Annotated in this window: 49 protein-coding genes, 1 other RNA gene, 1 pseudogene and 1 riboswitch (2 of these 52 running past the window's edge); of the genes and pseudogenes, 17 read left to right on the top strand and 34 right to left on the bottom strand. The window is 36.6% G+C overall.

The window, feature by feature from the left end; translation table 11 throughout:
• From ORI89_RS04880 to ORI89_RS04865, 4 genes are all read left to right on the top strand, one after another.
• Nucleotides 1–971: the 3' portion of a Gfo/Idh/MocA family oxidoreductase gene (locus ORI89_RS04880; RefSeq protein ID WP_268229320.1), read on the top strand. It extends 106 nt beyond the left edge of the window; the window shows 971 of its 1,077 coding nt (coding positions 107–1,077); its start codon lies off the left edge, out of view; its stop codon occupies nucleotides 969–971.
• Nucleotides 971–2,164 carry an NAD(P)/FAD-dependent oxidoreductase gene (locus tag ORI89_RS04875; RefSeq protein ID WP_268229826.1) on the top strand — a complete coding sequence of 398 codons (1,194 nt, stop codon included), beginning with the start codon at nucleotides 971–973 and terminating at the stop codon, nucleotides 2,162–2,164. The genes ORI89_RS04880 and ORI89_RS04875 overlap by 1 nt, the downstream gene beginning before the upstream one ends.
• 103 nt (nucleotides 2,165–2,267) lie before the next feature.
• Nucleotides 2,268–2,647: RNase P RNA component class A (gene rnpB / locus ORI89_RS04870), an RNA gene on the top strand.
• 59 nt (nucleotides 2,648–2,706) lie between these two features.
• Entirely contained in the window at nucleotides 2,707–4,098 is a 1,392-nt protein-coding gene (locus ORI89_RS04865; RefSeq protein WP_268229319.1) for a sigma-54-dependent transcriptional regulator, read from the top strand.
• A 428-nt stretch (nucleotides 4,099–4,526) separates the two neighbouring features.
• Here the strand turns inward: ORI89_RS04865 and ORI89_RS04860 are convergent, their stop codons facing one another.
• From ORI89_RS04860 to ORI89_RS04840, 5 genes are all read right to left on the bottom strand, one after another.
• Entirely contained in the window at nucleotides 4,527–5,894 is a 1,368-nt protein-coding gene (locus ORI89_RS04860) for a glucoamylase family protein (protein ID WP_268229318.1), read from the bottom strand.
• Between the two features lie 57 nt (nucleotides 5,895–5,951).
• On the bottom strand, nucleotides 5,952–7,460 hold the full coding sequence (locus ORI89_RS04855) for a DUF4886 domain-containing protein (RefSeq protein ID WP_268229317.1): 1,509 nt from the start codon (nucleotides 7,458–7,460) through the stop codon (nucleotides 5,952–5,954).
• Between the two features lie 18 nt (nucleotides 7,461–7,478).
• The gene (locus ORI89_RS04850; protein ID WP_268229316.1) at nucleotides 7,479–9,023 is read right to left on the bottom strand and encodes a RagB/SusD family nutrient uptake outer membrane protein; all 1,545 of its coding nucleotides are present in this window, start codon (nucleotides 9,021–9,023) and stop codon (nucleotides 7,479–7,481) included.
• Nucleotides 9,024–9,030: 7 nt separating this feature from the next.
• Nucleotides 9,031–12,033, bottom strand: coding sequence for a SusC/RagA family TonB-linked outer membrane protein (locus ORI89_RS04845; RefSeq protein WP_268229315.1), 3,003 nt, complete (start codon nucleotides 12,031–12,033; stop codon nucleotides 9,031–9,033).
• Nucleotides 12,034–12,308: 275 nt separating this feature from the next.
• Nucleotides 12,309–15,161 (bottom strand): triple tyrosine motif-containing protein, encoded by a 2,853-nt coding sequence (locus ORI89_RS04840; RefSeq protein ID WP_268229314.1) that lies wholly within the window; start codon nucleotides 15,159–15,161, stop codon nucleotides 12,309–12,311.
• A 103-nt stretch (nucleotides 15,162–15,264) separates the two neighbouring features.
• On the opposite strand from ORI89_RS04840, the gene ispE reads away from it, so the two are divergent.
• Nucleotides 15,265–16,077 carry a 4-(cytidine 5'-diphospho)-2-C-methyl-D-erythritol kinase gene (gene ispE / locus ORI89_RS04835; RefSeq protein WP_268229313.1) on the top strand — a complete coding sequence of 271 codons (813 nt, stop codon included), beginning with the start codon at nucleotides 15,265–15,267 and terminating at the stop codon, nucleotides 16,075–16,077.
• A 59-nt stretch (nucleotides 16,078–16,136) separates the two neighbouring features.
• Here ispE and ORI89_RS04830 read toward each other — a convergent pair whose 3' ends face one another.
• The 3 genes from ORI89_RS04830 to ORI89_RS04820 form a co-directional block, all read right to left on the bottom strand.
• Nucleotides 16,137–17,318, bottom strand: coding sequence for a homoserine dehydrogenase (locus ORI89_RS04830; RefSeq protein WP_268229312.1), 1,182 nt, complete (start codon nucleotides 17,316–17,318; stop codon nucleotides 16,137–16,139).
• Nucleotides 17,319–17,488: 170 nt separating this feature from the next.
• Nucleotides 17,489–18,799, bottom strand: a complete 1,311-nt coding sequence (locus ORI89_RS04825) for an O-acetylhomoserine aminocarboxypropyltransferase/cysteine synthase family protein (protein ID WP_268229311.1) — start codon at nucleotides 18,797–18,799, stop codon at nucleotides 17,489–17,491.
• Nucleotides 18,800–19,049: 250 nt separating this feature from the next.
• A riboswitch (SAM riboswitch) is annotated at nucleotides 19,050–19,162 on the bottom strand.
• A gap of 116 nt (nucleotides 19,163–19,278) precedes the next feature.
• Entirely contained in the window at nucleotides 19,279–20,046 is a 768-nt protein-coding gene (locus ORI89_RS04820) for an AraC family transcriptional regulator (protein WP_268229310.1), read from the bottom strand.
• 80 nt (nucleotides 20,047–20,126) lie between these two features.
• On the opposite strand from ORI89_RS04820, the gene ORI89_RS04815 reads away from it, so the two are divergent.
• Complete coding sequence (locus ORI89_RS04815; protein ID WP_268229309.1) at nucleotides 20,127–21,335, top strand: CynX/NimT family MFS transporter; 1,209 nt, start codon at nucleotides 20,127–20,129, stop codon at nucleotides 21,333–21,335.
• Nucleotides 21,336–21,420: 85 nt separating this feature from the next.
• Here ORI89_RS04815 and trxA read toward each other — a convergent pair whose 3' ends face one another.
• From trxA to ORI89_RS04765, 10 genes are all read right to left on the bottom strand, one after another.
• Nucleotides 21,421–21,714, bottom strand: a complete 294-nt coding sequence (gene trxA / locus ORI89_RS04810) for a thioredoxin (protein ID WP_268229308.1) — start codon at nucleotides 21,712–21,714, stop codon at nucleotides 21,421–21,423.
• A 131-nt stretch (nucleotides 21,715–21,845) separates the two neighbouring features.
• The gene (locus ORI89_RS04805; protein ID WP_268229307.1) at nucleotides 21,846–22,082 is read right to left on the bottom strand and encodes a hypothetical protein; all 237 of its coding nucleotides are present in this window, start codon (nucleotides 22,080–22,082) and stop codon (nucleotides 21,846–21,848) included.
• A 146-nt stretch (nucleotides 22,083–22,228) separates the two neighbouring features.
• Nucleotides 22,229–22,840: a class I SAM-dependent methyltransferase gene (locus tag ORI89_RS04800; protein ID WP_268229306.1), complete on the bottom strand. Its 612-nt coding sequence runs from the start codon at nucleotides 22,838–22,840 to the stop codon at nucleotides 22,229–22,231.
• Complete coding sequence (locus tag ORI89_RS04795; protein ID WP_268229305.1) at nucleotides 22,841–23,164, bottom strand: rhodanese-like domain-containing protein; 324 nt, start codon at nucleotides 23,162–23,164, stop codon at nucleotides 22,841–22,843.
• 35 nt (nucleotides 23,165–23,199) lie between these two features.
• A complete protein-coding gene (locus ORI89_RS04790; RefSeq protein ID WP_268229304.1) occupies nucleotides 23,200–24,588 on the bottom strand; it encodes an MBL fold metallo-hydrolase in 1,389 nt (462 codons plus the stop codon).
• 125 nt (nucleotides 24,589–24,713) lie between these two features.
• Nucleotides 24,714–25,508, bottom strand: a complete 795-nt coding sequence (locus tag ORI89_RS04785) for a sulfite exporter TauE/SafE family protein (RefSeq protein ID WP_268229303.1) — start codon at nucleotides 25,506–25,508, stop codon at nucleotides 24,714–24,716.
• A 113-nt stretch (nucleotides 25,509–25,621) separates the two neighbouring features.
• Nucleotides 25,622–26,800, bottom strand: a complete 1,179-nt coding sequence (locus tag ORI89_RS04780) for a class I SAM-dependent methyltransferase (protein ID WP_268229302.1) — start codon at nucleotides 26,798–26,800, stop codon at nucleotides 25,622–25,624.
• A gap of 54 nt (nucleotides 26,801–26,854) precedes the next feature.
• Nucleotides 26,855–28,126 (bottom strand): aspartate kinase, encoded by a 1,272-nt coding sequence (locus tag ORI89_RS04775; RefSeq protein WP_268229301.1) that lies wholly within the window; start codon nucleotides 28,124–28,126, stop codon nucleotides 26,855–26,857.
• Between the two features lie 21 nt (nucleotides 28,127–28,147).
• Nucleotides 28,148–28,972: a DUF3298 and DUF4163 domain-containing protein gene (locus ORI89_RS04770; protein WP_268229300.1), complete on the bottom strand. Its 825-nt coding sequence runs from the start codon at nucleotides 28,970–28,972 to the stop codon at nucleotides 28,148–28,150.
• Nucleotides 28,973–29,061: 89 nt separating this feature from the next.
• Complete coding sequence (locus ORI89_RS04765; protein WP_268229299.1) at nucleotides 29,062–29,772, bottom strand: YggS family pyridoxal phosphate-dependent enzyme; 711 nt, start codon at nucleotides 29,770–29,772, stop codon at nucleotides 29,062–29,064.
• Between the two features lie 45 nt (nucleotides 29,773–29,817).
• On the opposite strand from ORI89_RS04765, the gene ORI89_RS04760 reads away from it, so the two are divergent.
• From ORI89_RS04760 to ORI89_RS04750, 3 genes and pseudogenes are all read left to right on the top strand, one after another.
• The gene (locus tag ORI89_RS04760) at nucleotides 29,818–30,525 is read left to right on the top strand and encodes a DUF4296 domain-containing protein (protein ID WP_326494301.1); all 708 of its coding nucleotides are present in this window, start codon (nucleotides 29,818–29,820) and stop codon (nucleotides 30,523–30,525) included.
• A 40-nt stretch (nucleotides 30,526–30,565) separates the two neighbouring features.
• Nucleotides 30,566–32,941 carry an endonuclease MutS2 gene (locus ORI89_RS04755; RefSeq protein ID WP_268229825.1) on the top strand — a complete coding sequence of 792 codons (2,376 nt, stop codon included), beginning with the start codon at nucleotides 30,566–30,568 and terminating at the stop codon, nucleotides 32,939–32,941.
• A gap of 338 nt (nucleotides 32,942–33,279) precedes the next feature.
• A pseudogene (locus ORI89_RS04750) lies at nucleotides 33,280–36,411 on the top strand (TonB-dependent receptor).
• A gap of 79 nt (nucleotides 36,412–36,490) precedes the next feature.
• On the opposite strand, the gene ORI89_RS04740 reads toward ORI89_RS04750, so the two are convergent.
• On the bottom strand, nucleotides 36,491–37,195 hold the full coding sequence (locus tag ORI89_RS04740; protein ID WP_268229295.1) for a TIGR00730 family Rossman fold protein: 705 nt from the start codon (nucleotides 37,193–37,195) through the stop codon (nucleotides 36,491–36,493).
• A 175-nt stretch (nucleotides 37,196–37,370) separates the two neighbouring features.
• On the opposite strand from ORI89_RS04740, the gene recR reads away from it, so the two are divergent.
• The gene (recR, locus tag ORI89_RS04735; protein ID WP_268229294.1) at nucleotides 37,371–37,985 is read left to right on the top strand and encodes a recombination mediator RecR; all 615 of its coding nucleotides are present in this window, start codon (nucleotides 37,371–37,373) and stop codon (nucleotides 37,983–37,985) included.
• A 10-nt stretch (nucleotides 37,986–37,995) separates the two neighbouring features.
• Here the strand turns inward: recR and ORI89_RS04730 are convergent, their stop codons facing one another.
• The 5 genes from ORI89_RS04730 to ORI89_RS04710 form a co-directional block, all read right to left on the bottom strand.
• The gene (locus ORI89_RS04730) at nucleotides 37,996–38,484 is read right to left on the bottom strand and encodes a hypothetical protein (RefSeq protein WP_268229293.1); all 489 of its coding nucleotides are present in this window, start codon (nucleotides 38,482–38,484) and stop codon (nucleotides 37,996–37,998) included.
• 215 nt (nucleotides 38,485–38,699) lie between these two features.
• Nucleotides 38,700–39,908: an MDR family MFS transporter gene (locus tag ORI89_RS04725; RefSeq protein ID WP_268229292.1), complete on the bottom strand. Its 1,209-nt coding sequence runs from the start codon at nucleotides 39,906–39,908 to the stop codon at nucleotides 38,700–38,702.
• A 19-nt stretch (nucleotides 39,909–39,927) separates the two neighbouring features.
• Entirely contained in the window at nucleotides 39,928–40,869 is a 942-nt protein-coding gene (locus tag ORI89_RS04720; protein WP_268229291.1) for a bifunctional metallophosphatase/5'-nucleotidase, read from the bottom strand.
• Nucleotides 40,862–41,665, bottom strand: coding sequence for a 5'-nucleotidase C-terminal domain-containing protein (locus ORI89_RS04715; protein ID WP_268229290.1), 804 nt, complete (start codon nucleotides 41,663–41,665; stop codon nucleotides 40,862–40,864). Before ORI89_RS04715 ends, ORI89_RS04720 begins: the two co-directional genes overlap by 8 nt.
• A gap of 91 nt (nucleotides 41,666–41,756) precedes the next feature.
• Complete coding sequence (locus ORI89_RS04710) at nucleotides 41,757–42,596, bottom strand: ATP cone domain-containing protein (RefSeq protein ID WP_268229289.1); 840 nt, start codon at nucleotides 42,594–42,596, stop codon at nucleotides 41,757–41,759.
• Between the two features lie 126 nt (nucleotides 42,597–42,722).
• On the opposite strand from ORI89_RS04710, the gene ORI89_RS04705 reads away from it, so the two are divergent.
• Nucleotides 42,723–43,016, top strand: a complete 294-nt coding sequence (locus ORI89_RS04705; RefSeq protein WP_268229288.1) for a YgaP family membrane protein — start codon at nucleotides 42,723–42,725, stop codon at nucleotides 43,014–43,016.
• Between the two features lie 138 nt (nucleotides 43,017–43,154).
• The gene (locus ORI89_RS04700; RefSeq protein ID WP_268229287.1) at nucleotides 43,155–43,838 is read left to right on the top strand and encodes an SIR2 family NAD-dependent protein deacylase; all 684 of its coding nucleotides are present in this window, start codon (nucleotides 43,155–43,157) and stop codon (nucleotides 43,836–43,838) included.
• 187 nt (nucleotides 43,839–44,025) lie between these two features.
• Here the strand turns inward: ORI89_RS04700 and ORI89_RS04695 are convergent, their stop codons facing one another.
• From ORI89_RS04695 to ORI89_RS04650, 10 genes are all read right to left on the bottom strand, one after another.
• Nucleotides 44,026–44,271 (bottom strand): hypothetical protein, encoded by a 246-nt coding sequence (locus ORI89_RS04695; protein ID WP_268229286.1) that lies wholly within the window; start codon nucleotides 44,269–44,271, stop codon nucleotides 44,026–44,028.
• 72 nt (nucleotides 44,272–44,343) lie between these two features.
• On the bottom strand, nucleotides 44,344–45,678 hold the full coding sequence (gdhA, locus tag ORI89_RS04690) for an NADP-specific glutamate dehydrogenase (RefSeq protein WP_268229285.1): 1,335 nt from the start codon (nucleotides 45,676–45,678) through the stop codon (nucleotides 44,344–44,346).
• A 273-nt stretch (nucleotides 45,679–45,951) separates the two neighbouring features.
• The gene (locus tag ORI89_RS04685; protein WP_268229284.1) at nucleotides 45,952–46,179 is read right to left on the bottom strand and encodes a helix-turn-helix domain-containing protein; all 228 of its coding nucleotides are present in this window, start codon (nucleotides 46,177–46,179) and stop codon (nucleotides 45,952–45,954) included.
• A gap of 138 nt (nucleotides 46,180–46,317) precedes the next feature.
• Nucleotides 46,318–46,995, bottom strand: a complete 678-nt coding sequence (locus tag ORI89_RS04680) for a DUF2975 domain-containing protein (protein WP_268229283.1) — start codon at nucleotides 46,993–46,995, stop codon at nucleotides 46,318–46,320.
• A gap of 184 nt (nucleotides 46,996–47,179) precedes the next feature.
• Nucleotides 47,180–48,424 carry a sulfate adenylyltransferase subunit 1 gene (locus tag ORI89_RS04675; protein WP_268229282.1) on the bottom strand — a complete coding sequence of 415 codons (1,245 nt, stop codon included), beginning with the start codon at nucleotides 48,422–48,424 and terminating at the stop codon, nucleotides 47,180–47,182.
• Nucleotides 48,425–48,458: 34 nt separating this feature from the next.
• On the bottom strand, nucleotides 48,459–49,349 hold the full coding sequence (gene cysD / locus ORI89_RS04670) for a sulfate adenylyltransferase subunit CysD (protein WP_268229824.1): 891 nt from the start codon (nucleotides 49,347–49,349) through the stop codon (nucleotides 48,459–48,461).
• A 5-nt stretch (nucleotides 49,350–49,354) separates the two neighbouring features.
• A complete protein-coding gene (locus tag ORI89_RS04665; RefSeq protein WP_268229281.1) occupies nucleotides 49,355–50,062 on the bottom strand; it encodes a phosphoadenylyl-sulfate reductase in 708 nt (235 codons plus the stop codon).
• A gap of 43 nt (nucleotides 50,063–50,105) precedes the next feature.
• Entirely contained in the window at nucleotides 50,106–50,690 is a 585-nt protein-coding gene (locus ORI89_RS04660) for a precorrin-2 dehydrogenase/sirohydrochlorin ferrochelatase family protein (protein WP_268229280.1), read from the bottom strand.
• Complete coding sequence (gene cobA, locus ORI89_RS04655; RefSeq protein ID WP_268229279.1) at nucleotides 50,687–51,460, bottom strand: uroporphyrinogen-III C-methyltransferase; 774 nt, start codon at nucleotides 51,458–51,460, stop codon at nucleotides 50,687–50,689. Before cobA ends, ORI89_RS04660 begins: the two co-directional genes overlap by 4 nt.
• Before the next feature lie 3 nt (nucleotides 51,461–51,463).
• On the bottom strand, nucleotides 51,464–53,581 hold the full coding sequence (locus ORI89_RS04650; RefSeq protein ID WP_268229278.1) for a HEPN domain-containing protein: 2,118 nt from the start codon (nucleotides 53,579–53,581) through the stop codon (nucleotides 51,464–51,466).
• A 169-nt stretch (nucleotides 53,582–53,750) separates the two neighbouring features.
• Here ORI89_RS04650 and ORI89_RS04645 point away from each other — a divergent pair, with 169 nt between their 5' ends.
• The 5 genes from ORI89_RS04645 to ORI89_RS04625 form a co-directional block, all read left to right on the top strand.
• A complete protein-coding gene (locus ORI89_RS04645; RefSeq protein WP_268229277.1) occupies nucleotides 53,751–54,722 on the top strand; it encodes a PstS family phosphate ABC transporter substrate-binding protein in 972 nt (323 codons plus the stop codon).
• Nucleotides 54,712–55,599 (top strand): phosphate ABC transporter permease subunit PstC, encoded by an 888-nt coding sequence (pstC, locus tag ORI89_RS04640; protein ID WP_268229823.1) that lies wholly within the window; start codon nucleotides 54,712–54,714, stop codon nucleotides 55,597–55,599. Before ORI89_RS04645 ends, pstC begins: the two co-directional genes overlap by 11 nt.
• A gap of 47 nt (nucleotides 55,600–55,646) precedes the next feature.
• A complete protein-coding gene (locus ORI89_RS04635) occupies nucleotides 55,647–56,450 on the top strand; it encodes a PstA family ABC transporter permease (protein ID WP_268229276.1) in 804 nt (267 codons plus the stop codon).
• Nucleotides 56,405–57,214, top strand: a complete 810-nt coding sequence (locus ORI89_RS04630) for a phosphate ABC transporter ATP-binding protein (RefSeq protein WP_268229275.1) — start codon at nucleotides 56,405–56,407, stop codon at nucleotides 57,212–57,214. The genes ORI89_RS04635 and ORI89_RS04630 overlap by 46 nt, the downstream gene beginning before the upstream one ends.
• Nucleotides 57,215–57,328: 114 nt before the next feature.
• Nucleotides 57,329–57,671: the beginning of a DUF4139 domain-containing protein gene (locus ORI89_RS04625; protein WP_268229274.1), read on the top strand. The gene runs 1,253 nt beyond the window's last position; the window shows 343 of its 1,596 coding nt (coding positions 1–343); its start codon is at nucleotides 57,329–57,331; its stop codon lies off the right edge, out of view.

The following is a 57,671-nucleotide window of genomic DNA, read 5'->3' as shown; positions in this document are numbered from 1 at the left end:
CGCGAAAGCCTGAGCAGCAAACTATTTTGAGGAGCCGCTACCCGAATGCAATTGCGGTACAGTCTGCAGATGATATATTTGATGATGAGCAGATAGATATTGTTGTTATTGCAACATCAAATGATGTGCACTATTCATTTACGAAAAGAGCTTTAGAGCTTGGAAAACATGTTGTTGTTGAAAAACCTTTTACAAATACAACAGAGGAAGCAGATGAATTGATTGCGTTGGCTGAGGAGAAAGGTTTGTTGCTTACGGTGCATCAAAATGCGCGCTTTCATTCGGATTTTAAGACGGTGAAAAAACTAATAGCTAGGGGCGATTTAGGACCAGTTGTTAATTATGAAGCGCGATTTGACCGATTTAGAAACTTTCTGAGAGAAGGTGCCTGGAGGGAGCTGGACCTGCCAGGATCAGGCGTTCATTTTGATTTGGGTCCGCACCTTATAGATCAAGCTATGCAACTTTTTGGTGCACCGGATTCTATTTTTGCAGATTTACGTATACAGCGTGAAGGAGCAAAAACTATTGATGATTTTGAATTTATACTAAGCTACCCACAAGTTAAAGTATCTTTGAAGGCGCAGATGTTAGCTAAAGAACCTACACCGCGTTTTGCGCTGTATGGTTGGAATGGTTCTTTTGTGAAGAGAGGCGTTGATCCGCAGGAAGCTTTATTACGTGATGGAGTTTTACCGCACAATTACCCCAATTGGGGAGAGGAAGATGAGGAGATTTATGGTACACTGAACGTTGTGTCGGATGGGGTAGATAGAGTAGAACGGATTAAAAGTGAGCCCGGATCGGGCCAGGATTTCTTCAATAACGTAGTGGAGGTTTTGAATGGAAAAGCCGAACTTTTGGTTAAACCAGCAGAGGCTCGGGATGCGATACGGGTGTTAGAAGCTGCTGTTCAATCGTGGGAGGAGCAGCGGGTAGTATCATTAAAGGGTCTACTGATAGCTTATTAATGGAATACGACGCAATTATTATCGGGGCAGGAGCTTGTGGTATGATGTGTGCGGCACAGGCGGGGTTGTTGGGTAAACGCACTTTGGTATTAGAAAGAAACAGTAAACCAGGGGCGAAGATTCTTATTTCGGGAGGAGGACGATGCAATTATACGAACTTATATACAGGCATTGAAAATTTTGTGAGTGAGAACGCTCATTTTTTGAATAGTGCTTTTGCGCAGTGGACGGTAGATGATACTATTTCTTTCTTTGAAATGTATGGGCAGATTAAAGGAAAAGAGAAAACACTTGGGCAATTGTTCCCAGAGTCCAATAAAGCGAAGGATGTGGTGGCCATGTTTACACGCCTAATGTACGAGACAGGGCAGGATCTATGGCTGAACAGCTTGGTTACAGATGTGTCTCGCCTTGAAGATGGCTATGAGTTAACTGTAGAGCGCAATAATAAACAAGAGCGTTTGAGAGCTCCTAAAGTTGTTTTTGCTTCGGGAGGCTTGCCTGTCGCCAAACTTGGGGCCTCTGATTTTGCGCTAAAACAGGCACATAAATTTGGTTTAGCTGTTGTGGCTACAGCACCGGCCTTAGTCCCGCTCAGTATTACGGGGAAAAATGCCGATTGGTACGCCTCGTTATCGGGCAATTCGGTCTTTGCGCGAGTGTGGAACGAGCGAATCAGTTTTGAAGAGAATATACTTTTTACGCATTGGGGGATGAGTGGTCCTGCTATTTTGCAGATTTCATCTTACTGGCGTGCCGGCGAAACGATGAGCGTAGATCTATTGCCTCAATTTGATTTGGAAGTACTGATTAAGAAAGAGCGAGAAGATGGAGGGAAACGGACTGTTGGACAATTATTAAATGATTACTTTACCCGTAAAATGGTGGATGCTTTAGGTGAATTTCTACCTATTGATATTAAAATAGCTTCCTTAAGTAAGGCTGATGCAAAACTACTTTGCGATACTATACATCGTTTTCAAGTAAAACCTGCCGGAGATAAAGGTTATGATAAAGCAGAGGTTATGCGCGGTGGTGTGTCAACTGCTGAGCTTAACCCGAGAACTTTGGAGTCGTTAAAATATCCAGGATTGTATTTTGGGGGAGAAGCTGTGGATATTACGGGGTGGTTAGGCGGTTATAATTTTCAATGGGCTTGGGCAGGAGGCTATATGATTGCGCAGGATATATAAAATGTAGAAGAAACAGAAAATAAAGCTCTTTTTTGTGAGAGGAGCTGCAAATGTTTCTTTCTTTTACAGAAATTATATTTTATAAAAGCGTACATTTGCAGCGAAGCAGACCTGTTCTATCGCTGTCTTTGTAGTAATACAGGAGAGAGGAAAGTCCGGGCAACATAGAGCGACACGCTTCCTAACGGGAAGGATTCTAGCAATAGAAGACAGAAAGTGCCACAGAAAATATACCGCCTTGCAAAAGGTAAGGGTGAAAATGTGAGGTAAGAGCTCACGGTCTTATATGGTGACATATATTTCGGTAAACCTCGTGTGTTGAAAGACCAAATAGGTTGCGAAATCTGAAGGCTGCTCGTCTTTTGTTATCGTTGATAACATTCGCAATGGGTAGGTTGATTGAGCTTGTGTGTGAATGCAAGCCTAGAGAAATGATAGAAGCCCTTTGGGGTACAGAACCCGGCTTATAGGGTTTGCTTCTTTTTTGTTTTTTGATTGTTAATCATTATTTTGTTCCATAATCACTAATAATAAAAAATTAAATGGCGACAATTCTTATTATTGACGATGAACGTCCGATCCGTAATTCACTGAGAGATATTTTAGAATATGAAGGGTATAAAGTACTTGACGTAGATAATGGACCTGAAGGATTGGGGTTATTAAAAAAGGGAGGGATCGATTTAGTACTATGTGATATTAAAATGAATCACATGGATGGAATGGAGGTTCTGACAGAAGCACAGAGTTTTTCGGACTGCCCAATCATTATGATGTCAGGACATGGTACAATTGAGACTGCCGTTGAAGCTGCAAATAAGGGGGCTTTTGATTTTTTAGAAAAACCCCTCGACCTAAATCGTCTTTTGATTACGGTGCGTAATGCATTGGAAAGAAGTACGCTGGTTGAAGAAACTAAGATTTTAAAGAAAAAGACATCTAAAACAAAAGAAATACTGGGAGAATCTCTTGCTATCAGGCAGATACAGGAGGCTATTGAACGGGTTGCACCAACAAATGCACGTGTGTTAATAACAGGTGCAAATGGTTCGGGTAAAGAGTTGGTGGCTCGTTGGTTGCATGAGAAATCGAGCCGTAAAAAGGCTCCCTTAGTAGAGGTCAACTGTGCAGCTATACCTTCTGAATTGATAGAATCTGAGCTATTTGGACACGAAAAAGGGTCTTTTACATCTGCAGTTAAGCAACGGATAGGGAAGTTTGAACAGGCGAATGAAGGCACACTATTTCTTGATGAAATAGGTGATATGAGTTTGTCGGCTCAAGCTAAAGTTTTGCGAGCTTTACAGGAAAATAAAATAACAAGGGTAGGTGGCGAGAAAGAGATTGACGTTAATGTACGTATTATTGCGGCTACAAATAAAGACTTGCTTAAAGAAATAGAGTTGGGGAATTTCCGAATGGACCTTTACCACCGATTGAGTGTTATCTTAATACATGTTCCTTCATTAAGCGAACGTATTGAAGATGTTTCTTTATTAGCAGAGCATTTTTGTAATGAGATTTGTGCTGATTACAGTATGCCGGTTAAAAATTTGACCGATACTGCAAAAAGAGCTTTAGAAAGCTTGCCATGGACAGGGAATATTCGAGAGTTACGCAATATGATTGAACGCCTTATTATTTTGAGTGATAAAAATATTACGGATAAAGAAGTGTTTTTATATGCTAACCCGCATAATAGTGTTAAGATAGTTGGTAATGGGGCTACAGAAGCGATGGCGAACATTAATGGCGTTGATTACGAACAATATGAATCTTTTCAAGATTTTAGAGATTCGACAGAAAAAGATTATATAGTTTCTAAACTGGATAAAAATTCGTGGAATGTTTCAAAAACAGCAGACGAAATTGGTATTCAACGTAGCCATTTGTATCAGAAAATTGAGAAGTTTGGTTTAAAAAGAGTCGAATAATTTAAAGTTTGTTGCAAATAAGATGCAACAAACTTTAATCGTTAAATCTCCTTTTTTGCTTTTTGAATAGGATAAAAAATGCAAATAGTAAGAAAATAAAAGCTAATATGATCATGGTTCTCGCTGAACCTTCTGATGATTCTATTAGAATTTGGTTTTGTTTAGCCCAAAGCATAAACGGACTAAAACTTAATAGTATAACAAGTAATTTCTTATTGATCATAGTTCTCCTTTTTTTATATTAACAAGATTTTTAATATAAGCTTTTACCGTTGGATTGTAAATAGCTGAATATCATAGTTCTGTCATTAAGAAGAAGGGTGCTCTTTTAATCAGTGTTATTTGTTATATAAAGAAGTCTATAGAAAATTAGGTAAACCGTGGAAGCCGTTTACCTAATTTTGTTATAAAAAAGAGGGTTAAAAGATTTACTTTAAATAGGGTGACTGGAAGTTTAAAGTCTTAAGTCCGGTCTGGATCTCAGGAGCGTTCATAAATAAATCCCATATAAAACTATCTTTATAATTTTGTATCATGACAACTATAGGCCCTTGGTCAATAGCGAGGTAACGCTGAGGATACCAGTTCTCTGTTTCGCTATAAGCATCATAGAAGCCATATTTACCCCATAATTTGTCATTTAAATTTTCTTTTAGATACTTCATGAAAAGTATACTTTCCGTTGGTGTATAGGCTATGGATGATAGAGCAGCAGTGGGGGATATAACACCTGCTGGATCATTGTCAGGGTGATGGGCGTTATAGCCATTTGTAGAGTAACTTGCTGACCATCCCCAGCCTTTATCTCTGCCGTAGCCTTTAAATTGCTGAGGGTTAGCTTCTGCATGCGCGATATTTATCTTTGTATGATTGGTTACTACCTCTTCATAATTGGCATATTGATCTTTTAAACCTTTTGGGTTTAGTCCTAAAAATGAGTAATGTGACCAAAAAAGAGGGCCAACTTCACCTTCTTTACTGTTGTGTTTTAAAACTGTCGGAATATCATATTTTTCAATACCGCTGCTGATAGCGCCGTCTCGTGCCCAACCTTTGTGATATGTTTCAACAGGTATCGGGTGGGTAGGTGAAGAGGCACCAAGCACATAAGCTATTAGACACTCATCAAAGCCTTGTATAGCATGATTCATGCCCCAATCTTCTGTTGGACTCCAGTGCCAATATAATAGATCATCCCCATTGCGATAAAAGTCCCAGTTGATGCCACGCCAAAGTGAGTCGGCTTGTTTCGCTACCGCTATTTCTTCTGCGTTACCTTTATTGAAGTATTCCCTAACTGTTATTAAAGCTTGTGCCATGAAAGCTGTTTCTACAATATCGCCACCGTTATCTTTTTCACTAAAAGCTTTTACTTTACCGGTATCTCCATAGTACCAATGTGCCCAAGCGCCTTGAAAGCGATCGATCTGAGCAAGAAAATTTAGAGAGTTTTGTAGGTGTTTGATAGCCTCTTGCTTGGTGATATAGCCGTTGTGTACACCTATTAGAATAGACATCAAACCAAAACCACTACCACCAATGGTAATGACACTTTGATCATTTTGAGGGTACTCGCCATCAATATGTATGCGTTCTCTGGCTAAACCAGAATGAGGCTCTGCGCCATCCCAAAAATATAGGAATGTCTGTTTCTGCACTTGATCTAACAGCTGATTTTCTTTATAGGCAGAAGAGCTGTCTTTTATTTTTGCGTTGGACTTAGAATCATTGTTGTTCGTTTGACAGGATGTAAGTATAATGATAGAAAGGAGAGAAAATAAAACTTTTTTAAACATAAACGATTGTAAGTAAAAGGCGCTCCTTATTTTGGACACACCTATATTATTGAATAATTAATTTGAAGTGAGACGCGCTGCGGTTAAGTAATAAAAACCTGTGCTATTATTGTTGTTTTCACCCGCTGTGACTGTCACTGTAATTTCACCTTTAGCATTTGGTTTGATACCGTTGGCACATGCAGTTTTGTGAGTGTTGTTTGAGGTATTTAGTGCTACACTGACTGTATTGTTGCCTTCACAGGTGTATTTTGTTTCGCGATTATCGGAAACGCCTCCGCGTGCTCCAAAGAAACATAAGTTATAGCTGAGTGTTTTATCTAATCCTGAAAGTATAAAAACACTTTCAGTGATTGTCATGCCTCCAAAATCTGCTTTAGCGTTTCCGAAGTAAGCATATTTTGAAACTTTTTCGGGCATGTTTAAGTCTGTTTCGGTTTGATTGGGACCATCTGCATTGACACCATTGAAACGAGAGGTAATAGATAGTTTAATACCTACATAAGAATCTTCGCTATCCTTGAGGTTGTAATTACTTCCAGTTAAGAATGATTTGATTTGATTCCATCCTGTTGAGGCATCATTGTTGCCGAAATCTAAATTGACCGAGTTGATAAGTGGACCTGAATTACCTCCTTGAAATTCAGTAAGAACAGTTACTTCGTTAGGTGTTTTAACAGCAAAATGTGCTGCATTTTGTGCAATAGCTGTTTCAAAATCATTGAGACCAGCCGGTCGGTATTTCATACCTACTACAGGTAAGTTGAAAATAGCTTCAAACCAGGTGCAGGCTGCTGTGTATCGCCCGATTTTTAGATCTAAATGGTATCCATCTCTAGTGAAATTATCTTCGACAACAGAAGTTCGTCCATTCTGGATAGCTGTACCAGCAGGAATAAGTAAATCGATGGGAACTGTGCTTTTGGCTTTTTGTGCTGTTTCAACTATGGCTTTATACATTTTTTGCTGATCTTTTTCATAGTTCGGAAAAGCAGCATGGGGAGAATTGTTTGCATAGGCCCAGGTCTGATGGTAAATGTACTTTACATCTGGGTTTAGTTTTAATGCATCTACATATTCTTGTAGCGCAGGTAGTGAGGTGGTTACTGTTTCAGTAATTCCTGAAAAGTCGCTTGCTTGTTGAAAGCTGATGTAATCCCAATGTTCGTCTTTTATAGCTGTTTCTATGGATATTTTGGGATAAGTTTTATGAACCCCATCAACTGTTACTTTACGATAAGAATAGGATGAGGCATTAGCTACAGCATTGTTTAAGTGGAGTTCCAAAGATGCGCCACCTATGTAGAGATTACCTATGATAATCTCTTTTCCAGCTTCTTTTGCAAGATCGTAAAGGTGGTTTTCAATAGCGTCCTCAGAAAAACTATTACCAATAGCTAATATTTTTACAACATTTTCTCTCTTAGCCGGTAAATATTCGCTTTCATTTGGACTGGGAAGGTCATTAACATTCCCATCATTTTTGCACGCATATATAGAGCCAAAATAGAGCATTATGGCTGCTATCAGCCATAATTTACCAATTGTTAATTTTATTTTTTTCATATGGTTGCTTCGTAAGCGTTAGTAATTATTATTTTGGATGAGCACTCCTTTACTTAGGTCAATTTGTGTTTGCGGAATAGGTAGTAATTCGTCACGACCAGCCTTGAAATTCTTTTTACCAGCATCATGCATAGTTTTTTCAGCAATACCCCAACGTACAAGATCGAAGAAACGATCATGTTCCATAGCAAGTTCGATGCGACGTTCATGGCGAATATGTGTGCGAAGCTCAGTCTGGTTATTGCTTGCTATATCTGGTAGCGTGCCGGCTAGAGCTTCTCTTCTTGCTCTTTCCCGAATACTATTTAATGCTGTTCGGGCTTCTTCAGTTTGCCCGAGCTCGTTGGCTGCTTCTGCGGCCATGAGTATGACGTCTGCGTAGCGAAGGATGCGGATGTTCATCCACCATGAACCTCTATTGATGGAACGTCTTAAGCTCGGATTGCTTAAAATCTTGTGGTTATATCGAGGATTTGGAACTCCGCCTGGATAGATGGGCATTAATTCATTATGTATCGAGTAGCTTTTATCTGAAGCTGTGCTAGCGTAAAGTATAGTACGTTCTTTCCGGGGGTCTCCGACTTCATAGGCAGCTTCTAACATGTCGGAAGGAACATTCCATCCCCAGCCAAGGTTCCAGTCGTTTTCTCCTCTCACGCCTTGTATGCTGGCGTACTGCGTACCATTATTTTGTGGTATACTTGGAGAAGCGGTGGCTTGGACTTCAAATACAGACTCTTTACTGTTTTCGCCGTCTTCTCCAAATATTTTGCTATAGCTCGTAGACAGATCATATTGCCCAGAACCGATTACCTGGTTAGCTGCTCCTAAGGCTGCTGACCACTTTTTTTGTGTTAAGTACACCTTTGCCAGTATGCCGTTGGCAGCTCCACTGGTTACACGTCCAGCAAACTTTGAATCCCAAGATAAGGGAAGATTGGCTGCGGCAAATGTAAGATCTTCCTCTAAAAAGGAGTAAATGGCATCAGGCGAGCTTTGTTTTACGTTACTCTGTTGGGCAGGATCATCAAAACGTCTATCTATTAAAGGAATATTTCCAAAAAGCCGAACAAGCATAAAATAAGAATATCCGCGGAGGAAACGAACCTCAGCAAGAGCTTGTTGTTTTAAATGTTCATTAGGTTGGGCAGGTTCTGCTTTTTCGATTTCATCTATCGCATTGTTTGCTTTAGTTATCATACCATAAAAGCCTGTCCATAAAGCATTGGCACGTCCGCTTGTTGTCAGTACAGGGAAATTATCCATGCCGATTACGTCTGCACCGCCATCTTCTGCCGTACTACCTTTGTCTGCATCGTCGCTACGGATGCTTGTAGCATTTATAAAAGCATCTGTATGGACAGAATATGCTCTTAAATCGTTGTATACGCCAAAGACATGTAAATCGTATGCACTACTATTTTCTGGATAAGGGTAATCCTCTTCGGTATACGCTCCTTGTCTATCTGTATCTAGGAATTTCTCACAACTTGTGAAGCAAATAGCTGTCACTATGAGTGCTGCCGTTAAGTGAGTTTTATATTTTGCAAATGTCTTCATCATTTTATAATTAAAATAAAAGGTTAAAACCAAAAGTATAAGTTGCCGGAAGAGGATAGATACCATTGTCGGCGCCTCCGCCTATGATGTTAGAAATCGGTGCTTCAGGCGAGTACCCTGTAACTTTACTCCACGTTTTTAAGTTCTGCCCACTAATATATAGCCTTGCTTTCTTTACTTTATTATGGAATAAGTTTGTATCGAATGTGTAACCTAATTGAAGTGTACGGATTCGAAAAAAGTCTCCCGGCTCTAAATAATGTGAACTAAATAGATAGTTGTTCCCGCGGCTATTATCGAGTATAGGTTCTATATTTGTGCTTCCCGGACCGGTCCAGGCATCGAGCCTATTAGATTCATAGTTTAGGGTAGCGAAGTTGGCTGTACGACGTTGTGCATAGATATGGTTACCGGCTACACCTTGTCCTTCAATTAGAAAATCAAAGTTTTTATAAGCTAGATTGATACTTAGTCCGAAATTATGTGGAGGGAATGGTGTACCTAAGTAGGTTCTGTCAGCTGTTGTGATCTTTCCATCTCCATTTATGTCCGCATAGGTGATATCTCCAGGGAGCGAACCCTCCATTACGGCCATATTTTCCATTTGTTCTAACGATTGATAGATACCAATTTGTTTGTATCCGTAGAAATAACCTATAGAGCGTCCTGTTTCGGTTAGGTTAGCGCCCCCATTGCCGATAATCTGAAAGTTTGTATGATCACCTACTGAATTGACCTTATTTTCATTGTAACTATAATTTCCCGATATAGCATAGCTAAAGTCTTGACCAATAAAGTCGTTCCAGCCCAAACTTACTTCAATACCTTTGTTTGTAATTTTACCTAAGTTTGTGAAATAATTTCTAGTATCATTAGGTATGGGTAGTTGCGTCAACATATCGGTCGTGGTGCGATCGTATAGGTTGATTTCAGCATTTAAACGATTACGTAATGCGCGAAGCTCAACTCCGAGGTCGATACCTCTGACGACTTCCCAGCGCAGATTCGGATCGGGAATATATTCAGCCTGTACCGCTGTATAGACATTATCACCAAATATCGCTGTATTAGCATTTGTTAGACCCGGCTGGTAAATATTGTCGGCGATACCGTTGGAGTTTCCTATTTTACCCCAGGCAGCACGTAATTTTAAGAAGTTAATATCTTCTATTGGTTTGAAGAATTCTTCTGAGCTTAGAACCCAGCCAACTCCCACACTACCAAACGTACCCCAACGGTTGCTTTTTGCAAATTTTGAACTTCCATCACGACGGATGGTAGCGTTTATCAAATACTTATCTTGATAAGCATAGTTGATACGGGCAAAAGCACCTACTACGGAGTTTTTTTCGCCTCGACCACTATAGGTTCCTGGATTGTTTTCGTTTGAAACGTTGATGTACCAGTAGGCTTCTTGATTAGGAATATTTATTGTAGTATCCCGACGGTCGGCCTTGAGAAAAGTATTGTGATTGTATACTGTTGTAAATCCTGCCATTGCTGTAAAGCGATGGTCATTATCAATCGTGCCTTCGTAGGTCAAAGTGTGGTCTTGTTGAAATCTGGTAAACTCGTCTGCTGATTGACTGACACTTGTGTATACTGTTTTGTCGTAAGTGGTAGAGGTAGGGCTGTCGTGCTCACCTAAATTGATAAAATGAAAGGGGAGTGGGCCATAACTTTTACTATTGTTGAAGCCCAAATCTGTATAAACTGTTGATCTCAACTTCAGATTATTAATAATTTCCCATTCGGCAAAAGCGTTTGCCACAAAGCGATAACCTTTTGGTAATGATTTTCCGTCCATACGACTCAAAGTAGCCATTGGATTTCCCACCTGTGTGCGTTGAAACGACGGCATCGAATAGAAAGTGTTTTGGTCGTATTGTACGGGTACAATAGGGGCAGACCATAGTGCATTGGTAAAACTAATAACGGTTGGTGTTTTGTTCCAATGCATTCCCGTGATATCACCACCTATTCGAAAACGATCATTGATTTTGAGATCTTGGTGTAAACGTGCAGTAAAACGCTCGTAATCACCATTTTTAACGACACCGTTTTGTTTGTTATAACCTATACTAAAATGTGTAGACGACTTTTCTCCACTATTGGATATACTAAGATTATTATTGGTAGAAAAACCATTGCGCATAATAAGATCTTGCCAATCAGTGTCGGCAGTATAATTAGTATAATCAAAAGATTTCGCATTTAAGTTGGCTAATTGCCGGTTATATAACTCTTTAAATCCTTCGGCGTTTGTGACATTAATTTTATCGATTACACGATTGAAACCTATAGAGCTCGCTAAATTAATGGTTGTTTGGCCTCTGGCAGCTTTTTTTAATGTTATAGCAATAACACCGTTTGCACCTCTTAAACCATAGATAGCAATGGATGAAGGGTCTCGTAAGATATCCATACTTTCGATATCACCAGGGTTTAGAAAGTCGATATTGTCGTGTAAGACACCGTCCACTACATAGAGCGGGCCTGCACTATTGGTGCTATTAACGCCACGTATCCGTACTGTTGGAGCAGAGCCAGGATCCCCTGAATTGCTGATGGTTAAGCCGGCTACTTTCCCCTGAAGAGAGCTTAAGGGATTGACGTTAGGCATATTTTGAATTTCTGAGCCTTTGACAGATGTTATAGCGCCTGTCAAATCAATTTTACGCTGTGTCCCATAGCCCACAACAACGATTTCCTCGAGAGCTTCATCCTGACTGCTTAAAAATACATGTAGCTCAGTTAGATTAGCGACGGGTAGTGTTTGTGATTTATAACCTACGTAGCGAAAAGTCAATTGACCTGTTTCGTCAGTTTCTATGGAGAAAGAACCGGTTGCATCTGTTTGCGTACTTTTTCCCTGCTTATCTGATACGGTAACACCAGCTATGGGAGATAAAGAGGTATTGTCTTTTACTACCCCTGATATGGTTTTGACTTGCGCATACGTTGGTATGAAATATGCAGCCAAAATCAATAAGAGTGTCAATATTTTCTTCATATTTATTGAAATTTAGTTGTGCTTAGCATAATAAGTAAATGGCTATATGTTTGTTGGAATTTATAATTCAAAACAAATATCTGATGTATTGTGTTTGAATGCTAATAAAGTCCTTTCACATTGTTACATCACTATTGTTTTGCTTGCACATCTTGGGAATGAAGCGGCGTTAAGTTGTTGATGTGTAATGTGTTGTTGGTTTTTATTATTACTCAATAATATAGGCATAGTGTTTTGATTACACTATATACTTGTAGTAGTATTGATGTAGCGTTTTACCTTTCTAAAAGGAATTCTGTGAGGTTTTTATCCGTCGGAATGTCGAATTTTTTACGTAGTCGGTATCTTCTGACCTCGACCCCGCGTGTAGAAATATGTAGGAGTGAAGCGATATCTTTACTTGTCATATTTAACCTTAAATAGGCGCATAATTTCAGGTCATTGGGGGATAGGGCAGGGAAGTCAGCTTTTAACTTTTTGAAAAAATCACCATGAGATTCGTTAAAACTTTTTTCGAAAATATCCCAATCTCTTTGATCACTTTTAGCATTATCCATAAGTTTATTAACTTTTGACAATTGCTCTTCGGATAGCTTAGCACCATTTCTATCTTTTAAGCCTTTAAGTTCGTGGTGTAAGTTATTCAAAAGTTCATTTTTGTAGACAATATGAGTAGTAACGTTGGAGAGCTCTCTGTTTTTCTGAGACAGTTCTTTTTGCAATTGCTGGTTTTCAATCTCCATTAATTTTTTTTCGTTTTCCTCTGCCTCTTTTTTTAATATTTCTTCCTGTTCTTTCTCTAGAGTTTTTCGTATTAATTTTTCTTTATTTTTTAATTTTTCTTTATTGTTTTTTTCGAGCAAAATATAAAAAAATACAATTACAATGAGGTATGCTGCTAATGCATACCAACTAAAATACCAAGGTCTTTGGATTTCAAAAGAAAGTTTTTCAATAGCTGATTCCTGTCCGCTGGCAGTAATAGCTTTTAAGTAGAAGGTGTATTTTCCGGAAGGTAAAGCTGTGTAATCAATAGATGTCCTTTCCGTCATTGTAGACCATATATCACTGTAGCCTTCAAGCTTGTATTGATAGCGGATCGGAGAACTATCATACCAAGGCAGGGCAAACTCGATGCGTAAATTGTTTTGTTTGAAAGATAATTTATCATTTGTAGAAATATGACGAACAGATGTGTCTGCTTGACTCGAAATATCAAGAATGGCTGTAATAAGCGGAGAACCGATCTGTAACTTTTCAGAAAAATTACTGTCATAGATGGCAAATCCTTGATCAAGGCCGAAAAGATAAAAATCTTTGTATTTTTCGACACTTTCATAACCTTCAATAGTTTGGTTTTTAAGTCTGTTAAAACGTAACGAGTCAATAGTTGGTGCATTATTATAAAAATTAAGAAGTGCTAATTCACCATTGCGACTTAACATATACATTTCTTCATTGAGGTGTATTATCCTGGAAGATTCACTAAACCGACCTAATAGTTTATTTAGCTTATCGTATGGAGTAAAGCTTTTCATTACATTATCGTAAATAAAAAGTCCTTTATCTGTACTGAGAATAGTATTGCCTTTTATATTTGCCAAACCCATCCGCTCGACCTTAGGAAGATCGTGCTGAAAATTATAGTTCAATGTCTTTTTGATGGTTTGATAATCTTTAGAAAACTTGTATTGTTCTAACTCCCTATTTAATACGACCCATAATTTATGATCATCAATAGGCTTCATGTCTATAATAGCTTCGTTTGGAATGTTATACTTTAATTTGAATTGCCAATTGGGATCGGCCGTAAATAAAGTTAGTCCAGTATAGTTTCCCTGTATAAAAACGGAGCTGTTGCTAACAGGTTGATAATTTAACCATGCACCAGTCTGATCCGATATTTTATCAAACTTCTGTTGATCAACAAGGAATGTCCCCTCATTATGACCACAAATTAATTTATCATTGAAAATGTTCAGTGACCATACCTGACCTTGAGAGGCTTGAACAAAATGAAAATCAAAGGAATATTTTTGGTCTATATCGGGCCAGACACTGTAAAATAATCCCTGATTTGTACCTACGTATATATGGTTTTTAAATTTTTTTATAGCATAGACAGAGCCTAATTCACCAAAAACGTCTTTATAATAATAAAAAGCTGAGTTTATTTCTATTCGATCTATTCCGTAGTCCAAGCCTGCCCATATATTATTTTGTTTATCTAAAAAGAGGCTTAATACTGTGTTATTCTGCAGTCCGTTGCGCTTATGTATATGCTGTATTAATTTTCCATGCGTATCAATAAGGAATATGCCATTCTTGATGGTACCTAAAGCAATTGTTTGATCATCTATTTTTAGACCATTATTAATTTGGGCGTCTTTTAATAACTGGTGAATGTCTGGGTTGATAAGCCATGGTGTAATATTTCCGTTTTCTTGCATAATAAATAGACCTTCTTTTGCTGTAGCAAGAAGGAGTTTATTGTTTTCAATAGGTAATATTGCTAATACATTGCTTATTTTTTCTGCCAGTGGTTCAAACTGTCCGTTATGCCAACGTTGTAAACCTGACGGTATTTTTTCTATAAAAATATCTCTTTTATTCTTATGCATAAATAAAAAAGGCTCACCTTCACCGTAGCGGACTTCTATCTCGTTGTTTTTATAAATGTAGAGTTTAGAAAACGACTGAAATAGAACAGCATCATTCAAGAAAAATATTTTCCAAATGTCATCATTTTTTAATATATCAGGTTGTACTAGATGAGCTAGACTTGTGTAGGATATTTTACCTTTTTCATCTTCTTTATAATATCCAAATTCTTCCCGACCACCTACATAGATAAGGCTATCTTCGTTTGAAACAGAAACACTTCGTAAGGGACCTTTTTTTTGATTAGGGTGTAGCGCCCATTGTACTCCGTTGTAGGTTAGTAGACCATCATTATTGGCGACATAGATAATTCCTGAGTTGGATTGACTGATGCTCCAATTTTGGTTACTTGCTCTATAATTACTTTTTGTATGGTTTTCAATAAAAGGAGAGCCTATATGTGCTACATATTGTGCATATAAGAGATTAGGAAGAAAAGTAATTAAAAGTAAGAGTATTTTACGCATGAAAGATTCATAAAATCATAATCATGCAAGTTACGAAGTGTTCATTATGAAAACAAAAAACAAAAATGTTTCTATATTTAGGTAAGTTGATTAATATTGCACTATGATTTTTTACGCACCTGCAAAACTTAATATAGGTCTTCATGTCATTGGAAGGAGAGAGGACGGATACCATAATATTGAGACAATATTTCAGCCTTTCAACCTCTACGATATAATAGAGATTACTGATAGTGCAGATGAAGAAACCAGTTTAAAAATAACGGGTATTAATTTGCCTATTACAAGTGATAATCTGTGTTTAAAAGCTTTTGATCTTTTAAATAATAAATTTAACCTCCCTCCGGTACATATTCATTTGCATAAACAAATTCCGTTTGGAGCAGGTTTGGGAGGCGGTTCGTCAGATGCCTCCGCTATATTAAAAGGTTTGAATACAAAATTTAAATTAGGGTTATCGATTGATGAACTGATTGTTTATGCTGCCAAATTAGGATCAGATTGCCCTTTCTTCTTATACGATAACGCGATGTATGCAGAGGGAATCGGCGTCGAATTAAGTCCAGTAAATTTAGATTTATCTGATAAGCTTATTTTTATGATTAAGCCAAACCTATTTATTTCGACAGTGGAAGCTTATCAAGGAGTAAGAATACATAAACCAGTGGCTGACTTGCGGGATATTATTCGTTTACCGATACAGGAGTGGAAGTATAATTTGTATAATGACTTTGAAGAAAGCTTGTTTATAAAGTATCCGATTATACGTGATATAAAATTAGCACTTTATGAAAAAGGAGCATTGTATGCTTCAATGACTGGATCGGGTTCGGCAGTATATGGAATATTTGATACGTCCATTGATCTACAAGATTTAAGTCATTTAGGAACTATCTATCGCCCAGTAGAACTTTAAAGAATAAAAAGCCGAATACAATGTGAATTGCATTCGGCACATATAATTACGGCTTTAGCTTAGGATATGACTGCTAAGAAATTGCCGTTTTGGTTGATTAGTTCTTTGTGAGTAATTATCTGGTTAAGGTTTATTTCACCGATAATATATTTGAAATCTTCTCCGTAAAATCTTTCCGAAATATTATCAAAATGTAATTTATCAATTATATCATCTGATTTATAACGTAAATATACTTTTAATTTATAATCCGTTGTATATTTTATTTGGTCGGCGTCAATATGTTTTTTGTATTCATATTTGTATCCATAACGCAAGGCTGTTATATCTGATAATACGGCAGAGCCTGTTGGATGACCACCCGCACCTTTGCCATAGAAAAATTGTTGATCAGCGAAGGCTGCCTGAACTAATACGCCGTTGTTTTCATTTTCTACATTTGCTAAAATATGATCTTTAGCAATAAATTTAGGTAACACGTAGAGAACAACATTCTTATTGTCGATCTCTTTTGCTTGTGGAACAAGTTTTATTCGATATCCCTTCTCTTTTGCAAAGCGAATATCTTGTTCTCCTAACTTATCAATCCCTAGGTTTAATATATGATCAGGATTGACATATATACCATAAGCATGAGAAGCTACAATGGCTAATTTAAACTTAGGATCATACCCTCCAACATCAAGAGTTGGGTCGGTTTCTGCAAAGCCTAATTCTTGTGCTTTACGTAAAGCGTCATCATAACTCTGATTTTCATTAAATATTTTGGAAAGTATATAGTTAGATGACCCATTAAAAATACCACTTACAGCATGTAAAAGCTCATTATCATAATATTCTTCTAGATTTCTGATAATAGGTATACTACCGCAAACAGCACCTTCATATAGCAGAGATGTACCGTGCTGCTGTTGTAATTGTACCAGCTCCTCAAGATGAGTCGCTATCATCTTTTTATTGGCAGATACAACGTTTTTACCTGATTCTAAAGCTTGTTTAGTAATAGCAAATGCGGCATCTGCATCATCTATTAATTCTAAAATAGTGTTTATTTCCGGATCATTTAAAACACTTTGTGCATCTGTAGTAAATAGATCTGCCGGTAAACTTCTTTCTTTAGCGGCATTTTTGATAACAAACTTTTTTATGGTTAAGTTTAAGTCTTTTGTTTTTATGATATCATATAATCCTTGGCCTACCACACCAAAGCCAAACATTCCTATGACCAATTTTTTACCCATTGTATAATATTAACTTTAAGCAATTTGTGTTCTAATAATTTTACTCTTTACAGCTTTTAATTTGTGAAATTAAAGATAAAAGATACTTTAAAATCAAACCATTAACCCAAACATAGAGATTAATGGCTTGATTTCAATCTATAGTATATATTACTACAGTTTTTTAATTACTAACCTTTGATTTTGTCAAAAGCTTGTTGTAAATCGGCTTTAATATCATCGATATGCTCTATACCTACCGATAGGCGTAAAGATCCAACATTAACACCAGCTGCTTTTTGGGCTTCGGGTGAAAGTTGTTGGTGGGTTGTTGCCGCAGGGTGAATGATTAGAGTTTTAGCATCTCCTACGTTAGCTAAATGACTAATTAACTCTAAAGAGTCGATAAAGTCATTGGCTTTGTTTCCATCTCCTTTTATTGTGAAAGATAATACTGCACCATAACCATTCTTTAAATATTTTTGTGCGTTTTGGTGGTATGGGTGGCTTTTCAAGCCTGGGTAGCTTACTGATTCAACTTGAGGGTGCGCTTCAAGCCACTGTGCTATCTCTAAGGTGTTATCAACATGTCTTTGTACACGTAATGATAAAGTTTCTAATCCTTGCACTAATAAGAAAGAGTTAAAAGGGGAAAGGGCAGGACCGAAATCGCGTAAACCTTCGACACGTGCGCGGATAGCAAATTGAATATTCCCAAATGGACCTTCTGGACCGAATACTTCTGAGAAAACTAATCCGTGATACCCTTCGGAAGGCTCTGAGAATTGTTTGAATTTACCATTGCCCCAATTGTAATTTCCACCATCAACGATTACACCACCAATACTGGTACCATGGCCACCGATCCATTTTGTAGCCGATTCAACGACTACATGTGCACCGTGCTCTAATGGTTTGAATAGGTAACCCCCTGCTCCGAAAGTATTGTCTACGATAATCGGTAAATCATATTTTTTTGCTACTAAGGTTATTTTTTCGAAATCCGGAATGTTATAACTTGGATTTCCTATAGTTTCTAAGAAGATAGCTTTTGTATTGTCATCAATTAATTTCTCGATATTATCAGCATCACTATCAGCAGCGAAACGTACTTCGATACCCAAGCGTTTAAAGGCAACTTTAAACTGGTTGTAAGTTCCTCCATAAAGATTTGCCCCAGCTACAAAATTATCACCAGCTTCCAGTATATTGTTTAGTGCAATAAATTGCGCCGCCTGACCCGAAGAAACAGCTACAGCTGCAACGCCACCTTCTAAAGCAGCGATGCGTTTCTCGAAAACATCAGTTGTCGGATTCATAATCCGTGTGTATATGTTACCAAACTGTTTTAGTGCAAAAAGGTTGGCGCCATGTTCAGCGTTTTCAAATACATAAGATGATGTTTGGTATATAGGAAGAGCTCTGGAGCCCGTAGTTGGATCGACTACTTGACCTGCGTGTACTTGCAGTGTTTCAAATTGTAAATTTTTGTTCTGTGACATATTGTTTTTTTGTTATTGTTATAAATAATAATGGAGTGGTATACGCTATAATACCTGTGGTATGATGTTAGTCGTTCATGGTTGGAGAATATTAAAACACTTAAAGTATAGCAACTAAAAGCGTTTGCCAATTATCACGAACGACTATCGCATTCGTTCAATAATGAACTTACAACATAGTATTTGTGTAAGCTTGTTGTAAAATAGCGACTTTTCTTGTTTGTTCTTTCTTGTGTTCATTGTCTGTAGTTATTTATATGCTCCAAAACGATATTATTTTGGACAGGAATTGGCACCTTTTCAAACGTTTTGAAGGTTGCCAGCGGGTCATAGAGCCAGTCTCTCACCACTTCTTTATAAATCAAGACCTACACTATGGAAGGTTATGATTAGTGCTTTGCTATGCAATGCGCAACAAATATAGAAATATTATGTAATGTAAGCAAAGATTAACTTTGTTTTTTTAAGATAAACAATTATTACAAAGTGTTTTTTCTAAATAGTTGCGGGCTATAATGCATTATCTGAAGAAAACTATTACTAAAGGCTTGTGCACTCTGATAGCCAACTAAATCACTTATTTGTTGAATAGAGAAATTGGAACTCGATAAGAATTCTAAACTTTTTATGATTCGTAGGATCTGTATATATTTTGAAACTGTAATTCCAAGATCTTTTTTAAAGAGCCTCTCCATTGTTCGTTGCGACATGGAGTGTTCATCAGCAATTATATTGTACGGTATTTTTCTATCGTAGTTTTTTTGTAAATAATTTGTTAAAGCCATTATTTTTGGGTCTTTAGCAGCAGGTAGCGACAGTTTTATTGCATTGTTCCAGAAATGAGGCAGTTCATATAAAATCGCTTTTAGAAAATAATATTCTTCTCGAGTTTCATGCATCGACATACTCCATTTCTCTGCATAAAATAACATTTCACTTAATACTGTAGGGGAGGAAAAGACGCGTACTTGATTATAAAAACTCTCTCTATCATCCTTAAGCTTGAAAAACAGAGTCATAATTTTTATTGTTTTTGAACTTGTAATAGTTTTATGAGTTAAGTTAGGAGGAACCCAAATAACATGATTTTTGGGCACTAAATAAACATTATCATGAACATGTATGTTCTGAAAGCCTTCTAAAACATAAACTAGTTGTGCACGTTCATGCTGATGAAAATCCTTTTCATGGACCCAGTTTTCTTCGTAGAGTACAAAATAAGGTTTAGACTGCTTATCGACTTGCATTGTACTATCGCTTTTTTAGATGTCGTTTAACATGTGATTATTGGCGAATATAACTAATATATGTCATGTATCTTTGGCATATGGATAGTAATTTAAATAATAATAAGCAGAAGGCCTCTACTGATGTGCTGTTTTTGATAGCGGTGGTTGCCGTTGTCTTTGCTGCTACTAACTTACGGTCTCCACTTACGGCTGTAGGCCCTGTTGTTTCTGATATAGTAACTTATTTTCAACTTAGTAATGTAGAAGCTGGGTTGTTGACAGCAGTACCTTTGTTTATGTTTGCTGCTTTATCAGGCTTTGTTGGAGCTTTATCTACCAAACATCCTATTGAACGTTTAATGGTATTATCTGTTATTTTGTTGTTAATCGGTTTGTATTTACGTGTTGCAGGAACATTAACGACTCTTTACCTAGGAACAGCTATGGTAGGATTAGGGATTTGTGTAGGAAATGTTGTGATGCCAGGTTTTGTAAAAAAGCAGTTCCCAGAGCATGTAGGTGTTATGACAGGTGTTTATTCAGTAGCCATGAATTTGACTGCTGCTTTGGCGGCAGGATTAAGTGTGCAGATAGGTGATTTGTTAGGTATGGGATGGAAAGGGTCATTGGGCGTGTGGATTATCCCCGCACTATTAACATTGCTTATATGGCTTCTTTTATTGCTAAATGTGAGAAGAAATAGCGAGACAAGTAAAAAACATACTGTTAGAGAAAAGAATAATTTATATAAAATTAGTTTAGCCTGGAATATTAGTCTTTTTATGGGACTACAGTCAGTTGTCTACTATTGCTTAGTCGCTTGGCTACCAGTGGTTCTACAGAGCTACGGTATGCAGGCTGAAGATGCGGGTTGGATGCTGTCATATATGCAGTTTGCTATGATTCCTATATCGTTTGTAGGACCTATTATTGCGAGTAGAATGGTGGATCAGAGACCAATGATGGTAGTCGCAGGCATAAGTTTTATAACAGCTATTTTATTATTACTATTTTTTGGAATGGATTATGCTTTTGCTGCTTGTATGTTTTTTGGAGTAGCTAATGGTTTGTCATTTGGTATGGTGATGTTATTCTTTTCTATCCGTACAACTAGCTCAAATTTAGCTATGCGTTTATCAGGAATGGCACAGTCTGTGGGTTATTTATTAGCAGGTTTTGGTCCGCTTTTATTTGGAGCATTATTTGACGTGAGCCAAGATTGGGTATACTCTTTTATATTTCTGTTGGTAATCGCAGTTCTTTTATTTTACAATGGAATGCGGGCATCAGCACCAAGAAAAATTTAGAACACTAAAATAATAGATAGATGCAAAAGAAATTCGCTAAAGCGAAATTTATCCCAGAGAACCCGAATATCCTCTGGGATAAAAGTTATATATTTTCTTTAATAAGTCTTTCCAGTTCATTCGCTTGAAAAACTCCTGATTGACGCCATTTGATTTCACCATTTTTAAAAATAATCAATGTAGGAACCCCTCGTATAGCAAATTGAGAGGCCACTTGTGGATTTTTGTCCACATCTATTTTTATGATTGAAGCACTATCACCAACTCTTTCTTTTAATTCGTCAAGTACTGGAGCTTGAATTTTACAGGGACCGCACCACTCTGCAAAAAAATCAACCAGTACAGGTTTATCTTGATTTATTATTTCATTAAATGTCATCGTTAAAAGTCTTTATTTTATATTTAATTACTAATTTCTCCATTGTTAAGCTTTGAATATAAAGAAATCCAAGCTACATTTCTAGTGTATATTAATTATATGTTTTAGAAAATAAGTTGAAAAATAGTGCATTATTTTACTTCTTCATAAGTAACTTCTTCTGCTTTAAATTTTCTATTTTTTTTGTTCGGCACACTACAGGCACCTATAGAGCACATACTAGCATTGAATAGAGGTAAAAGTGTAAACAATGCACCGAGACCTACAATTGTCCACTGCCCCGCACTAAAACCTTGTCCAATCACAATAATTCCAATGATTAAGCGTAATATCCGCATTAAATCCCAGTTTTTTAAGTAATTTTTCATATGTGTATTATTTATTTTTATGGCATTCATGATGCTTCGTAGTTATGATTTCTTATTCTTTGTTAAACGAGAGAATTTCATAGCTATATATTGAGTTGTACTCAATAACTTTTGTTTTCGTAGTGAAAAAGTGATAACAAATCTAATCACTTTTTTCTTGCAAAAACACGCACCACATTCGCTTTTCCATTATGTAATTCTCCCTCAGCTAAATAACACTCCGCTTCTAAAGCCTCTATAAAATCAAAATCTTCAAAGTCTGTTTTTAAATCGTCGATATCAAATAACATATGATGATCTTTTGGTCCACCAGCTGTATGGTTTTTTGCTTGATTGTCTACATGTGATTGAGCAAAACCTTCGAGTAGTAGAAGACCATCTTTCTTTAGATAACCAGCTACTTTTCTATGATAACGTCGCCTTTTTTCTGCAGGAAAATGTGCATAAATAAATGCAATCAGGTCGAAGCTCTCAGTTTCGTAGTCTATACTTTCTATGGAGTTAACAGTATAAGTTATATTGACGTTCTTTCTTTTTGCTAGTTGCAATGCTTTCTCTTTCGCTTGTGAACTTTGATCAAACGCAGAAACCTTCCATCCGAGTTCGGCAGCATATACGGCATTTCTACCTTCGCCTTCTGCTACAAATAAAGCATTGCCAGTGTTAACTGTGTCCAACTTCTCGGTCAAATAGATGTTGGGGTCTTCGCCGTATATGTAGATAGTGCTGCTATATCGATTATCCCAAAACTCTTTCATTTATTCGTCGTTATCCAGAGCTTTTTGCACTTTTTCCCACCCACCTGCATTATGTACATTTTTAATACCATGGCGTTCTAAAATGTTTTTAGCTTGTTCACTTCTATTTCCACTTTTGCAAAATAGCACAATAGTATCTTTACCTTTAAACTTGGCTAAGTTTTGCTCGATCTTGTTTAAGGGAATACAGGTAGAACCTACTACGTTTCCCTCATCAAATTCAGCTGTTGTACGAACATCTACTAAATAAGCTTTTAATAGTTCTTCTTTAGATAATGTGTTTTGATCTTTTTTAATAAACATCTTTTTTAATGCTTTTAACATGAAAAATCATTTTATTGTTTAACCAACAGTGTTATTTATACTGTCGGATTATTTAGTGCTTTCCACTCTTTCATTCCACCAGAATAATTTTTTACATTTTTAAAACCATTCTTTTTTAAGATCGAGTATGCTATTGCTGAGCGGTCTCCAGCTTGACAATGTATTACTATTAGGTTTTCCTTATCGAATTGATCTAAATTGTTTTGTAGTGTTCCTACAAATATATTATCAGCTCCTTCTATGTGGGCCGTTTCATATTCTGTGGAACCACGGACATCAACAATTTGAGTATCTTCCTTATCAAGAAAAGTTTTAAACTCGGTCACATTAATTACGTCCGCTTTATCTAAGGTGATACCTAATTCATGAACATCAGAGATGTAGCCATATATATTATCCATACCGATACGCATTAATTTGCGGGTTAAATCTTCCATGTCAGCATCGTCTGCAACTAAAATAAACTGCTCTTCATAATTGAGTTGCCAACCCATCCAGGTTGAAAAAGAATTGTTATTTTGGATATTTAAACTACCTGGTATATAACCTTGAGCAAAAGCGACCTTATCTCTTGTATCAATAACTTTTAGACCATGAGCCTGCGCACTGTTAAAGTCTTCGGTTGAAAGTCTTACATGTTTAGGTACTTCAACTAATAGGGGACGGTTCACCTTATTTAAATGCTTCATCATAGCAAAGTAACGTGGAGGCTCTGGCTGTCCTTCTAATAGATAGTTAATAAAACCTTGCTCGTTATTTTCGTATTGGAATGCCCAATTGCGTATCTTTTCGTAGCCTACTGTAGAGCTTGGTACTGCACCTAAAGATTTTCCACAAGCAGATCCCGCACCATGTCCCGGCCATACCTGTATATATTCGGGTAGTTGGGAGAACCGTTTTATAGAATCATACATCTGTTGTGCACCTTTTTCTTGGGTGCCTACTATACCTGCTGCTTTTTCGAGCAAATCCGGACGACCTATATCGCCAACAAAAACAAAGTCTCCCGTAAAGACCATAACAGGCTCATTACTTGCAGGATGATCGGTAAGTAAAAAGCTAATACTCTCTGGTGTGTGACCTGGTGTATGCAATACTTCTAAGCTTATGTTACCTACTTTTATGATATCTCCATGTTTTAAGCCCTCATGGGGAAATTCATATTGCCAATCCTCACCGCCTTCATCTGAAAGATAGATACTTGCACCAGTAGCGGCAGCTAATTCTCTAGATCCACATAGAAAATCTGCATGGATGTGTGTTTCTGTAATATGTGTAATCGTTAGATTGTTTTCCTTAGCAATTTTCAAGTATACATCAATATCACGCTGTGCATCAATTACTATTGCCTCTCCTTTGGCTTGACAGCCGAGCATATAACTAGCCTGTGCTAAACTTTTATCATATATGTGTTGAAAAAACATAATATTATATTTTATAAGGTGTTACTATTTATTTCTATTTATCCAAAAATCAACATTTTATTCTTATCAGACGGTTACATAAGTTACATAAAGAAATTTTTGTTTACCCTTTAATAACCTTCCGTCTACAACCATAGTTCTTTTACTATGATATATATCCCCATAAAAAGAACAAACCATCCGAAAGCAGGTTTTAGTTTATTTCCATTAATTTTCCTAGATAGTAAGGTGCCAATTAAAATACCTAATATAGCTAAACTAGTAATGCTTAATAATAGTGACCAATCTATAGCTGAACTTGTAGTTTCTCCTAGAAACCCAATGAGTGATTTCGCTGATATGATAGCAAGAGAGGTACCTATTGCTTCTTTCATAGGTAATTTACTAAGTATTACTAGAGCAGGGATAATTAAGAAACCTCCACCAGCACCCACTAAACCTGTAAGTATACCAACTATGGTACCCTCCAGCAAAATTAAAGGATAATTAAACTGCTGTTTTTCTCTTGTAATTTCTGATTCGCTAGGGGCTTTTTTAATCATGCTGTATGATGCAAATATCATTAACAGAGCAAAGACTAACATGAGCAGAATATTCTTGGTAACAATGAAATTATTGATCTCAAAAACCACTTCGGGAATAGCAGGGACAATATATGCTCGAGTAAAATAAACAGATAGTAGGGACGGAATACCAAAAACGATAGCTGTTTTTATATTAACTAGTCCTTTTTTGAAATACGAAAATGAACCAACAACACTTGTAGCGCCAACAATGAAAAGAGAATAGGCAGTTGCTAATACGGGATTTATCGAAAACAAGTAGACCAATACTGGTACTGTAAGAATACTCCCGCCGCCACCTATTAAACCAAGTGCTATACCAATAAGAATAGATGCTATATATCCTAAAATTTCCATATACCTGTTGAATGTTTCAACAAAAGTGTCATAAAACTTGCTTATTAACGGCAACTTTTGTTACACACCGTATTCTGTACAGATTGAAATGGGGTATTGGAAAATAAGTTAATCTATATACGTTCGGCGACGATAACTATATATTGGTCATTATGTTGTTTTGTAAAAAACAGATAGGTATCCCCACCATCTGTTAGTTTATATTTTTTCTTTACTTCATCGACTTTTAAAGGAAAATTCTTAATGATGACGTTAGCTTGCTTTATTTTATTTTGCTTCTTAAAGGAAGAAAGAGGAATGGTTTTTAAAATAGTGAACCTACGTCCTGGAAAATCTTTACAAAGTTGTACACTGGTATATAAATGGGTGCTGATGTGTAGTTTAGCTAGGTTATAACGAGTAGCGATAGATTTAAATGCACCAGCTTTAGTCAAAGCGACATCAGGGTCGTATAGAAAGTTTTGAGGTACTTCATAAGTAGGTTTTGCCTCTTTCTCTTCTTTGTAATTGAAGGTAAAGATTTTGTTTTCGTTTGCAGCGAGTTGGACTGCGTGTATTTGCGGATAATGAACATAATCCTTACGTTGTATAAATAATAACTCTTTGCAATCATTATTTAAGCTAATGGTATAGACATCACTAACGTAGGGCAAATCTAGTAACGCAGCATGTATATCAAGGAGAGGAGCTAGCTTTGTCATGACCACTTTTGATTTGGAAAAAAAGAGCTCTTGAAGTTTTAGGATATCAGGCTCGCAGTCGGCAAGTCGGAAAACTTTCTTTTGCTGAACACGTCGCGACGGATCAAGATAGATAACATCAAATATAGGCGCACTTTTATTTAAGTAACTTATTCCATCTCCTGCCATACAAGTTATATTATTCTGTCCCAATTGTTTCATATTGTAAGAAACAATTGAGGATAATTTGGCATCTAGCTCGCAATGTATTAAGTTTTTTGCGTTATTTGCTAAAAAAAAACTATCAACGCCAAAACCGCCTGTTAGGTCGATTATCTGTGCATTTTTCTGAATAAGAGAAGCTTTAAATAAAGCTGTTTCTTGTGAAGAGCATTGTTCGAGATTTAGCTTGTTTGGAAAGTAAATTCCTTTCTTTAATGACCATAGCGGTATTTTTCTTTTTGTACGTTGCAAAGCGTCGATTTGGGTAGCTAACTCGCTTGAGGAAACATGGCCAAAAGGACTTTTCTGTAAAGCAATAGCAGCAGGAGAAATGTCTTGGTGCTCCCAAATATATTCTTGAACACGATTGTTTAGAATCGCTGTATTCATGTTGTAGTCCCTTCTGATTAGCCCCGTAGTTTTATTAATCGGGATACTGCTTGTTTATTCAGCTATTTTGTTTTTCACCAATAGCTGGCAAGTGTAACTGTCTTTAAGCTCTCTGATTATTTCTTTTTGTACTAACACACGGTCAATAGTCTCCTGGTTGAAATAGCGAATCGTTATCAACTCTAAGCCTTTCTCCATACTTACTTTATAGCGCTTATTTAGTTCTTCTAAAAGATCCTCTACATTCTTGCCCGTGTCATCAATACTTACCGAAAAGCTGATAGCTGTGTTGTGCATCATATTAACTTTAATACGATGGCTATGGAAAGTGTTGAATATATGGCTTAGATTGTCTTCTACAATAAATGAGAAATCACGTGGCTGAATATTCACTAATACTTGGTTTACTTTAAATATGAAAGAAGGGACCGGCAAACCTTGATTTGTAGTTCTTATCAAAGTGCCTGTAGCTTCCGGATTTAGAAAAGAGCGTACATTTAAAGTTATCTTCTTATTTTGAAGAGGCTTGATTGTTTTAGGGTGTATGACTGTTGCGCCATAATATGTCAATTCAATAGCGTCCGTATAAGATAGTTCAGGAATTAATTCTGTTGGGTCAAACCATTTTGGGTCGGCATTTAATACGCCAGGTACATCTTTCCAAATTATGATATCCTGCACATTTAAGCAGGAAGCAAATATTGCCGCCGAATAATCGGAACCCTCACGACCTAGGGTGGTTGTGAAATTTTCTGATGTAGAACCTATAAAACCCTGCGTAATAGCTATTTCGTTATCCAGAATTGAAGGTAAATCTTTGTTTATTTTGTCTTCAGTTTTATCCCAATCTACTACTGCTTCTCGGTAGTTATTATCTGTGAAAATATAATCTCGCGCATCGATCCAGCGTATTTTTATGCCTAAAGACGCTGTGTATGCTGCTAACATTTTAGAGGATACAATTTCACCGATTGATACAATTTGATCGTATAGATAGTCATAAGAGTCTTGGGGCTCTTCTTCTAAAATCCAATCAATTTCAACAAAACTATTGGCCACATCATCAAACACAGGCGATGTCTTGTCAGGGAACAGTTCCTCTAATACGTGTTGATGCTCTTCTTTAATTTTAGCAAGCAGCGCGTGGTAGTCACCTTTCTGATCGAAGTAACTTTCTGTTACTTCCTCTAATCTGTTTGTAGTTTTCCCAGTGGCAGAAACTACAACTAGTAATTTTTCTTGCTGGTATTTCGCGATAATTGATGCGACATTCCTAATACTATCAGCATCTTTAACGGATGCTCCTCCAAATTTAAATACTTGCATTTATTATTATATTCAAATGTGTCATCTTATATCTACAACACTGTTCCGTAAACGATTTCCGGTTTCCGTTAAAAATCCGTCCAAATCTTCATAGGGTATTAATAAGGTCGTAGGGCCGTCGGCATAAGCCTTTATTTCGTATACGTTATAATGAAAAATAAGTCCTTCTTTATTGAATCCGAAGTTATCTGCTAATATAAATTCTCCTTTAGAGAAAAAATAGTTTCCTCCGTAGGTACTAGTATCAGTTAAATTCTCATGTTTACGAAAATGGCGTTCTACTAATTTTCTAAATTCTACGCTATCCTGTATAATATCTTCCAGTTTAAGTTTTTTACTTTGTTCTAAATCGTAATTATACCAAAGTTCCACTTCCATACCATGAGCACCTCCTGTATATTCACTGATATTATTCACTAATGTAAGAAAATACCCGTTATTTAATTCTATTCTACAATCTTGTTTTAAGAACCACGCTCCATAGTACCCTGTAGGATTGTTTATTACATCTTCTGCAAACTCATTAAAAGCAGAAATGAAATTATCAGAAACTTCATAGATGTTCTTTTCGCCATTTATAAATATAGCTTCTTTTACCATCTCATTTATAGAATCAGTAAACACAGGAAAAGTACCTTCGAAATAAGTGGAATCTATTCCTTCTTCAGTTTTAGAGAAATAAGGACTAAAATCTTTGAAATATTTTACTTGATAATGCAGACTATCTCGTTTAGCCAAAATCTCCTCATACCCTAAATTTTGCTTAGTTCCTTTTTCTTCTGTATTACATGATAGCCATAAAATAGGCGTTGTCAGTAAAATTGTGCACGCTAAGCGCAAATTCATATAATCATTATTGTTTTTATAAAACGAATTGGTTTTTATCCGTTTTTATTTTAATATTTTAACAGAGGTAAGTATTGCACCTCTTACATTTAATCTTCTGCTTTATCGCTACTGTTCAACTTATAGTGCTTCACTATTCTTTTTCCGAAAATAGTACTTCCCAATCGCACCAGGTTGCTTCCGTTTGCAATTGCTAGCTGATAATCGGATGACATCCCCATAGATAAGGTGTCAAAGCTATCCTCTTTTCTAAAAAAGCTTGTTTTTATTCCATCGAATAGCATTTTCAACTCATAGAATTCTTCTTTTATTACTTTTTCATTGTCCGTGTTCGTCGCAATCCCCATTAATCCACGGACTCGAACATTCTCTAATGTTGAAAATTCTTCATCCCTTAAGAGTTCAATTAATTCGGCATGATCTAGTCCGAACTTGTTATCTTCATCTGCAATATGCACTTGTAATAAACAATCAATTACACGATCATGTCTTAGTGCATGCTTGTTTATCTCTTTTAATATTTTTATTGAATCGACGGATTCAATCATTGCAACGAAGGGAGCTATATATTTTACCTTATTGGTTTGTAAATGACCAATTTGATGCCACTCAATATCTTTTGGCAAACTTTCTGCCTTTGCAACCATTTCCTGCACCATATTTTCACCAAATATGCGTTGACCTGCTTCATAGGCCAACATTATATCTTCATTAGATTTTGTTTTTGAAACCGCTACTAATGTGACACCGATAGGTTTTAATTCGGCTTGTAGCGTTTCTATATTTGTAGCAATACTCATCTTAAGTAAATTCAAAGTTCAAGGACTTAAAAAGCGGTTATTCAGATGCCTTTTTGTAATTTTGTACAAACTTACAAAATGCAACGCTTATTACTGTTTTTATTGTCGTCGTTTTTTTTTACTATTTCTTGCAATAGGTCTGCAGAAAGAGGCTATTTAAGTAAAAATGAAATGGCAAACCTTTTGACGGAGGTACACTTGATAGATGGATACATGAATTCTTTACCTGTGGACAGTACTCGGAAAATAATTGAGAGCATGTATGAACAGGTTTTTGTTAAATATCAGATTGATTCGACAGAATTTAAACGAAATTTAACCCACTATCTGCAAAATCCGGTTGTTGCGAAAGAAATTTATAGTTTAGTGAATAGCAATCTTACTGGATATGATAGAGAGTTTCAAATTTCGGACTCGCTCGAGTTTGCTCGAGTTAATGACAGTATGCGTATAGCCCAACATTACATCGCATTAAAAGAGGAAAGCGAGGCACTGATACTAAAAGTTAAACAAGATAGTATTCCATATGATTATAAAATAAACACAGAGCTTTTATTAAAGAGAATTGGGATGCCGATATTAAAAGTTTACGGTGTTAATGTACCTCTTGTTGAGGTAGAAAATGAGGACGAAGAAGAGTTGAATGAAGATAGGGTGGGAACAAATGAAGAGGATTTATCGGATAGTGTAAAACTACGAAAAGAGATTAATCCAATTGGACAGAAAAAGTTAGAGCCAATCAAACCCGAATGAAGCCTAATGTTTTGAAGGTTTCTAGAATTGAATTATGAAAATGATATTTCCAGAGAATGCTGCCGATAAACTCGGCTATAGTGATATAAAAAAACTTATTCAAGAAAAGTGTTTGAGTGAGTCAGGGAGGGAGCTTGTAGGACGTATACAACCTCAGGTTAAGATTGAACAGATAGATAGATTTTTACGTCAGACAAAAGAGTTCAAAGACTTACTGGAGCATGACGCTCCTTTGCCTGTCGATCACTTATATCCAATAAAGCCTCTAGCGGAAAAGGCAAAAGTAGAAGGTTCATTTTTAACAGAAGAGGAATTCCATAGGGTTTTATTATCATTACGTACTGTTTACGCTGTAATTCGATATTTTAAAGATAGAGAAACACAGTATCAAAACTTAGAGCTTTTATTTGAACACTTGCCAGTTGAACCTCGTATTGTAAGACAGATTGAACAAGTTATCGACGAGCGGGGGCATATGAAGGATAATGCTTCACGGTTGTTGTTAGATCTTAGTCAGCAAATTCTTAAGAGTGAACAGGAAGCTAGAAAACGAATTGACCAAGTTTTTAAACAGGCTCAAAATAACGGTTGGACTGCTGATGGTAATTTAACAATACGTGATGGCCGCCTATGTATTCCGATATTAGCGGAGAATAAACGAAAACTAAAAGGTTTTATTCATGATGAATCTGCTACAGGTCAAACAGCTTACATTGAGCCTGAAGAAATATTTCACCTAAACAATAAGGTTAGAGATTTATCCTTTGAGCGACGAAGAGAAGTTATACGTATACTTACACAGTTAACTACAGAACTTCGCCCACATATCGACTTATTACTAGCTTATCATAGGTTGATGAGTAAGGTTGATTTTGTGCGTGCAAAAGCTTTGTTTGCGATTGAATTAGAGGCTGAAATGCCTATACTTTCAAAGGATGCAGAAATTAACCTCGTTGATGCCCGACATCCCCTTTTGCTTTTAAATGAAAAAAAGGATAAACAAGGACCTGTTGTTCCTTTGCACATAAAGATAGATCATATTGATCGTATTATTTTAGTTTCGGGTCCGAATGCTGGAGGGAAATCTGTATGTATGAAGACGGTTGGTTTATTGCAGCTCATGGTGCAATCGGGGATATTGATTCCAGCAGATGAGACTTCAGTAATGGGGGTGTTTAAGCAAATCTTCGCAGATATAGGAGATGATCAATCTATAGAAAGTGATTTAAGTACTTATAGTGCTCATCTTTCAAAGATGAAGCATTTTACAATCTTTGCAAATGCGAGGACGCTTATATTGATAGATGAATTTGGTACCGGTACGGATCCGCAATTTGGTGGGCCTATAGCTGAAGCTGTATTGGAAGCTTTACATAAAAAGTCTGTTCGGGGTGTTATTACTACGCATTATTCTAATTTGAAGCTTTATGCGAGTAATACAGAAGGTTTAGAGAATGCTTCTATGCTTTTTGATAATGCCGCGATGAAACCATTGTATATCTTGCAGGTAGGTAAGCCAGGAAGTTCTTATGCTTTTGAAATTGCGCAAAAAATAGGTTTGAGCAAGGATATTTTAGAGTCTGCGAAAGAAAAAATCGGTACCCAGCAAAAGAAAGTGGATACTTTGTTGGTTGACCTAGAGCGTGATAAGAAGATGGTCTATGATACGAAACAGGCTATCGGAAAAAGAGAGAAAGAGTTAGTCAGTTTAAAAGAAGAGTACGAAGAGTTACAAACTTACTTGGAAGATAATAAACGGCTGATTATTAAGGAAGCTAAGGATCAAGCTAAGCAAATTCTAAAAGATGCAAATAGATTAGTCGAAAATACTATCGCGGATATTAAATCAGCTCAAGCTGATCGTGATAGAACTAAAGAGATTCGGAAAAACTTAAATCAAGCAATAGATAAGCATACAACCAAGCCTAAGGAGAAAGAAGTCACTAAAATTATTGATATTGATGATAGTATTGAAGTAGGGGATTGGGTTAAGATTATTGACGCAGGCACAGAAGCACAAGTCTTAGAGGTGTCCAAAGGTAATAATCTAATTTTAGCTTTAGGTGAATTACGAACTGTTGTCAAGAAAAACAAGGTTGAAAAATTAAGAGGTAAGGAAAAGGCGAAGGTAGTAAAGCGCCATCGTTCACTTGCAACTGAATCTGTTGCTGATTTTCAACCAGAAGTAGATGTAAGAGGTATGCGTACAGAAGATGCTTTACGTCAAATAGAGACAGTTCTTGATCGAGCTGTTATGATTGGATATCCCAGTCTTAAAATCTTACATGGAAAAGGTGACGGTATTTTAAGAAAATTTGTTAGAGAATATCTAAGAAAATATAGTCATATCTCTCATTTTGAAGATGAACATGCGGATAGAGGGGGGGATGGTATTACCTATGCTTATATACAATAACGATAATGTCTACTTCAATTATTTATTATGCTTGCATTATAAAGGTTTGTTACAATTCTCGGATTTGACAGACAATAGGTCGGATAAATTATCAACAATTCACAATTGTTAAATTATGTTAATTTTACAACATAAGTCTGTGTTTGTTTAGTTAATTGAACTTTTAGGATTATTTCTTTGATTTTTTGTTAAGCATACCTTTAGTAAGTGAGGCTCTTGTATTCTTTAAGGTTTAAAACCTTATTAATTAAACATTAAGCTTTTGTTAAGTCGGTACAGATGTTAATCGTATTTCTACCTTTGTATTACATTCATCAATACAAAATTAGTTTTTGAATATGAAAAAATCTCTACTTTTCTTTGCTTTATTTCTAGTTAGTTACGGAACGATTCAAGCACAGGTTACCACAAGTAGTATGACAGGTGTGGTCACCCAATCTTCGGGATATGCTACCGTCGGAGCAACTATTAAAGCTGTTCACGTTCCATCGGGGACGACCTATTCTGGCTCTGCAAACGTCGCAGGACGTTTTAATCTTGCTAACATGCGAGTGGGTGGACCTTACCGGGTAGAAGTAACTTTTGTGGGGCGAGACCCAATAGTTTATGAAGGTCTTTACTTGCAGTTAGGACAACCTTTTGTAATTAATCCAGTATTTGATGATGGTACAACTTCTTTAGAAGCTGTTAGCGTTAGTGCAGGAACAAACGGTAGAGGTACTCGTACTGGTGCTTCGACCACTGTTTCTAAGAAACAGCTTGAAAACATGCCTACTTTAAGTCGTAGTCTGCAGGATTTTACCCGTTTAACACCGCAGGCAAATGGAAATTCTTTTGGGGGTACGAACAATCGTTATAATAATATTACTATTGATGGTGCCGTCAATAATGATGTTTTTGGTCTTGCAGGTTCAGGTACACCTGGTGGTCAGGCGGGAACACAGCCAATTTCATTGGATGCTATTCAAGAAATTCAAGTAGTTTTAGCACCTTATGATGTGACTCTAGGTAACTTTACAGGTGGGGGAGTGAATGCTGTTACACGATCGGGAACAAATACAGTGGAGGGGTCTGTGTATTTTTTTGGACGAAACCAAAACACAATCGGAAAAGATGTTCTTACTAGAAAAAAATCAGAAACATTTAAAGACAATCAGTTCGGTTTTCGTTTAGGTGGGCCAATTATTAAGGACAAATTATTCTTTTTTCTAAATGGTGAAATGGGAAGAAGAACTGCTCCTTTACTAAATGCGGCAGGTGAACCTGGTTCAGCTATATCATTAGCTACAGCTGATTTAATTGCAAAACACACTTTAGAAAACTATGGCTATGATGTTGGTTCATATGGACCAATGGACATGAAGACCGAAAACAATAAGATTTTTGCGAAGATAGACTATAATATTTCTGATAAACATCAATTGTCTGCTCGCTATAATTATATTGATGCATTTGACGATAATATTGGTCGTGGAGCTTCGTATTTGAGGTTTGGAAATAATGCTTATAAATTTTCTAATAAGCAACATGGTTTTGTTGCAGAATTGAGAAGTAATTTCGATAGTAGATTTTCTAATAATTTAATTATTGGTTATAGCTTAGTTAGAGATAGTCGTGATATATTAGGTGCTTTATTTCCGCAGGTGACAATTCGTAATATTGACAATATTTCTGGTAATACAGTCGATTTTGGTTCGCAACGCAGTTCAACTGCAAATATCTTAGATCAGGATGTGTTTGAGTTTACGAATAACTTTAAATGGAATGTCGGAAACCATACTTTTACTTTTGGTACCCATAATGAGTTTTTCAAATTTAGAAACTTATTTATAAATAATGCCAATGGTTATTGGCAATTTAATTCTGTTCAAGATTATATTGATAATAAACCTGCACAAGTTGAAGCAACTTATGCTTTGGAAGATAATGGAGTACTGCCTCAAGCGGAATTTAACGCCGCTCAATTAGGCTTCTATGCACAAGGGGAGTCACAGTTTAATTCAAACTTTAAATTGACTTACGGAATGAGGGTTGATGTGCCTGTATTTAATGATAAACCAAAACGCAATGAGAAAATTGAAAATTCTTTTCCTGGGTATCGAACAGATAGAGCGCCTAGTGGAAAACTTCTATTCTCTCCAAGGGTAGGCTTTAACTATGATATCCAAGGTGACCGCTCTGTTGTTTTAAGAGGTGGTGCTGGTATATTTACAGGACGCGTACCTTTTGTTTGGTTATCGAATCAATTTAGTAATAATGGTGTTGATTTTGGGAGTGTTTTCGCGACAGGAAACGGCATAAATAATGGTAATGGTTTTGATCCCAATATTGAGAATCAGAAAAATATGGGGGCAGGGTCAACCAGAGCAGAAGTAAACTTAGTTAGTGAAGATTTCAAGATCCCCCAAGTTGGCCGTTTTAATCTTGCTGGTGATTTTCAACTTCCATATGGTGTTTTGGCAACTGTAGAAGCTATTTATTCAAAGACAATAAATAATATCGTTTATTCAGATATCAATGTTTCTGGATCGACAGGCACTATAAAAGAGAGTTTATCTGGAGGCGCTGATTTAAGGCCGAACTATGCTGGACAGCGTGTAAATAGCAAAGACTTCACAAATGTGATCTTAATAGATAACACGAATAAAGGTTATACATACAGTATAACAGGTCAATTACAAAAGAACTTTAACAGTGGTTTTAATGCAATGGTAGCTTATACTTATGGGCAATCTCGTGCTGTTAACGATGGGTCTAGTAGTATAGCTCGTTCAAATTGGTAATTTGTTCAAATCGTTGATGATCCAAATAATCCTAGTTTGTCTAATTCTAATTTCGACCTGAGACACCGTCTTATTGGTAACCTAGGCTATACAATTAATTATGGAAAAGATAATATGTTTGGTACTTCTGTCAATTTATTCTATGCGGGAAGATCGGGTGGAGCATTTACATATTTATATAATGGAGATTTAAATGGTGATGGTGCAAATGGAAATGATTTGTTATATGTTCCAAACAGTGCTAGTGAAATTAAGCTACTTGATATAGTAAATAAGTCAGGTGAGGTTGTGTCTACTGCTGCTCAACAGTGGGAAGCGTTAAATGCCTATATAGAGCAAGATGACTATCTAAAAACAAGAAGAGGTCAGTATGCAGAGCGTAATGGTGCATTTATGCCATGGCAACATCAGTTTGACCTACGTATTGCGCAAGATATTGGAGGGATATTTAATGGTACTAAGAATAGGTTACAACTTACGTTTGATATATTTAACGTTGGGAATTTATTAAATAATAAATGGGGAAGAAACTATTCAGTGAGTAATAGTGCATATCAATTGATATCTTATAATAACAAAGATGAAGGCTTTACTTTTGCAGGACCAAAAGATAATAAAGCATATTCTGTATCGTCTCTAGCATCAAGATGGCAGGGGCAATTCGGTATTCGTTATATTTTCAATTAATAGATTTGTATAGATAATTTAAATAAAAAAGCCTTCGAAATTTTTCGAAGGCTTTTTTAATATGTAGCTACTAATTTGTTTAGAAGTTTGGTTTCAATAGATACTTTTCATAGAAACGTAAAATGTGATCAACGGCATCTTCAGCTGTATCTACCATTCTATAAAGTTTTAAATCTTCAGTAGAAATATAAGCATTACTTAACATTGTTTTTTCTACCCAATCAAATAGACCTTTCCAGTATTCTGTGCCCACTAGGACAATTGGAAACCTGCCAATTTTGCCTGTCTGTATAAGTGTAATGGCCTCAAAAAGCTCATCCATTGTTCCAAAACCGCCAGGCATAACGATATATCCTTGAGAATATTTCATAAACATGACCTTGCGTACAAAAAAGTAGTTAAATTCTAATAGTTTATCACGGTCGATATAGCGGTTGTGAAATTGCTCATGAGGTAGTTCTATATTTAGGCCGACCGATTTTCCTCCGGCTTCATAGGCTCCTTTATTAGCTGCTTCCATAATACCTGGGCCACCGCCTGAAATGACACCGTAGCCTTTCTCCGCCAATAAACGCGCGATATCTACAGTCATTTGGTAGTATTTATGCTTATCAGGTGTACGCGCTGATCCAAAAATAGAGACACAAGGCCCTATTTTTGCTAACTTTTCAAAACCATCAACAAATTCAGACATCATCTTGAAAATTTGCCAAGAGTCTTTTACTTTTATTTCTTGCCAAGTTTTATTAGCAAAGGATCTTCTTATCTTATCTTCTTTCGCCATATGTATTTCAATAATAGATATTAAATATCACAAGATAATAAATATTCCATTTAGTCTGAATTAGTTATAAGATATATGTTGCAATTAATAATTGGCTTTGTTTATACGTATCGTAACCATTTCTTTCTTTGTTTTTTTAATCGATAAGTAGTGAATTTCTTACTATTTTTGTGCTATGAATTTTTCCTCTAAACTATTAGAGCAGGCTGTAGATGAGTTTGGTCGACTTCCCGGTGTTGGAAAAAAGACAGCCTTACGTTTGGTGCTTCATCTATTAGGGCAACCAAATAGTGATGTATTTCGTTTTACGGATGCAATTACTAAATTAAAAGAGCAGATAATGTATTGTAAAGTATGTTTTAACATTTCTGATCATGAGGTGTGTGAGATCTGCTCTGCTTTGAAAAGAGATAAACAGACAATATGTGTTGTAGAAGACACAAGAGATGTTATGGCAATTGAAAATACTCATCAATATCAGGGGGTATATCATGTTCTTGGAGGTTTAATATCGCCAATGGATGGTATTGGTCCATCTGATCTTAAAATAGAGGCCCTCGTACATCGTCTTCGAGAAAATGATATTAAAGAAGTTATACTCGCGCTAAGTGCAACAATGGAAGGGGATACCACTATTTTTTATTTATATAGAAAACTTAAAGAATTTCAAATAGAAATAAGTACCATTGCTAGAGGAATTGCTTTTGGTGGAGAACTGGAGTATGTAGATGAAATAACATTAGGACGTTCTATTGCGACAAGAATACCTTATGAACGCAATATTGGTTAAAATTACTTGTTTAGCTCTTTTTTTTAGTCAGTATATATTCGATTACTACCTTGTACTCATTATTGCTTTTATCTTCTGTTTCAAGTACTAAATGTGCTTTTGCTTTGTTTAACCTTACTGAGTAAACAATAGGTGTTAAACTCTGAGGGATATTTAAATCATTTTTTGGAACAGATGATAGTGAAGCATGTAAGTTGCAAATCATAGTCTCTTCAATAATTTCAATATCATATATAGTAGGCCGTGATCCGATATCTGGGTGCTCAATGAACATATTTCTATCAGTAGGAAATGTGTATATAATATTCTGCGGAGTATACTTGGTCGTGTTTGTTGACTTTTCCCCATTTTGCGCATTAATTATTGTTTTATTCATTTCTATTAGGCTCCAGCTTCCTGTCAATTGAATAGTATTAGACTTTTCACATCTAACTACCGTTATCCCTAATAAAACAGATAATATGCTATATATAAAAAGTTGAAAAACACGATTTTTCATATAATATGTTTAGATAATATTTATCGTGATGAGTGAAGCATAGTCTTATACTTCATATCTGCTTATATATACAAATATGCACATAACCTAATGTTTTAGCGTCAGGTACAGGGGGTAGTTTTCGTGTAGTTGATAGTAAAAAGTCTTACCAATGGCCACTACCCTAGTGTAGGGTCGATTGGTAATTAATTGATTTAAAATGTATTGACAGCTATTTAAACCATTTTCTTTATTATCCAAGAGAAGCCTATAGCTGTGACAACCAAAACTAGTCCGGCACTATACCATAAAGTAGGATAGCCATAATTTTCGGCGAGACTTGTGCCTAAGTAAGGTGAAAAAATATTGGCGGCAGCAAATGCTAAAGAATTAAAGCCCATATATGCACCCTGTGTATTTAATGTGGCTCTTTTAATGGTAATAGTTGCCATAAAAGGGAGCGTTAGCATTTCTCCTAATGAAAGCATAAACATGGATAAGTAAAGCCAAGCTATACCAAATGGCATATTTAGCATGAAGTATGAGAGGGCGGCAAACAATGTGCCAGCGATCATAACGAACCGTGGGGTAAATCGGTGCTCCATGATATGTACTAAGATCATCTCAAAGAGAACAATTACAAAGCCACTAAAACCTAAAATTAGACCTATAGATCCTTCTGACATTTCCTTGGCTTCTTTATAAAATAAAGGAAGTGTACTCAGTAATTGGAAAAATGCCATTGAAAATAAACAGCAGCATATGTTAAAAATAACAAATTGCGGATCCAAATATGCGTTTCGATCTTTCGTTGTTAAGTTTATTTCTTTTTTATTCAACGTGATAGGAGCGTTTCTAGGTTGTCTTTTTGCAAATACAACTATAAAAACAATGACAGCTAGTAGGGCAGCTAACGCATTACCGTAGAAAATCCAGTCGTAGGAAAACATAGCTAAAAAGCCTCCTAAAGCCGGACCAATAGAAAAGCCAAGGTTGACAGCCATTCTATTTAATGAATATGCTTTTGTTAAGTTTTCAGGTTTCGCATAGCGGGCAACGGACACAGAGTTGGCTGGCCGAAAAGTATCTGCTATCATAGCCAAAATAAAGATCATAGGAGCGAGGCTCTCAAATGTTCTAAACTGGGGAAGGATTAAGAAAAGTGGAACGACCATGATTAAACTAGCTGCTTGCACTTTAAAACTTCCCAGTCTATCCGTTAGCCAGCCACCTAGCCAGGAACCACATACAGAGCCTAAACCAAAGCACCCTAAGATAATACCTATTTGACTTTTGCTAAAATACAATTCAGCAGACATATACATACTCATAAAAGGTATTACCATAGAACCCATCCGGTTTATTAGCATAACTAATGCTAAGAACCAAGCTTCTGCAGAAAGACCACGATATGCGTCAATATAAAGATTGAAGAATCTTTTCAATATTTTTAGTGTTAAATGTTTACGATATTATACTTGCATCCATTTTATGGTCAATGCCGTAGTGTTGTGCCATTAATTGAGATTTACCCGACATCTTGTCAAAGAAAATATCAATCCGCCCCAAACGAACACCTCCAAAGCCCATTTGATTAACCCACACTTCTTTTCCAATGCTATTTTTAACTCGAGTAGGTTCATCGAGAAAGGTATGTGTATGTCCACCGAGAATAATATCGACATTGCTTGTTGCTGCGGCAAGTTTTAGGTCTGACACTTTATCAGATTTGTAGCTATAGCCCAAATGCGATAGACAAACAACCAAATCACATTTTTTTTGTGATTTAAGTTTTGTCGAAAGCTTATTGACAATATCTATAGGATCTGTGTAACTCATACCTTTATAACTATTAGGATCCACAAGTCCTTCAATATCTATGCCTACACCAATAATTCCTATACGTAATCCGTCACGTTCTAAGATGATATAATCCTTTGTTTTACCTTCAAGAGCAGTGCCTCTAAAGTCATAATTAGCTGTTAAAAAAGGAAAATTGGCGCTATCTAAATGTTTAACAAGACCTGCAATACCATTGTCAAATTCATGATTTCCAAAAGTACCAGCATCATAGCCTAGTTTGCTCATCAGCTCTAGTTCGAGTTTACCCTCAAACATATTAAAATAGGGGGTCCCTTGAAACATATCCCCACAATCTAGAAGTAGTACATTTTTTTCTTTTTGACGTATCTGCTCGATTAAGGAACTGCGTCTTGCAACACCTCCTAAACCTTGTAAACGAGATCCATCCATAGGGAAAGGGTCGATACGGCTATGGACGTCGTTTGTATGTAACAAAGTAAGTTTAGTTATAGAGGGTGAAGCTTTTACAAAAGTAGGAAAAGCAGACATGCTTAAAGCTGTGGTAAGCCCTATTGACTGTTTTAAAAATTTTCTCCTATTCATTTGTGATTTGTATTCGTCCATCTAATTTTACATCAATATTTTCCCCTATATTCGTTATAGACTGTACGTATTCAATTAATGCATCACGTACAGGTTGCTCATAGTCTTTTCGCTCAATAAGACGATCGAAGAAATCAATATAATCTCCTCCATTAGCTAAATAGTCATATGTGACTAGTTTGTAAGTCAATGCAGGGTCTATTGGTTTACCATTAATAGTAAAAGTTTTAATCTCACCGTTTTCAACAATAAGTTTTGCACCCGCTATTGGCTGCCCGTTGGTTTTAACAAGGAAATCACCCAATCTTATAACGTCTTCTCCTCTAAGAGTTAGTATACTGATTTTATTTTCGAAAGGCATTACTTCAAAAATGTTGCCTACCGTTACTTTACCTTGCCTTAGATCGGAACGTATACCACCTTTTGTTGCAAAGCTAAGCTGTGTTTCAGAATCTAATTTCTTTCCCTTCCATAACAATGCATCTACAAAAAAATTACCGACTAATGTTTCAGGAATGGCAGGCTTGCTAAGATGCTGATTAGAAAAACCAATGACTCTATTCATTTCGGCATCTAATTTTTCCTTGTAGGGTTTATAGTAGTTTAATATCATTGTATCTGCAATGATATTATAATCTATAGTGTAATATTGCTCCTGGATTGTACTGGGAACAAGTTTTGTCCTACAAGAAGAAGATAAGGATAGTATAACGGCAATTAAAAGCCAGTTTGAAAAAGAAATCGTAATACTTACAAATGACTTTTTAGTGCATACATTTTTTGACAAAGCTTGCATAGAATCACTTTTGCTACAAATGTACAGACTAAAAGACTATTTATCTGTTAAAAATAAAAGATAATACTAAGTTAACAAGCGTAGGTTATTGCTAGGTAATTACTAAGCTGCTCACTAGTTCTTGTGCTTCTTGCATAATACTTTGATGTTGCTTTTCTGTTATTTGCAGCTTTTTTAGAAAACTGGGCCTATCAATTAGGTCTTTTACTGCAATACATTGGTTCTTTAGAAGTATTTTTTTATTTTCTTCTGTTAGGTTCGTCAAACATGTGATAGGGTAGAGACCATTGTCATCTACTCTAAGTTTTAGGCTTGTTTCTGCAGGATAATCCCAAGAAAGCATATTTAAATTATAATATTCTCCAAAACGAACAGAGTCTGAGGTCAGGTATGCGTTTGTCACCAACAAACCTTCGCTAAATTCTCTTTCTTTATTGAAAAATAGATGTTTTTTTCTCTTTACATCATTGGCTCTGGACATGAAGTACATTGGTGTAGTTACTGATATTTTTGCTTCTATGTCGTTTCTGAATTTACACTCAATGGCAATCATCTCCTTTCCTTGCACCGCAACAACATCAATTTCATGGCTGACAGCATGCCCTTGTACTGTTTGTCCTGTTATGGTTTGGTAGCCTTCATTGGCAAATAGACGTCCAACCCATTGTTCAAAGTAAAAGCCTTCAGGCCCCAGATCTCGTAAAGCTTTTTTTAATGAGTAACGGGCTGCATATGATTCCCGATGCTGACAAAGTAACCTGAAAGCAGACTCATAGAGTTCGCGCGTTGTAATACCATCGTACAATTCTGCTTCTACGTCTTTATAGACCTTCTCAACAATCTGTTCTGTTGCGCCAGAACGATGGAGTGAATGCTTTAATGCATTGGAATTAAAAGGCACAAGCTCCCCAGAATATTTTTTGACTCTCATTTTGTGTGTAAATTATAACAAAAAAGCTATTTTTTATTGATAAAAGCAAAACATTTAAAACATCTGCTCTGTTATATATCTAGTTAAATATTTGAAAATTTGGTTTCTTAAATAAATATAGTAAAAATGAGTGTAGTAAACTTTTTATCCAATAAAATGAAGAAACGCTTTGAAAAGGCTTGTGCAAATGGGAAGATAGCAAATTCAGAACGTGCTCTATCTATAATTGCCGGTGGATTTATTATGGCGTATAGTGGAAAACGGATTTTGCAGAACCCAATAAGCTCTCTTCCTGGAGTGGCTATAGGAGCTGGTCTCGTAGTACGTGGGATAACAGGTAAGTGCCCTGTAAAAGGAGCAATAGAAGGAGAGCCTGAGCAAGAGTACACCATTGTTGAACATCGGTATTTCGTAAAATAAACAAATCTCTCTAGTTTTAAACTACGTTAAAGCTATAGTTGTGTTTTTGGTCAAATAATACTGTTATTCTGTATTTTTTACATCCCTTTTATTAAGTTATTTAAATCACTAGTTTTGCCAAGTTTATTTATTTGGCATATGAAAAAACTTGTCGTATTTACAGGTGCGGGTATATCAGCAGAAAGCGGTCTTAATACCTTTAGGGATAAAGATGGTTTATGGGAGGGGTACAAAGTAGAAGATGTAGCAACGTTACATGCATGGAAAGTAAATCCAGCATTGGTGCTTGAATTTTATAATGTTAGGCGTAAGCAATGTAGTGCAGCTAAACCCAATAGTGCACATAAAGCTTTAGTTGAAATGGAGTCTTGTTATGATCTGCAAATCATAACGCAGAATGTGGATGATTTGCATGAACGGGCAGGCAGTAAAAATATAATTCATTTACATGGCGAAATTATGAAAGCCCAATCCTCTTTGAATCCAAAGTTTGTATATACAATGAAAAAAAACGAGCTCTTGATTGGCGATACATGCGAATTAGGTTCTCAATTACGACCTTTTATTGTGTGGTTTGGTGAAGCAGTCCCCTTAATGGAAAAAGCAGAGCGCATTGCTCAAGAAGCAGATATCTTAATTGTTATAGGTACTTCTTTACAAGTTTATCCAGCAGCTAATTTGCTACATGTGGTAAATAGTCAATGTAAAGTATATGTAATTGACCCTAAAGCAGACCAAATGAACTTACCAGCTCGCGTTCGACGTATAAATGCATCAGCTACCGTTGGAATGGATATTCTTAAGAAAAAGCTATCCGAATAATATTCTGATCAGATTGATAACAGATATTAAAACAGCACGTTGCGACCTTTATTGGATCTTATGCTTTATCTGAAGGTGGTTTTGTTTTCACTTCTGATAAAATAACTCAGAATATTATTCGGCAAGACTTGTTTTTAAAACACAATAGTCAAACATACAGGATGTTAGGCTTATTGATATGGTTTATTTATTCATATCTAGAATAAGCTTCTAAAAATGATTTCCTCATTACTCCGAATTGTTCGACAACTTGTTTAATAAAAGAGTCGTCAATTAATTCAAAGATGCCATTTACACCTCCTATAATATCAGTTTCTGATATTTTGTAAGATTGTTCCAGTGTTCCTTGTTCGAATTTTATGATAAATTTTTGATTCATTGAAAATATTGAAATTTTACAATCTGGATGGGGGAGTTCGGCTACTATTCGCATAATGATAAATATAAAAAATAAGGGTTGATCAACTAAGTTGAACAACCCTTCTAAAATACAGTAAAATATCTACTACACCAAGCCTTGTGCTTTCATTGCGACAGCTACTTTTATAAAACCGCCGATATTAGCCCCCTTTAAGTAGTTTACATAGCCACAGGATTCTTTTCCATATTTTAGGCAGGTTTTGTGTATATTTTCCATAATTACTTTTAATCTATTGTCTACTTTATCAGGAGACCATTGTTGTCCTATCCAGTTTTGTGACATTTCTAGTCCTGAAACAGCTACTCCGCCTGCGTTGGCAGCTTTGCCAGGTGCAAAATATATTTTAGATTTGTGAAAAATCTGTATAGCCTCTCGTGTAGATGGCATGTTTGCGCCTTCAGCAACACAAATGCATCCATTGTCAATCAAGTTTTGGGCATCAGCTTCATTTAGTTCGTTTTCTGTTGCACAAGGCAGTGCAATGTCACATTTAAAACACCAAGGTTTGCTGTCTTGATGAAATTCAGCGTTACTATATTTAGATATGTAGCCATTTAAATCGCGACCTAATGTACTCAGGAAATGTAGTTTTTCAGGCGTAAACCCATCAGGATCATATAATGTCCCTGTACTATTTGAGAATGTCACAACCTTTGCGCCTAATTGAATAGCTTTTTCTGCAGCGTAATAGGCGACATTTCCTGCGCCCGAAATTGTAACGATTTTACCTACTAAGCTTTCGTTCAAGCTTTCAAACATACATTGGACGAAGTATAATAAACCATAGCCCGTTGCTTCGGGTCTGATATATGAACCACCCCAAAATTTCCCTTTTCCTGTTAAAACTCCTGTAAATTGATTTTGTAGGCGTTTGTATTGTCCAAATAAATAGCCTATTTCACGCTCACCAACACCTATGTCGCCTGCTGGTATATCTGTTTCTGCACCAATATGCCGATAAAGTTCGTTCATAAAGCTTTGGCAAAAGCGCATGATTTCCATATCCGATTTCCCTTTGGGATCAAAATCTGAACCTCCTTTAGCGCCACCCAAGGGTATGCCTGTCAAACTATTTTTAAACACCTGTTCAAAAGCTAAAAACTTCAGAATACTTAGATTGACGGTAGGATGGAAGCGTAGTCCACCTTTGTAAGGCCCTAGGGCACTATTCATTTGAATACGATAGCCTCTGTTAATCTGAACATGATTGTTGTCATCAAGCCAAGTGACACGAAAGGATATTACACGCTCGGGCTCAATTATGCGCTCGATAATTTTCAATTCGCTCCATGTTGGGTGTTTTTCATTCATGTAAGGAATCAGGTCTTCAACAACTTCTGTTACGGCTTGAATGAATTCGGGCTGATTGGGATTCTTGCCCTTTGTGTGATTGATTAAATCGATAAAGGATGAGCTCATTTGATTCGTTATTTATATTTTTTACAGATTATATATGTAAAATTAATAATAAATATTAGAAATATTACTTTTTTATCATTTTTATTTGATTTTATTTGCAATAATTTATTACCACAGGTGTCAAGTGTAAACTTCGCGTTGATCTGTAATAAATCTGGTGTGAATCTGTATTTAGATCATTTCTATTATTTTCTTGTCTAAGGTGTGTATAATACGGTGTGATTTTTAGACATATAATTTATATTATGTTAAATAGTTATTTATTAAAGAAGCCTATTCTACTTCTTTGGTTTTAAAGTCTGGTTCAAAATCGATGATATCTCCCGGCTTACAATCCAGAGCTAAACAAATTGCATTCAAGGTTTCAAAACGAATCGCCTTTGCCTTGCCGTTCTTTAATATCGAAAGATTTGAAAGTGTTATACCAACTTTTGCGCTCAGTTCATTAAGTGACATTTTACGTTTAGCCATCATAACGTCCAAATTTATAATTATTGCCATTTTAAATTATTCAATATAATATTTTAATATTTCAGCATTGACTGCCGCTATTTGATGCTTTTAAGCGATCCAGGCTCCAAAGATCAAAGCCGCACACATAATAATAAAAAATAAAATTGCCACCATAATTTATTGATTTTAAATAGTTAGTTCATTTTCTTCTTTTATGGCTACACCAATTTTTAAAGCTACCACCAGTCCTAAAAAAACTAAGCCGAGTATAAAAGTAAATACATCAAATTTTAAAGTATTAACCACTTCGTAAGCTGTTCCTTTAAAAAGAGTTTGCATTTTAGTATAAACTGTATAGTCAAATATGTAATCAAACACGGGGATTAATAAAACGCAAAAAGACAACAATAGTAGATTTTTATATGTTTTAATATGTAGCACCTCCCCTTTCGAAAATAGCTTAATCAAATTAATAAAAGCTATAAATATCGTCAAATATATGATTGCTCCCAGAAGTAGCAAAGTCCATTCTTTTGCTGTCGTTGTTCTTATATTTTCTTTACTCCAAATAGAATATAAACTATCCTCTGGTACTATTTTTATATTACTGTTTCCCGTTGGGATGCTGTCTGTGGCATTTTCTATACGATCTGGCAATGCTTGTGGACTTGACAATCGAACATAATCTATTGGATATTTTAACCATCCTCCAGTGTTATGATTTTTTGTCCTTTTATAACCAGTTTCAAAACCGCTTTTAAAAGATTCTTGATGTCTGCTTATAAATACGTTATGAATGATAGCTAGAGTTAAACATAATGCTATCCCCCATCCGATAAGTTTTAATACTTGTTGATTATTCATACCCCGATTTTGATTAGTTATGATTTATTATTACACTTACTTACTGTGCGGGTAAAAATATTCTATTTTATTGTGAAATGCAAATTATTTATTGTTTTATAATAAAACAATGTTGTTATGTAATTAAAAAGCCTAAACTAGTGTGTTTAGGCTTTTTAAAAAAACTATTTTGTCTTGGTAAGCGTTATACAGCGTCCAGAATCATCACAGCCGCAACAGTTATATTTGTACGTGGATCGATTATGATAGCTCTTGAGTTTTCAGGATAAAGGTTATGCTTGTCAAAAACTATTTCTTTGGCTGCTTTTATAGAAATTTTGCCTATATCATTCAGACTAACAGTTTCATCATAAATAGGCTCTTGATTATGCACGTCTATCTTATAATGTATATCCTCAATTTTAATTTTTGTTTGCGAACTATGGTTTCTCAATAAGTATATTTGTCCCTTATCCAGTGGTTTGGTATCGAACCAGCAAATGTTAGCTTCAAGATTTTTCTCACTTATAGCAGGCTGTTCAACAGGAACAATGGTATCGCCTCTTGAAACATCAACATCATCAGTAAGATGTATAATAACAGATTGTCCGTTTTCTGCATATTCTAAAGTTTCGCCTGCAAGTTCTATGCTCGCTATTCTACTTCTAGCGCCTCCAGGCAATATATAGACCTCCTCGCCAATCCGCATATTGTCACCCACTAAACGTCCCGCGTAGCCCCTGTAATCGTGAAGGTCTGCGGTTTGTGGCCGTACTACCCATTGTATGGGGAAGCGCCAAGGTTTTGGAGTTTTAGCTTCAAAATTTATACTTTCTAAAAAACTCAGTAAAGGTTCGCCTGTATACCAATCCATGCGTTCTGAACGATGCACAATGTTGTCTCCTTTTAAGGCAGAGACTGGTATATATTCCACTGATTTTAGATTGAGTTTACTGGCTAGTTTTTCATATTCAGTTTTAATATTTTCAAATACAGCCTGCTCGTAATCTACCATATCCATTTTATTAATGCAGACGAGCACTTTTTTAAGAGAAAGTAATTGCGCTAAAAATGAATGTCTTTTTGTCTGCTCAATCACACCCTTTCGAGCATCTATTAATATGATGATTAAATCTGAGTTTGATGCACCAGTCACCATGTTTCTTGTATATTCAATATGGCCAGGCGCATCAGCTATAATGAATTTTCTTTTTTCTGTCTGAAAGTATTTATAAGCGACATCAATTGTAATCCCCTGTTCTCTTTCTGCTTTTAAACCGTCTGTCAGGATAGCAAGATCTACTGTTCCGTCATCATTTTTTCGGTTGGCTTTTTTAATAGCTTCCAATTGATCTTCCAATATCGAATCTGTATCATAAAGCAAGCGGCCTATCAATGTGCTTTTACCATCATCAACGGATCCGGCAGTTATAAATTTTAATATATCCATGCTGTATATTTATAATGATCTGTTGTAAATTAATTTAGAAATAGCCCTCTTTTTTACGTTCTTCCATTGCGGCCTCTGATACTTTATCATCTATTCTAGCTCCTCTTTCGCTTATCGTGGAAGCTTTTATCTCTTTTATAATATCATCTATATGTACCGCTTCTGAACATACGGCGGCAGTACATGTCATGTCGCCTACTGTTCTGAATCGTACCATTTTACAGGTGATAATATCTTCGTTATCTATCTGCAAACATTGGTCTGCCGCCATCCATTGTCCATTTCTTGATACCACTTCTCTTTCATGACTAAAATAAAGCGATGGTAAAGCAATATTCTCTCTTTTTATATAGTTCCAGACATCTAGTTCGGTCCAATTCGATATTGGAAAAACCCGGACATTTTCTCCTTGGTTTATATTTCCATTTAATATATCCCACAGCTCAGCCCTTTGTCTCTTGGGATCCCATTGCCCAAATTCGTCACGTACCGAAAAAACACGTTCCTTGGCCCTTGCTTTTTCCTCATCTCTTCGAGCGCCACCTATACAAGCGTCAAACTTATACTTTTCAATTGTGTCTAATAGCGTAACGGTTTGTAGTGCATTTCTACTTGCATTCTTACCTTTCTGTTCACGCACTCTACCTTGATCTATACTGTCTTGAACTGAGCCTACAATAAGTTTCTCTCCTATTTGTGCTACCAGCCAATCTCTAAAGTCGATTGTTTCTTTAAAGTTGTGCCCTGTGTCGATATGCACCAAAGGAAATGGGAATTTCCCTGGCTTAAAAGCTTTTTGAGCAAGGTGTACCAGTGTTATCGAATCTTTTCCTCCAGAAAACAGTAATGCCGGTTTCTCAAATTGTCCTGCGACTTCACGGAGTATATATATAGCCTCAGCTTCTAGATGATCTAAATAATCCATTTTATCTATTTCGTTGTTATATGTAATCCACATTCTTTTTTGCTAGTATCCTCCCACCACCATCTTCCTGATCTAAAATCTTCTCCTTCCCGTACGGCTCTGGTGCATGGTTGACAACCTATGCTAGGAAAACCTTTATCATACAGCGCATTATAGGGGACGTTCTTTTTCTTTAGGTACTTGTCTACATCATGTAATGTCCATGTAAATAAAGGATGGACTTTAATAATCTGATTGCTACTATCCCATTCAATCCAATCCATATTTTCACGGTTTATAGATTGTTCGGCACGAAGTCCCGTTACCCATACCTTATATCCTTGAATAGCTCTTTTGAGTGGTTCTATTTTTCGAATATGACAACATTGCTGTCTGTCTTCTAAAGAGTTATAGAAACTTAATGGTCCTTTCTCGGTTAGTAATTCTTCTACCCTTCCGGTATTTGGGTAGTATGCAGCTATTTTAAGTTTGTATTTATCTACTGTGCGGTTCCATACCGTATATGTTTCAGGAAATAGACGACCTGTATCGAGTGTGAAAATTTTAAACGAAAGGCTACCCGCTTTACTGATCATATCGGTTAATACCTGATCTTCTACTCCGAAAGAGGTTGAAAAAACTGTTTCTTGTGCATATGCCGCTCCTAAGAACTTGATCAATGCTTCAGCATCCATGCCAACGGTCTGTTCTTTTAATTGTTGTATTTTTTGCATTGTCCGTATATATTTTATGTAGCCTGCTTAAGAGGCTGAGAGCTTATGACTTTTGATTATTCGCAATTAGTGCTTCTGTATGTTTATTCAGTACCCTTATTTTTTCCTGAAAGTCTCCATGTAAATTTTTCCTTAAATCATGCATTAGATTTAGTGTTTCGTCTATCTCGTTAGGTAAAACATCATCAATAAACTCCTTGATTCTTTTAGCAATTGTAGGCGATTTACCATTAGTGGATATACCTATCTTTAGGTTGCCTTTCCTCACTACAGATCCTAAATAAAAATCGCAAAGATCCGGTTTGTCTGCTATATTTAAAAGGATATTCTTTCGCTTTGCCAATACTTCAAGTTCTTTGTTAAATACAGGGTTATTGCTTGCTGCGATAATTAAATCTATCCCATTCAGATCAACTTCTTGAAAAGCGCGTTCGGAAAGTCTGATATTTGTTTTTCCTTCTATTAGTTTGCGAATACCATCTGTAATATTCATAGCTACCAAATGCACTTTTGCTTGCGGCGAGTTGTAAAGTATAGCTTCTAATTTTTCTAAACCTACTGGACCTCCTCCAATCACTAAAGTTTGTACCTGATCGAGTTTTATATATATAGGGAATAACTCGTTCATACTAAATTGTCTTCTTTTATTTTGCTTATAACCTTTTGGAAATCATCGTGCTTTGCTACAACTTCTCCGATAACTATTGTCGCTGGAACACCTATAAGTTTATCTTGTGCTTCTCTAAAAATAGTATTAATTGTTCCTAGTGCTATTTTTTCATTTGGTAGAGATCCGCTATGTATCAGTGCGATAGGTAGGTCTCCTCTCCCATTTCTTTGGTATAGGTCGACAATCTGCCCAAGTTTACTGTATCCCATCAAGACTACTATTGTAGCATCAGTCTGAGCGGCTTTCTCTAAATCTTTTGATAGCTCACCATTTGAAGTAGAGCCTGTTATTACCCAGAAACTTTCGTTTATACCTCTGTAAGTAAGCGGTATTTTCTGTAAAGCAGTTAGTCCCAGGGATGAAGATATTCCTGGTACTACAGTAGTCGGTATATTATATTGATGTACATAGTCTAATTCTTCTCCTCCACGTCCAAATACAAAAGGATCTCCTCCCTTTAGGCGCACTACGTGTCCATGTGTTAAAGCGTAATCAACTAAGAGTTTATTTATGCTATCCTGCGAGGTTGAGAGACTTTCTGCTCGTTTTCCTACATATATTTTTGTGCAATCTTCTTTTGCATAATTCAGCACTTCTTCGTTTACCAAAGCGTCATACAAAATAACATCTGCACTTGCTATAGCTTTCACTGCTTTTAAAGTAATCAGTTCAGGGTCACCTGGACCGGCACCGACTAAAGTAACTTTAGGTTTAATCTCTTTTTGCATGATTTATACTTGTGTTTCTTTGAATGACTGACGTAATTCTTCTCTCCTATCATTGCTTTCATAATAAAATGCGGCAGCCTGTGTGATAAATGCTTTAGCAAATTCAGCTGAAGGTTGATACTTATTAATTTGTAGTACTCTTTCAGGGAATGATGTAGGAAAAGCAAATTGAGCTGTTTCTACGTAATGTTTTTGAAACTCATTAATGACAGAAATCTGTGTGCTGGCGTTAACACCTTTGTCCAGTAATAATGCTTTTGCAGTCCATACAAAAGCACTGTAAGCATGGTAAATAGCATCGGCATATAAACCCTGTTTTAGCGCAAGGTTTGCCCATTCCAATTTTTCTTCTGCTTCCAGCAATAAAGTTGCTACCAAGTCGATGATTACACCTGCACATTCGCCTACGCCTATAGCTGTCGTAAAGCTATCCTGATGGCCCCAATCAATAAACTCATCATCTGTGAGATTACTTGTGTCTGCCAATGGTTTTAATAGATCATAAAAATGTCTTTTCTCACTCCTGTCATAATAGTCGTGAAAACTTTCATCTGACAAACGATTGGTTTTATAGTCAATCAATATTAAGTCTACAACCTGGAGAACTCGCTTTGTGGGTACTTTAATTACGCGTTCTGATGCTCTCCCAACGCCGTTGCCAACCGTTCCTCCTCCTAGCATCACCTGTGCTGTTGGCAGTATTCTATCACCCACCTTCATTGAACTTCCGTGGAACCCTATCTCCGCTAAACTGTGTTGTCCACAGGAATTCATACAGCCTGATATTTTTATTTTCAGCTTATTTTCTAGTAATTGGTCTGGATGAAACTCTTCTATATACTTTTCTAAAACCCTTGCCATTTCTGTTGAATTGGAAATACCTAGGTTGCAAGTATCTGTTCCCGGGCATGTAGTTATATCTGCGGTGCTATCAATACCAGCATGATGAAAACCTAATTCATACAATACATTATAAATATGCGGTAGCGATTCTTGGCGCACGAATTTAAACAAGAGATTTTGGCCCTGTGTGATACGTATATCATCAGCAATATGGTTCTTCAACCCAGCTACCAGCTTTCTTGTTTTATCAGTAGAGATATCCCCTGTTGGTATTTTTGCGTATACGGCATAATAACCACTCTGCTTTTGTGGCATTACATTGGTTCTTTTCCATAGCTCGTAGCCCGGGCCATCCTGTGGTTTTGTCGGTTCTATATAGCTTGTTGGCGCCTGAGGTTCTTCTACTAGAGTTCTGTCTATTTTATATACTGTATTTTTGAGGGCTGTACGTTCCTCTTCTATCAGGGATAATACCTCTTCAAGGCCTAACTTTTGTATTAAAAACTTGAAACGCGCTTTATTTCTATTGTTTCTTTCACCATGCCTATCGAATACTCTTAGTGCAGCTTCCATAAGGGGGATGATTTCATCCTCATGCAAAAAATTATAAATAGGTTGGGCCAACAGCGGCTGTGCACCAAGTCCACCCCCAAGCATTACTTTGAAACCTCTTTGCTCCTTTCCATCCACGAACTCTATTTTAGGAACAAAACCGAAGTCATGTATATAACTAAATGCCGTATCACTTTCCGACGAAGAGAAGGCTATTTTTATTTTTCTGCCCATTTCTGCGCAAATAGGATTGCGTACAAAATACTCAAAAGTGTTTTGCGCATATGGCGAAACATCAAAAGGTTCATTGGGATCAATACCTGCTTCCGGAGATGCTGTTACGTTTCGCACAGTATTTCCGCAAGCCTCTCGCAGTGTCATATCATCCTCGGCAAGCTTTGCCCATAACTCAGGTGTTTTATCTAAGCTTACAAAATGTATTTGCACATCTTGACGGGTTGTTAGATGTAAGTTTCTACTTGCATATTCGTCTGATACATCGGCTATCTTCAGCAGCTGTTGAAAAGTCACCTTTCCGAAAGGTAATTTTATACGAATCATTTGCACGCCGGGTTGACGTTGCCCATATATTCCCCGTGCTAGGCGCAACGATCTAAATTTATCATCACCAATGCTTCCTTGGCGATAAGCATTTATTTTGTGCTCCAGCTCGATTATTTCCCGAGCTACTACGGGATTTTCCAATTCTGTACGAAAGCTCTGCATTTGTTATCTTCTCTTTAATTATGGTTACTATAATTTTTTTTCACCCCTCTTATCGAGGAGTGCTCGACAAAGTTATAAAATAATTTCCTACTTAATATATAAAGTCTAGTGATTTAGTATATATTTGTGAAAATATTTTAAATAAGTAATTAACACCATTGTGAAATAAATGATTAAGGTATTAATATATAGTGTTTTATGTTGTTTTTTAATTTCTGGATGTGCTCCAAAGATTAAGGAGACTTACGATTCGGAAAAAGGTTATGTTGGTAGTATTTCCATATCTGGAGCCTTCGCATTGTATCCGATTGTAGTTTTATGGAGCGAGGATTTTAAAAAAATACATCCACACGTACGTTTCAATATTTCTGCTGGCGGCGCAGGGAAGGGTATTGCTGATGTCCTCTCTAATATGGTAGAGATTGGCTTGGTGTCCCGTGATCTGCATCCGCAAGAAATTGCCAAGGGAGCTCTTCCTATACATGTTGCCCAAGATGCCGTATTAGGTACGATCAATAGTAATCATCCGGACATAGCATTGATCCGAAAAAGAGGCTTTACACCTACTGAGCTTCGTGGTATATTTGTAGAGAAGCGTTATAAAAACTGGCGTGATATCGATTCAGCCTTTATTGATGCGCCTATCGAGGTCTACACCCGGTCGGATGCTGCTGGTGCTGCCGAAACCTGGGCGAAGTTTTTAGGCGAAACTCAAGAAGGGCTACATGGTATTGGTATTTTTAGTGATCCTTCCTTAGCACAGCTGATTAAAGAAAAGGAAACAGCTATAGGTTTTAACAATATCAATTATGTATATGATCTAAAAACCAAAACCACCTCTCCAGGAATTACAGTTGTACCGATCGATAAGAATGCTAATGGTAAAATCGACCCTGAAGAAGATTTTTACATGCATTTAGATACACTTACCTCGGCTATCCGTGATAAGCGTTACCCGTCACCACCTACCCGAGATCTTACTTTTGTTATTCGGTCAGGCCAGCATTCTCCTTTACTTAAAGCTTTTATTGAGTTTGTACTAAGTAGTGAAAATCAAGGCTATTTATTAGAAAACGGCTACGTGCCATTGGACCAACTAAAAAACGAAATCGAACGTCAAAAAATTGCGCATGAAATTTAGAAAATTCAAAGATAATTTATTCAAAAGCCATTCAATTCTATTATTATGTCTGGCAATCATAGTTTTTATCGCATTATTTGTGGGGCTTCTTGTCAAATCACTTCCGCTTTTACAGGCAGAGAAATTGTCCGATCTGTTGCTAGGGTCAATTTGGTCTCCACAAAAAGAAGCCTTCGGGTTCCTTCCTTTTATTACGGGTACGCTTTGGGTCACCGGTATTGCACTTGTTATAGCTGTTCCTATCTGTATAATGGCTGCTATTTACTTAGTCGAATATGGCGGAAATTCACTGCGCAAATTGGTACTTCCTCTTATTAATGTATTAGCAGCCATTCCCCCTGTACTCTATGGGGTTTGGGGTGTCCTTATGGTCGTACCGGCAGTAGGTCATTTTATAGCTCCTGTTTTTTCAGTAAATAGTACAGGTTACAGTGTGTTATCAGGGGGAATTGTCCTTGCTGTTATGATTTTTCCGATTATGATCAGTGTCATGGTGGAAGTGCTGAAAACAGTACCGCAAGATTTAAAAGCAGCATCTTTGTCTTTAGGTGCCACCAAGTGGGAAACTATCACTAAAGTTATACTTGTCAAAGCGCGCACTGGTCTATTAGCTGCTATTATACTGGGCGTCTCGCGTGCTTTCGGTGAAACAGTAGCTGTTTTGATGGTTTGTGGCAATGTGCCTGGAATCCCAAAATCCTTATTTGATGCGGGGTATCCGCTACCTGCATTAATTGCCAATAATTTTGGCGAAATGATGTCCATTCCACTTTATGACTCGGCTTTAATGTTTGCTGCCCTTTGGCTTTTTATCATGATTTTAGCCTTTAATATAGTATCTCGAATGATCTTGAAGCAAATGGAGGAACGGCTCTGATGTCTACAGCAAAACGATTAAGAAAAGAAAAAATAGCCAAATGGATTATGCGGTTATCTGTTTTGGTTATCAGTAGCTCTTTATTGCTAATTATCGGCACCGTGCTGTGTAAAGGTTTGCCCTATTTAAGTTGGGAGATGATCAGCCAATCACCTAAAGGTGGGTTTTATATTGGCAAAGAAGGTGGTGTGCTTAATGCCATTGCGGGGTCATTATATTTAGCAACTGCTTCAACAATCTTAGCAACCTGTATTGGTGTGCCTATTGCGATCTATCTACATGTATACACTCGGCCAACTTCTTTATTGAAGCGTTTTTCTAAATTTCTATTTGATGTTCTTTTCGGAATGCCCTCCATTGTATATGGGGCTATTGCTTTTAGTATTATGATTTGGTTGGGCATACGTGCGTCTTTATTGGGAGGAATTATTACAGTGACTTTACTGACGCTGCCCATTGTTGTTCGCACTATTAGCGAACTGCTCCATACGGTGCCGTCCGATCTGCAGCAGATTACAACTTCCTTGGGAGCAACAAAGCTTGAGGTGGCTAAAATATTAGTGCTCTATATTAAACCTGGTTTGTTTACAGCTACTCTACTGGCTTTTGGCCGGGCTGTTGGTGATGTCGCAGGCGTACTGCTCACTACAGGTTTTACAGACAATATGCCCTTGTATATAGATGAGCCTGCTGCTACTCTTCCTTTAGCTATATTCTTTCAACTTACTAGCCCCATACCTGAAGTTCAAGGGCGTGCTTATGCTTCCGGACTTTTATTAACTCTTATCATTCTAATTGTTGTTATATGTACAAATCTATTGGCGTCGAAGCAGAAAAAACACAAACTATAAACACGCAGCTACCTGCACATATCGAAGTTAAAGATCTTAATCTTTGGTTAGATAATAAGCATATTCTTAAAAATATCAATGTATCTATTCCGAAGCATTCGATTATATCGATTATTGGTCCGTCAGGTTGTGGGAAAAGTACTTTACTAAAAACTTTAAATCGACTCCTTGACGATTCTGCCGTAATACAATTGGAAGGAAGTGTCTTGGTGGCGGGTGAAGATATTTATGCCAAGGATGCCGAAGTCACCACCATACGTAAACGTATGGGGCTGTTGTCTCAACGTCCCTTTCCGCTTCCAATGTCTATATTTGACAATGTAGCTTATGGTCCAAAAATACACGGCGAACGTAATAAAAAGATATTGGAACAAATCGTACACGAGCAGCTTGTCAATGTAGGGCTGTGGAATGAAGTTAAAGACCGTTTGCATAGCTCAGCATCATTACTTTCTATCGGGCAGCAACAACGCCTTTGTTTAGCCCGTGGCTTGGCGGTCAAACCAGAAATAATTTTAGGCGATGAGTCAACATCAGCCTTGGACCCCATATCAACGCAAACTATTGAGAATTTACTCATTTCTCTGAAAGATGATTATACTATTGTTTTAGTAACCCATATTCTGAGGCAAGCCCGACGGGTTTCTGATTATATTCTTTTTCTTTATGATGGTGAAGTGATCGAATTTGGTAAAACGGAAGATATATTATTAAACCCCAAACAAGAGCTCACTCAAAAATATGTCAAAGGTTTCATCAGCTAATCAGCGGTTTCCAAATTTAACTTAGAATAAAAGCTACAAATAACTTTTCTAGCTGTCAACATCTGCTGCTTTTATACGTTATATTTGTTCATAGATGATTAAAATCATACACATATGCATAAAATATATCAATTGGGCTTTGCAATAGCCTGTTTAGCGCTACCGGCCCAGCTATTCGCACAAAGTCCTTTAAGCAGTAAAGCCAATTTAACGGATGTTACCGTATATAACGGTTCTGCTGAGCTTAACCATCAAGCTCGCGTTCGACTACCTGTCGGGACCAGTGAGGTTGTTTTTACACAGGTAGCCAATAACATTGATCCTAATAGCATCCAGATAGGTTCTTCTACATCGGTTGTTGTACTTTCTGCTCGGGCTAATCGCACTGCATCGGCAGAAGAAACTAAAAGCGTGGCGTATACCACACAGGAAGGCATCTATAAGACCGAGTTTGCTA

This window comes from Sphingobacterium sp. UT-1RO-CII-1, from assembly GCF_026711005.1.
Classification (GTDB): domain Bacteria; phylum Bacteroidota; class Bacteroidia; order Sphingobacteriales; family Sphingobacteriaceae; genus Sphingobacterium.
Note: the sequence above shows the minus strand (reverse complement) of the source record. Positions and strands in the feature narration are given on the sequence as shown.

Excerpts from the sequence above, each read along its gene's own strand:
- ORI89_RS04800 (WP_268229306.1), bottom strand. The coding sequence starts at position 22,840 with ATGAAAGAGTTTTGGGATAATCGATATAGCAGCACTATCTACATATAC.
- ORI89_RS04760 (WP_326494301.1), top strand. The coding sequence starts at position 29,818 with ATGCCTTTTTGTAATTTTGTACAAACTTACAAAATGCAACGCTTATTA.
- ORI89_RS04695 (WP_268229286.1), bottom strand. The coding sequence starts at position 44,271 with ATGCGAATAGTAGCCGAACTCCCCCATCCAGATTGTAAAATTTCAATA.
- ORI89_RS04770 (WP_268229300.1), bottom strand. The coding sequence starts at position 28,972 with ATGAATTTGCGCTTAGCGTGCACAATTTTACTGACAACGCCTATTTTA.
- ORI89_RS04785 (WP_268229303.1), bottom strand. The coding sequence starts at position 25,508 with ATGGAAATTTTAGGATATATAGCATCTATTCTTATTGGTATAGCACTT.
- ispE (WP_268229313.1), top strand. The coding sequence starts at position 15,265 with ATGATTTTTTACGCACCTGCAAAACTTAATATAGGTCTTCATGTCATT.
- ORI89_RS04715 (WP_268229290.1), bottom strand. The coding sequence starts at position 41,665 with ATGCAAGCTTTGTCAAAAAATGTATGCACTAAAAAGTCATTTGTAAGT.
- ORI89_RS04665 (WP_268229281.1), bottom strand. The coding sequence starts at position 50,062 with ATGCAAAAAATACAACAATTAAAAGAACAGACCGTTGGCATGGATGCT.
- ORI89_RS04710 (WP_268229289.1), bottom strand. The coding sequence starts at position 42,596 with ATGAGAGTCAAAAAATATTCTGGGGAGCTTGTGCCTTTTAATTCCAAT.
- ORI89_RS04860 (WP_268229318.1), bottom strand. The coding sequence starts at position 5,894 with ATGTTTAAAAAAGTTTTATTTTCTCTCCTTTCTATCATTATACTTACA.
- ORI89_RS04765 (WP_268229299.1), bottom strand. The coding sequence starts at position 29,772 with ATGAGTATTGCTACAAATATAGAAACGCTACAAGCCGAATTAAAACCT.
- ORI89_RS04700 (WP_268229287.1), top strand. The coding sequence starts at position 43,155 with ATGAAAAAACTTGTCGTATTTACAGGTGCGGGTATATCAGCAGAAAGC.
- ORI89_RS04660 (WP_268229280.1), bottom strand. The coding sequence starts at position 50,690 with ATGAACGAGTTATTCCCTATATATATAAAACTCGATCAGGTACAAACT.
- ORI89_RS04650 (WP_268229278.1), bottom strand. The coding sequence starts at position 53,581 with ATGCAGAGCTTTCGTACAGAATTGGAAAATCCCGTAGTAGCTCGGGAA.
- ORI89_RS04630 (WP_268229275.1), top strand. The coding sequence starts at position 56,405 with ATGTACAAATCTATTGGCGTCGAAGCAGAAAAAACACAAACTATAAAC.
- ORI89_RS04840 (WP_268229314.1), bottom strand. The coding sequence starts at position 15,161 with ATGCGTAAAATACTCTTACTTTTAATTACTTTTCTTCCTAATCTCTTA.
- ORI89_RS04685 (WP_268229284.1), bottom strand. The coding sequence starts at position 46,179 with ATGGCAATAATTATAAATTTGGACGTTATGATGGCTAAACGTAAAATG.
- recR (WP_268229294.1), top strand. The coding sequence starts at position 37,371 with ATGAATTTTTCCTCTAAACTATTAGAGCAGGCTGTAGATGAGTTTGGT.
- ORI89_RS04635 (WP_268229276.1), top strand. The coding sequence starts at position 55,647 with ATGCGGTTATCTGTTTTGGTTATCAGTAGCTCTTTATTGCTAATTATC.
- ORI89_RS04680 (WP_268229283.1), bottom strand. The coding sequence starts at position 46,995 with ATGAATAATCAACAAGTATTAAAACTTATCGGATGGGGGATAGCATTA.
- ORI89_RS04675 (WP_268229282.1), bottom strand. The coding sequence starts at position 48,424 with ATGGATATATTAAAATTTATAACTGCCGGATCCGTTGATGATGGTAAA.
- ORI89_RS04705 (WP_268229288.1), top strand. The coding sequence starts at position 42,723 with ATGAGTGTAGTAAACTTTTTATCCAATAAAATGAAGAAACGCTTTGAA.
- ORI89_RS04820 (WP_268229310.1), bottom strand. The coding sequence starts at position 20,046 with ATGCAAGTCGATAAGCAGTCTAAACCTTATTTTGTACTCTACGAAGAA.
- ORI89_RS04855 (WP_268229317.1), bottom strand. The coding sequence starts at position 7,460 with ATGAAAAAAATAAAATTAACAATTGGTAAATTATGGCTGATAGCAGCC.
- ORI89_RS04825 (WP_268229311.1), bottom strand. The coding sequence starts at position 18,799 with ATGTCACAGAACAAAAATTTACAATTTGAAACACTGCAAGTACACGCA.
- ORI89_RS04805 (WP_268229307.1), bottom strand. The coding sequence starts at position 22,082 with ATGAAAAATTACTTAAAAAACTGGGATTTAATGCGGATATTACGCTTA.
- ORI89_RS04795 (WP_268229305.1), bottom strand. The coding sequence starts at position 23,164 with ATGTTAAAAGCATTAAAAAAGATGTTTATTAAAAAAGATCAAAACACA.
- ORI89_RS04720 (WP_268229291.1), bottom strand. The coding sequence starts at position 40,869 with ATGAATAGGAGAAAATTTTTAAAACAGTCAATAGGGCTTACCACAGCT.
- trxA (WP_268229308.1), bottom strand. The coding sequence starts at position 21,714 with ATGACATTTAATGAAATAATAAATCAAGATAAACCTGTACTGGTTGAT.
- ORI89_RS04755 (WP_268229825.1), top strand. The coding sequence starts at position 30,566 with ATGATATTTCCAGAGAATGCTGCCGATAAACTCGGCTATAGTGATATA.
- ORI89_RS04645 (WP_268229277.1), top strand. The coding sequence starts at position 53,751 with ATGATTAAGGTATTAATATATAGTGTTTTATGTTGTTTTTTAATTTCT.
- ORI89_RS04780 (WP_268229302.1), bottom strand. The coding sequence starts at position 26,800 with ATGAATACAGCGATTCTAAACAATCGTGTTCAAGAATATATTTGGGAG.
- cobA (WP_268229279.1), bottom strand. The coding sequence starts at position 51,460 with ATGCAAAAAGAGATTAAACCTAAAGTTACTTTAGTCGGTGCCGGTCCA.
- gdhA (WP_268229285.1), bottom strand. The coding sequence starts at position 45,678 with ATGAGCTCATCCTTTATCGATTTAATCAATCACACAAAGGGCAAGAAT.
- cysD (WP_268229824.1), bottom strand. The coding sequence starts at position 49,349 with ATGGATTATTTAGATCATCTAGAAGCTGAGGCTATATATATACTCCGT.
- ORI89_RS04775 (WP_268229301.1), bottom strand. The coding sequence starts at position 28,126 with ATGCAAGTATTTAAATTTGGAGGAGCATCCGTTAAAGATGCTGATAGT.
- ORI89_RS04730 (WP_268229293.1), bottom strand. The coding sequence starts at position 38,484 with ATGAAAAATCGTGTTTTTCAACTTTTTATATATAGCATATTATCTGTT.
- ORI89_RS04875 (WP_268229826.1), top strand. The coding sequence starts at position 971 with ATGGAATACGACGCAATTATTATCGGGGCAGGAGCTTGTGGTATGATG.
- ORI89_RS04790 (WP_268229304.1), bottom strand. The coding sequence starts at position 24,588 with ATGTTTTTTCAACACATATATGATAAAAGTTTAGCACAGGCTAGTTAT.
- ORI89_RS04815 (WP_268229309.1), top strand. The coding sequence starts at position 20,127 with ATGGATAGTAATTTAAATAATAATAAGCAGAAGGCCTCTACTGATGTG.
- ORI89_RS04865 (WP_268229319.1), top strand. The coding sequence starts at position 2,707 with ATGGCGACAATTCTTATTATTGACGATGAACGTCCGATCCGTAATTCA.
- ORI89_RS04845 (WP_268229315.1), bottom strand. The coding sequence starts at position 12,033 with ATGAAGAAAATATTGACACTCTTATTGATTTTGGCTGCATATTTCATA.
- ORI89_RS04830 (WP_268229312.1), bottom strand. The coding sequence starts at position 17,318 with ATGGGTAAAAAATTGGTCATAGGAATGTTTGGCTTTGGTGTGGTAGGC.
- pstC (WP_268229823.1), top strand. The coding sequence starts at position 54,712 with ATGAAATTTAGAAAATTCAAAGATAATTTATTCAAAAGCCATTCAATT.
- ORI89_RS04740 (WP_268229295.1), bottom strand. The coding sequence starts at position 37,195 with ATGGCGAAAGAAGATAAGATAAGAAGATCCTTTGCTAATAAAACTTGG.
- ORI89_RS04850 (WP_268229316.1), bottom strand. The coding sequence starts at position 9,023 with ATGATGAAGACATTTGCAAAATATAAAACTCACTTAACGGCAGCACTC.